This window comes from Actinoplanes sp. NPDC048988 (assembly GCF_043197815.1).
GTDB lineage: Bacteria > Actinomycetota > Actinomycetes > Mycobacteriales > Micromonosporaceae > Actinoplanes.
This window is the reverse complement of the sequence record NZ_JBICTW010000030.1, coordinates 1-55200: the sequence shown is the minus strand read 5'-3', so window position 1 is coordinate 55200 and position 55200 is coordinate 1. Positions and strand designations below refer to the sequence as shown.

Annotated in this window: 56 protein-coding genes and 3 tRNA genes (1 of these 59 only partly in view); 38 read left to right on the top strand and 21 right to left on the bottom strand. The window is 70.4% G+C overall.

What is annotated here, in order from left to right; all coding sequences use genetic code 11:
* The 3 genes from ACGFJ7_RS45955 to ACGFJ7_RS45945 all read left to right on the top strand — a co-directional run.
* On the top strand, window positions 1-24 hold the final stretch of the coding sequence (locus tag ACGFJ7_RS45955) for a helix-turn-helix transcriptional regulator (protein ID WP_014440216.1). The gene continues 354 nt to the left of window position 1, outside the view; 24 of the gene's 378 nt are visible here — the last part of the coding sequence; its start codon lies off the left edge, out of view; it ends in the stop codon at window positions 22-24.
* 105 nt (window positions 25-129) lie between these two features.
* Window positions 130-804 (top strand): class II aldolase/adducin family protein, encoded by a 675-nt coding sequence (locus tag ACGFJ7_RS45950; RefSeq protein WP_360248128.1) that lies wholly within the window; start codon window positions 130-132, stop codon window positions 802-804.
* A 691-nt stretch (window positions 805-1495) separates the two neighbouring features.
* On the top strand, window positions 1496-2737 hold the full coding sequence (locus ACGFJ7_RS45945; RefSeq protein ID WP_392642587.1) for an IS256 family transposase: 1242 nt from the start codon (window positions 1496-1498) through the stop codon (window positions 2735-2737).
* 698 nt (window positions 2738-3435) lie between these two features.
* Here ACGFJ7_RS45945 and ACGFJ7_RS45940 read toward each other — a convergent pair.
* The 4 genes from ACGFJ7_RS45940 to ACGFJ7_RS45925 all read right to left on the bottom strand — a co-directional run bounded on the left by ACGFJ7_RS45940 (window position 3436) and on the right by ACGFJ7_RS45925 (window position 8450).
* Window positions 3436-4251 (bottom strand): DedA family protein, encoded by an 816-nt coding sequence (locus ACGFJ7_RS45940; RefSeq protein ID WP_360248130.1) that lies wholly within the window; start codon window positions 4249-4251, stop codon window positions 3436-3438.
* 119 nt (window positions 4252-4370) lie between these two features.
* Entirely contained in the window at window positions 4371-6860 is a 2490-nt protein-coding gene (locus ACGFJ7_RS45935; RefSeq protein WP_360248132.1) for a polynucleotide kinase-phosphatase, read from the bottom strand.
* The gene (locus ACGFJ7_RS45930; protein ID WP_392648751.1) at window positions 6857-8221 is read right to left on the bottom strand and encodes a 3' terminal RNA ribose 2'-O-methyltransferase Hen1; all 1365 of its coding nucleotides are present in this window, start codon (window positions 8219-8221) and stop codon (window positions 6857-6859) included. The genes ACGFJ7_RS45935 and ACGFJ7_RS45930 overlap by 4 nt, the downstream gene beginning before the upstream one ends.
* 46 nt (window positions 8222-8267) lie before the next feature.
* Window positions 8268-8450, bottom strand: coding sequence for a hypothetical protein (locus ACGFJ7_RS45925; protein ID WP_392648748.1), 183 nt, complete (start codon window positions 8448-8450; stop codon window positions 8268-8270).
* Window positions 8451-8619: 169 nt separating this feature from the next.
* Here ACGFJ7_RS45925 and fbaA point away from each other — a divergent pair, with 169 nt between their 5' ends.
* The gene (gene fbaA, locus ACGFJ7_RS45920; protein ID WP_360248136.1) at window positions 8620-9645 is read left to right on the top strand and encodes a class II fructose-bisphosphate aldolase; all 1026 of its coding nucleotides are present in this window, start codon (window positions 8620-8622) and stop codon (window positions 9643-9645) included.
* A 102-nt stretch (window positions 9646-9747) separates the two neighbouring features.
* Entirely contained in the window at window positions 9748-10269 is a 522-nt protein-coding gene (locus ACGFJ7_RS45915; RefSeq protein WP_360248138.1) for a hypothetical protein, read from the top strand.
* Here the strand turns inward: ACGFJ7_RS45915 and ACGFJ7_RS45910 are convergent.
* Window positions 10241-11458 (bottom strand): hypothetical protein, encoded by a 1218-nt coding sequence (locus tag ACGFJ7_RS45910; protein WP_360248140.1) that lies wholly within the window; start codon window positions 11456-11458, stop codon window positions 10241-10243. The genes ACGFJ7_RS45915 and ACGFJ7_RS45910 overlap by 29 nt on opposite strands.
* A 19-nt stretch (window positions 11459-11477) precedes the next feature.
* Between ACGFJ7_RS45910 and ACGFJ7_RS45905 the strand changes: the two genes are divergently transcribed.
* Window positions 11478-12467 carry an ADP-ribosylglycohydrolase family protein gene (locus ACGFJ7_RS45905; RefSeq protein ID WP_392648743.1) on the top strand — a complete coding sequence of 330 codons (990 nt, stop codon included), beginning with the start codon at window positions 11478-11480 and terminating at the stop codon, window positions 12465-12467.
* A 48-nt stretch (window positions 12468-12515) separates the two neighbouring features.
* Window positions 12516-12938, top strand: coding sequence for a DUF3151 domain-containing protein (locus tag ACGFJ7_RS45900; RefSeq protein WP_360248144.1), 423 nt, complete (start codon window positions 12516-12518; stop codon window positions 12936-12938).
* Between the two features lie 40 nt (window positions 12939-12978).
* Here the strand turns inward: ACGFJ7_RS45900 and ACGFJ7_RS45895 are convergent, their stop codons facing one another.
* The 3 genes from ACGFJ7_RS45895 to ACGFJ7_RS45885 form a co-directional block, all read right to left on the bottom strand.
* Window positions 12979-14082, bottom strand: a complete 1104-nt coding sequence (locus tag ACGFJ7_RS45895; protein WP_392648740.1) for a cobalamin biosynthesis protein CobQ — start codon at window positions 14080-14082, stop codon at window positions 12979-12981.
* 977 nt (window positions 14083-15059) lie between these two features.
* Window positions 15060-16028 carry a diacylglycerol kinase family protein gene (locus ACGFJ7_RS45890; protein WP_392648737.1) on the bottom strand — a complete coding sequence of 323 codons (969 nt, stop codon included), beginning with the start codon at window positions 16026-16028 and terminating at the stop codon, window positions 15060-15062.
* 1 nt (window position 16029) lies between these two features.
* The gene (locus ACGFJ7_RS45885) at window positions 16030-17322 is read right to left on the bottom strand and encodes an adenylosuccinate synthase (protein WP_360248148.1); all 1293 of its coding nucleotides are present in this window, start codon (window positions 17320-17322) and stop codon (window positions 16030-16032) included.
* 119 nt (window positions 17323-17441) lie between these two features.
* On the opposite strand from ACGFJ7_RS45885, the gene purD reads away from it, so the two are divergent.
* On the top strand, window positions 17442-18677 hold the full coding sequence (gene purD, locus ACGFJ7_RS45880; RefSeq protein WP_392648733.1) for a phosphoribosylamine--glycine ligase: 1236 nt from the start codon (window positions 17442-17444) through the stop codon (window positions 18675-18677).
* Here purD and ACGFJ7_RS45875 read toward each other — a convergent pair.
* Window positions 18674-19126, bottom strand: a complete 453-nt coding sequence (locus tag ACGFJ7_RS45875) for an SCP2 sterol-binding domain-containing protein (RefSeq protein WP_360248152.1) — start codon at window positions 19124-19126, stop codon at window positions 18674-18676. The genes purD and ACGFJ7_RS45875 overlap by 4 nt on opposite strands.
* A gap of 131 nt (window positions 19127-19257) precedes the next feature.
* Between ACGFJ7_RS45875 and ACGFJ7_RS45870 the strand changes: the two genes are divergently transcribed.
* The 6 genes from ACGFJ7_RS45870 (at window position 19258) to purL (ending at window position 26328) form a co-directional block, all read left to right on the top strand.
* A complete protein-coding gene (locus ACGFJ7_RS45870; RefSeq protein WP_360248154.1) occupies window positions 19258-19776 on the top strand; it encodes a helix-turn-helix domain-containing protein in 519 nt (172 codons plus the stop codon).
* The gene (locus ACGFJ7_RS45865; protein WP_392648730.1) at window positions 19776-21029 is read left to right on the top strand and encodes an MFS transporter; all 1254 of its coding nucleotides are present in this window, start codon (window positions 19776-19778) and stop codon (window positions 21027-21029) included. The genes ACGFJ7_RS45870 and ACGFJ7_RS45865 overlap by 1 nt, the downstream gene beginning before the upstream one ends.
* Window positions 21026-22447 carry an adenylosuccinate lyase gene (gene purB, locus ACGFJ7_RS45860; protein WP_392648727.1) on the top strand — a complete coding sequence of 474 codons (1422 nt, stop codon included), beginning with the start codon at window positions 21026-21028 and terminating at the stop codon, window positions 22445-22447. The genes ACGFJ7_RS45865 and purB overlap by 4 nt, the downstream gene beginning before the upstream one ends.
* Window positions 22448-22739: 292 nt before the next feature.
* Window positions 22740-22997 carry a phosphoribosylformylglycinamidine synthase subunit PurS gene (gene purS, locus ACGFJ7_RS45855; RefSeq protein WP_097326998.1) on the top strand — a complete coding sequence of 86 codons (258 nt, stop codon included), beginning with the start codon at window positions 22740-22742 and terminating at the stop codon, window positions 22995-22997.
* Entirely contained in the window at window positions 22994-23704 is a 711-nt protein-coding gene (gene purQ / locus ACGFJ7_RS45850; protein WP_360248345.1) for a phosphoribosylformylglycinamidine synthase subunit PurQ, read from the top strand. The genes purS and purQ overlap by 4 nt, the downstream gene beginning before the upstream one ends.
* Window positions 23704-26328: a phosphoribosylformylglycinamidine synthase subunit PurL gene (gene purL / locus ACGFJ7_RS45845; protein WP_392648724.1), complete on the top strand. Its 2625-nt coding sequence runs from the start codon at window positions 23704-23706 to the stop codon at window positions 26326-26328. Before purQ ends, purL begins: the two co-directional genes overlap by 1 nt.
* A 64-nt stretch (window positions 26329-26392) precedes the next feature.
* Here the strand turns inward: purL and ACGFJ7_RS45840 are convergent, their stop codons facing one another.
* Complete coding sequence (locus tag ACGFJ7_RS45840; RefSeq protein WP_360248163.1) at window positions 26393-28006, bottom strand: carboxypeptidase-like regulatory domain-containing protein; 1614 nt, start codon at window positions 28004-28006, stop codon at window positions 26393-26395.
* 267 nt (window positions 28007-28273) lie between these two features.
* Between ACGFJ7_RS45840 and ACGFJ7_RS45835 the strand changes: the two genes are divergently transcribed.
* The 5 genes from ACGFJ7_RS45835 (at window position 28274) to amcA (ending at window position 32909) form a co-directional block, all read left to right on the top strand.
* Window positions 28274-28645 (top strand): sterol carrier family protein, encoded by a 372-nt coding sequence (locus ACGFJ7_RS45835; RefSeq protein ID WP_360248165.1) that lies wholly within the window; start codon window positions 28274-28276, stop codon window positions 28643-28645.
* A gap of 103 nt (window positions 28646-28748) precedes the next feature.
* Complete coding sequence (purF, locus tag ACGFJ7_RS45830) at window positions 28749-30296, top strand: amidophosphoribosyltransferase (protein ID WP_360248347.1); 1548 nt, start codon at window positions 28749-28751, stop codon at window positions 30294-30296.
* 34 nt (window positions 30297-30330) lie between these two features.
* Window positions 30331-31464, top strand: a complete 1134-nt coding sequence (gene purM, locus ACGFJ7_RS45825) for a phosphoribosylformylglycinamidine cyclo-ligase (protein ID WP_360248167.1) — start codon at window positions 30331-30333, stop codon at window positions 31462-31464.
* Between the two features lie 145 nt (window positions 31465-31609).
* Window positions 31610-32713 carry a cyclophane-forming radical SAM peptide maturase AmcB gene (amcB, locus tag ACGFJ7_RS45820; RefSeq protein WP_360248349.1) on the top strand — a complete coding sequence of 368 codons (1104 nt, stop codon included), beginning with the start codon at window positions 31610-31612 and terminating at the stop codon, window positions 32711-32713.
* A complete protein-coding gene (amcA, locus tag ACGFJ7_RS45815; RefSeq protein ID WP_360248169.1) occupies window positions 32682-32909 on the top strand; it encodes a multiple cyclophane-containing RiPP AmcA in 228 nt (75 codons plus the stop codon). The genes amcB and amcA overlap by 32 nt, the downstream gene beginning before the upstream one ends.
* A gap of 120 nt (window positions 32910-33029) precedes the next feature.
* Here the strand turns inward: amcA and ACGFJ7_RS45810 are convergent, their stop codons facing one another.
* Complete coding sequence (locus tag ACGFJ7_RS45810; RefSeq protein ID WP_133873684.1) at window positions 33030-33242, bottom strand: DUF3073 domain-containing protein; 213 nt, start codon at window positions 33240-33242, stop codon at window positions 33030-33032.
* A gap of 216 nt (window positions 33243-33458) precedes the next feature.
* Complete coding sequence (locus ACGFJ7_RS45805) at window positions 33459-34538, bottom strand: Glu/Leu/Phe/Val dehydrogenase (RefSeq protein ID WP_392648718.1); 1080 nt, start codon at window positions 34536-34538, stop codon at window positions 33459-33461.
* Between the two features lie 154 nt (window positions 34539-34692).
* On the opposite strand from ACGFJ7_RS45805, the gene ACGFJ7_RS45800 reads away from it, so the two are divergent.
* Both ACGFJ7_RS45800 and ACGFJ7_RS45795 read left to right on the top strand, forming a co-directional pair.
* On the top strand, window positions 34693-35532 hold the full coding sequence (locus ACGFJ7_RS45800; protein WP_360248173.1) for a hypothetical protein: 840 nt from the start codon (window positions 34693-34695) through the stop codon (window positions 35530-35532).
* A gap of 282 nt (window positions 35533-35814) precedes the next feature.
* A complete protein-coding gene (locus tag ACGFJ7_RS45795) occupies window positions 35815-36024 on the top strand; it encodes a BldC family transcriptional regulator (protein ID WP_014687221.1) in 210 nt (69 codons plus the stop codon).
* Here the strand turns inward: ACGFJ7_RS45795 and ACGFJ7_RS45790 are convergent.
* The gene (locus ACGFJ7_RS45790; RefSeq protein WP_392648713.1) at window positions 36012-36212 is read right to left on the bottom strand and encodes a hypothetical protein; all 201 of its coding nucleotides are present in this window, start codon (window positions 36210-36212) and stop codon (window positions 36012-36014) included. The genes ACGFJ7_RS45795 and ACGFJ7_RS45790 overlap by 13 nt on opposite strands.
* A gap of 18 nt (window positions 36213-36230) precedes the next feature.
* On the opposite strand from ACGFJ7_RS45790, the gene ACGFJ7_RS45785 reads away from it, so the two are divergent.
* The 4 genes from ACGFJ7_RS45785 to ACGFJ7_RS45770 are packed head-to-tail and all read left to right on the top strand — an operon-like array spanning window position 36231 to window position 39390.
* The gene (locus ACGFJ7_RS45785) at window positions 36231-37007 is read left to right on the top strand and encodes a methyltransferase domain-containing protein (RefSeq protein ID WP_360248175.1); all 777 of its coding nucleotides are present in this window, start codon (window positions 36231-36233) and stop codon (window positions 37005-37007) included.
* Window positions 37004-37546, top strand: a complete 543-nt coding sequence (locus ACGFJ7_RS45780; protein WP_360248177.1) for an RNA 2'-phosphotransferase — start codon at window positions 37004-37006, stop codon at window positions 37544-37546. The genes ACGFJ7_RS45785 and ACGFJ7_RS45780 overlap by 4 nt, the downstream gene beginning before the upstream one ends.
* Before the next feature lie 51 nt (window positions 37547-37597).
* Window positions 37598-38164, top strand: a complete 567-nt coding sequence (locus ACGFJ7_RS45775; protein WP_360248179.1) for a hypothetical protein — start codon at window positions 37598-37600, stop codon at window positions 38162-38164.
* Window positions 38161-39390, top strand: coding sequence for a PrsW family intramembrane metalloprotease (locus tag ACGFJ7_RS45770; RefSeq protein ID WP_360248181.1), 1230 nt, complete (start codon window positions 38161-38163; stop codon window positions 39388-39390). Before ACGFJ7_RS45775 ends, ACGFJ7_RS45770 begins: the two co-directional genes overlap by 4 nt.
* On the opposite strand, the gene ACGFJ7_RS45765 is transcribed toward ACGFJ7_RS45770, so the two are convergent.
* A complete protein-coding gene (locus ACGFJ7_RS45765; protein WP_360248183.1) occupies window positions 39387-39635 on the bottom strand; it encodes a hypothetical protein in 249 nt (82 codons plus the stop codon). The two genes, ACGFJ7_RS45770 and ACGFJ7_RS45765, sit on opposite strands and share 4 nt — an antisense overlap.
* Before the next feature lie 92 nt (window positions 39636-39727).
* Here ACGFJ7_RS45765 and ACGFJ7_RS45760 point away from each other — a divergent pair, with 92 nt between their 5' ends.
* Together ACGFJ7_RS45760 and ACGFJ7_RS45755 are read left to right on the top strand one after the other, a co-directional pair.
* Window positions 39728-40150, top strand: coding sequence for a hotdog fold thioesterase (locus ACGFJ7_RS45760; protein WP_360248185.1), 423 nt, complete (start codon window positions 39728-39730; stop codon window positions 40148-40150).
* A 51-nt stretch (window positions 40151-40201) separates the two neighbouring features.
* Window positions 40202-40591 (top strand): hypothetical protein, encoded by a 390-nt coding sequence (locus tag ACGFJ7_RS45755; protein WP_360248187.1) that lies wholly within the window; start codon window positions 40202-40204, stop codon window positions 40589-40591.
* On the opposite strand, the gene ACGFJ7_RS45750 is transcribed toward ACGFJ7_RS45755, so the two are convergent.
* The 3 genes from ACGFJ7_RS45750 to ACGFJ7_RS45740 form a co-directional block, all read right to left on the bottom strand.
* Window positions 40588-40896, bottom strand: a complete 309-nt coding sequence (locus ACGFJ7_RS45750) for a hypothetical protein (RefSeq protein ID WP_360248189.1) — start codon at window positions 40894-40896, stop codon at window positions 40588-40590. The two genes, ACGFJ7_RS45755 and ACGFJ7_RS45750, sit on opposite strands and share 4 nt — an antisense overlap.
* Before the next feature lie 294 nt (window positions 40897-41190).
* On the bottom strand, window positions 41191-41460 hold the full coding sequence (locus ACGFJ7_RS45745) for a hypothetical protein (RefSeq protein WP_360248191.1): 270 nt from the start codon (window positions 41458-41460) through the stop codon (window positions 41191-41193).
* 56 nt (window positions 41461-41516) lie between these two features.
* Window positions 41517-41939, bottom strand: a complete 423-nt coding sequence (locus ACGFJ7_RS45740) for a nuclear transport factor 2 family protein (protein ID WP_360248193.1) — start codon at window positions 41937-41939, stop codon at window positions 41517-41519.
* Between the two features lie 89 nt (window positions 41940-42028).
* Here ACGFJ7_RS45740 and ACGFJ7_RS45735 point away from each other — a divergent pair, with 89 nt between their 5' ends.
* Window positions 42029-42397 (top strand): YciI family protein, encoded by a 369-nt coding sequence (locus ACGFJ7_RS45735; protein WP_360248195.1) that lies wholly within the window; start codon window positions 42029-42031, stop codon window positions 42395-42397.
* On the top strand, window positions 42388-43596 hold the full coding sequence (locus ACGFJ7_RS45730) for an RNA polymerase sigma factor (protein WP_392648703.1): 1209 nt from the start codon (window positions 42388-42390) through the stop codon (window positions 43594-43596). Before ACGFJ7_RS45735 ends, ACGFJ7_RS45730 begins: the two co-directional genes overlap by 10 nt.
* A gap of 66 nt (window positions 43597-43662) precedes the next feature.
* Here ACGFJ7_RS45730 and ACGFJ7_RS45725 read toward each other — a convergent pair whose 3' ends face one another.
* Together ACGFJ7_RS45725 and ACGFJ7_RS45720 are read right to left on the bottom strand one after the other, a co-directional pair.
* Window positions 43663-44982, bottom strand: coding sequence for a cryptochrome/photolyase family protein (locus ACGFJ7_RS45725; protein ID WP_392648700.1), 1320 nt, complete (start codon window positions 44980-44982; stop codon window positions 43663-43665).
* Window positions 44982-45869, bottom strand: coding sequence for a phytoene/squalene synthase family protein (locus ACGFJ7_RS45720; RefSeq protein ID WP_360248201.1), 888 nt, complete (start codon window positions 45867-45869; stop codon window positions 44982-44984). Before ACGFJ7_RS45720 ends, ACGFJ7_RS45725 begins: the two co-directional genes overlap by 1 nt.
* A 65-nt stretch (window positions 45870-45934) precedes the next feature.
* On the opposite strand from ACGFJ7_RS45720, the gene ACGFJ7_RS45715 reads away from it, so the two are divergent.
* The 7 genes from ACGFJ7_RS45715 to ACGFJ7_RS45685 all read left to right on the top strand — a co-directional run bounded on the left by ACGFJ7_RS45715 (window position 45935) and on the right by ACGFJ7_RS45685 (window position 50439).
* Entirely contained in the window at window positions 45935-47038 is a 1104-nt protein-coding gene (locus ACGFJ7_RS45715; RefSeq protein ID WP_392648697.1) for a polyprenyl synthetase family protein, read from the top strand.
* An 8-nt stretch (window positions 47039-47046) separates the two neighbouring features.
* Window positions 47047-48519 (top strand): phytoene desaturase family protein, encoded by a 1473-nt coding sequence (crtI, locus tag ACGFJ7_RS45710; RefSeq protein WP_360248205.1) that lies wholly within the window; start codon window positions 47047-47049, stop codon window positions 48517-48519.
* Entirely contained in the window at window positions 48516-49088 is a 573-nt protein-coding gene (gene idi, locus ACGFJ7_RS45705; protein ID WP_360248207.1) for an isopentenyl-diphosphate Delta-isomerase, read from the top strand. The genes crtI and idi overlap by 4 nt, the downstream gene beginning before the upstream one ends.
* On the top strand, window positions 49078-49995 hold the full coding sequence (locus ACGFJ7_RS45700) for a MerR family transcriptional regulator (protein ID WP_360248209.1): 918 nt from the start codon (window positions 49078-49080) through the stop codon (window positions 49993-49995). The genes idi and ACGFJ7_RS45700 overlap by 11 nt, the downstream gene beginning before the upstream one ends.
* Before the next feature lie 148 nt (window positions 49996-50143).
* A tRNA-Glu gene (locus ACGFJ7_RS45695) sits at window positions 50144-50216 on the top strand.
* A gap of 62 nt (window positions 50217-50278) precedes the next feature.
* A tRNA-Asp gene (locus ACGFJ7_RS45690) sits at window positions 50279-50352 on the top strand.
* Window positions 50353-50362: 10 nt separating this feature from the next.
* Window positions 50363-50439: transfer RNA gene (locus ACGFJ7_RS45685), tRNA-Phe, on the top strand.
* Window positions 50440-50744: 305 nt separating this feature from the next.
* Here ACGFJ7_RS45685 and ACGFJ7_RS45680 read toward each other — a convergent pair.
* Window positions 50745-51728, bottom strand: coding sequence for a serine hydrolase domain-containing protein (locus ACGFJ7_RS45680; RefSeq protein ID WP_392648693.1), 984 nt, complete (start codon window positions 51726-51728; stop codon window positions 50745-50747).
* Between the two features lie 39 nt (window positions 51729-51767).
* On the opposite strand from ACGFJ7_RS45680, the gene ACGFJ7_RS45675 reads away from it, so the two are divergent.
* Window positions 51768-53117 (top strand): NAD(P)/FAD-dependent oxidoreductase, encoded by a 1350-nt coding sequence (locus ACGFJ7_RS45675; RefSeq protein WP_360248213.1) that lies wholly within the window; start codon window positions 51768-51770, stop codon window positions 53115-53117.
* Here the strand turns inward: ACGFJ7_RS45675 and ACGFJ7_RS45670 are convergent.
* Window positions 53097-53921: an MEDS domain-containing protein gene (locus ACGFJ7_RS45670; protein ID WP_360248215.1), complete on the bottom strand. Its 825-nt coding sequence runs from the start codon at window positions 53919-53921 to the stop codon at window positions 53097-53099. The genes ACGFJ7_RS45675 and ACGFJ7_RS45670 overlap by 21 nt on opposite strands.
* 50 nt (window positions 53922-53971) lie before the next feature.
* On the opposite strand from ACGFJ7_RS45670, the gene ACGFJ7_RS45665 reads away from it, so the two are divergent.
* Window positions 53972-54814 (top strand): Rieske (2Fe-2S) protein, encoded by an 843-nt coding sequence (locus ACGFJ7_RS45665; RefSeq protein ID WP_360248217.1) that lies wholly within the window; start codon window positions 53972-53974, stop codon window positions 54812-54814.
* The last annotated feature ends 386 nt before the right edge of the window (window positions 54815-55200 follow it).

Genomic DNA, 55200 nt, shown 5'->3' with positions numbered 1-55200 from the left:
CGGGCCACGAAGAAGGCGCGCTGACCGCTTTCGGGACTCGCCTGGCGTCACCGGCATCACGTGGGGCGTGACGCCAGGCCGAAATCCTTCTCCGCCTCAAGTCCACCCCCAGGACCCGAGGAGTAACGGGTGAACTACGTCCACGGCGATCTGCGCGATCAGCTCGCGTTCGTGGGTTTCGACGTCATCCAGGCCGGCCTCGTGGCCGGCTCCGGCGGCAACCTGTCCGCGCGTATCCCCGACGAGGACGCCATCTGGGTCACCGCCAGTGGCTCCTGGCTGGGCCGTCTCAGCCGTACGACCTTCGCCGCCGTCCGCGTGTCGGACGGCTCACCCGCGACGGTCGGCAACATGCCGCCGCCGCAGTGCGAGCCGACCAGCGAACTGGCGTTGCACCTCGCGTTGTACAGGGCACGTCCCGACGTCAACGCCATCATCCATCTGCATCCGCAGACAGCTCTGCTGCTCGACGCCCTGGGCGAGCACATCCGGATCGTCACCACGGACCACGCCTACTACCTGAGGCGCGTCTCCACGGTGCCGTTCCGCCTGCCCGGAACGATCGAGTTGGCCTCGTTGACGGCCGCCATGGCCGCCGACGGCACCGACTGCCTGGTCCTGAGCCAGCACGGCTGCGTGGTCCTGGGCGATTCGGTCGAGCTGGCCCACAAACGGGCCCGCAACCTCGAGGAGGCCGCGCAGCTCACCTACCGGGCCTTGGCCGCCGGCCGCCTGGAAAACCTGCGCGACTGCCCCGAGGAGTTCCTCAGCCGTCTCTCCGGTTCCACCGCCCTCTCCGTCTGACCGGCCCGACCCTCCCACGAGATCCCGCCACCGGCCCGCGCCCACCGCGGTCCAGCCCAGCGAGTCCCGTCCAGGAGCCCGCCGCCCTCCGGGCTTCCCCAAAGGCGCGCCCAACGCCACGAAGTTCCGCACAAGCAAAGCCGCCCGTCCCTTTCGGGCGGCTTTCGCTTTTCCCGTACGCCCACACAGCCACCCACCCGCAAACCCCCACCCCCAACGGCCTTGCGCCTCGGCCGCCGCCCAGCGCCCGACCCACCAGCTCCCGCCGCAGCCTCCGCACCCGGCCTCCCAAGCCGGCTGGCTTTCCCGCCAGCCGGCTTCTGCTGATCGGCTGCCTCTGCGATCGGCTGTCTCCGCCGGTCGTTCTCGTTGTCTGCGTCCGGCCGGACCGTTTCCCGCTGTCCGCGTTCCGGTCGAGCCACCTCCGCTGTCCGCGTTCTGGCCGACCGTGTCCCACTGTCCGCGTTCCGGTCGAGCCGCCTCCGTTGTCGCGTTCCGGTCGAGCCGCCTCCGCTGTCCGCGTTCTGGCCGACCGTGTCCCGCTGTCCGCGTTCTGGTCGGGCCGTTTCCCGCTCTGACCGCGTTCTGGGGGTTGCGTCCACCGAAGTGGTGTATGACCTGGTCTTTTCCAGCAGACAGAAGCGGCCATCGCAGATCCTTCGGATTGTCTAGATCAAGAAGGAGACCTGCGATGGCCGCAGAACCGAGTCTGAACGTCGCCAGTCTGTTGCGCGAGCATCTTGAATCGGCGAGCCCTGATCTACTGCGGGCGATGGTGCAAACCTTCGCCGAAACGCTGATGTCCGCCGAGGTCGACGCGGTCTGCGGTGCTGAGTACGGCGAACGCAGCGACGAGCGCACGAACTCGCGTAACGGCTACCGGCAGCGCGACTGGGACACCCGGGCCGGCACCGTCGAGCTGGCGATCCCGAAACTGCGGCACGGCTCCTACTTTCCGGACTGGCTGCTGCAGCACCGCCGCCGCGCCGAGCAGGCCCTGGTCAGCGTGGTCGCGACGTCGTATCTGCTCGGCGTCTCGACCCGGCGGGTGGAAAAGCTGGTCGAGCAACTCGGCATCAAGTCGCTGTCCAAGTCGCAGGTTTCGGAGATGGCCCGGCATTTGGATGCCCAGGTCGAAGCGTTCCGCAACCGGCCCTTGGACGCCGGGCCGTATGTGTTCGTCTGGCTCGACGCCCTGGTCATCAAGGTCCGCGAACACGGCCGGATCATCAACGTCCATGGCCTGGTCGCGGTCGGGGTCAATGCCGACGGCGGCAGGGAAGTCCTCGGCCTGGACATCAGCAGCGATGAGGACGGGGCCGGCTGGCTGGCCTTCCTGCGCTCGTTGACCGCCCGCGGCCTGTCCGGGGTCCGCCTGGTCGTCTCCGATGCCCACGCCGGGCTGGTCAACGCGATCGGGGCCGCGCTGCCGGGCGCGTCCTGGCAGCGTTGCCGCACCCACTATCTGCGCAACCTGCTCGCTAAAGTCCCCAAATCCGCGCAGCCGTGGGTCGCCACCCTGGTCCGCACGGTCTTCGACCAACCCGACACCGCCGCGGTCGAAGCCCAATACGCCCGGGTCTTGGAGATGATCGGCGAGAAGTTCGGTGACGCCGCCGAACACCTCGACGACGCCCGCGCCGACCTGTTGGCGTTCACCGCGTTCCCGCGTGAGCTCTGGCGTCAGATCTGGTCGAACAACCCCCAGGAACGCTTGAACAAAGAGATCCGCCGGCGCACCGATGTCGTCGGGATCTTCCCGAACCGGGCCGCGATCATCCGCCTCGTCGGCGCCGTGCTCGCCGAACAAACCGATGAATGGGTCGAAGGACGCCGCTACATGGGCCTGGACCTCATCCGCAAAGCCCGCCTCACACCAGTCAAGACCAGCCAAGACACCGAAGCCGACCAGACCACAGAGATCGCCGCCTAGCATCAACACACACGGATCAGCGATGGCCGAGTCATACACCACCTCAGCGGGCACGACCGTTCTGGGCGCCGCGACTTGCTGCCGGCGAGTGGAGAGGGAGCCGTGGGGAAGGAAGGCTGCCGGCGGGTCGGGATTGAGGGAGGGAAGCATTCCGGGTGCGGGAGTGAGGGAGAAGGCTGCCGAGCCGGTTGGGGATGCGAGAGGTCGTCCGCGGCCGGGGAGTCAGCGAGGAAGGCCGCCCTGGCCGGTGGGGTAAGGCAGCCCGGCCGGTGGTGAGTGGAAGGCTGGCCGGGCTGGTGGGGAGTAAGGCCGAGCCGGGCTGGTGCGGAGTAAGGCCGAGCCGGGCCGGTGGGGAGTGAGGCTGGCCGGGCTGGTGGGGAGTATGGCCGAGCCGGGCTGGTGCGGAGTAAGACGAGCCGGACCGGTGGGAAGTAAGGCCGAGCCCGGCCGGTGAGGAGCGGGGGAAGGGAGGGTGTCCGGCGGTTGGCGAAGATGACAAGGACGCCGGACGGTGGGGAAGGGAGAAACGCTGCCGGACGGGGCGAAAGGGGAGCAACGCTGCCGGACGGCGGAAAGGCGAGGAACGCCGTCCGATGGTGCGGAAGGAACGTCGCTGGGTGGTTGGGGCGGCTGTGCGTGGGGTGGCCCAACGAAAAAACGCCGCCCCGAGGGGCGGCGTCTTTTGTGGACTTGGGTGGTTAGTTGCGGCGGTGCGAGCGGGGCGGGTAGCGGTCGTCGTTGTCGTCCTCTTCGCGGGCGGCGTCGACCAGGCCGGCGATGCTTGCGGCGGCGACGACTCCTATGGCGGCTGAGGGCTCCGGGTCCGTGGTGCCGCCGTTCTTCTTGTGGCGGCGCTCGCGCAGGATCTCGATGAAGATCGGGAGCAGCGAGATCAGGACGATGATGGCGACGACCGGCAGGATGTAGCGGTCGATGTGGTCGCCGACGGCGTCGTAGATCTGCTGGGCCAGCGTGTGGCCGATGATGATGATGCCGTCGGTCCAGAGGACGGCGCCGATCACGTTCCAGATGAAGAACTTCCGGGCCGGCATGCCGAGCGTGCCCGCCACCGGGTTGAGGAAGGTACGCACGATCGGGATGAAGCGGGCCAGCACGACGGCTTTGGCCGGGCCGAACTTCTCGAAGTAGTACTCCGCCTTCTGGACGTACTCCTTCTTGAAGAGCTTGGAGTCCGGTTTGTCGAACATCCGCCGCCCGTACCGGGCGCCGAGCCAGTGGCCGAACTGGGCGCCGACGATGGCGCAGATCGGCGCGCCGATCAGCAGGCCGACGTAGGACAGCTGCGTGCCGTCACCGAACATCGAGTCGGCCACGGGCGAGGCGGCCACGCCGGCCAGGAAGAGAAGCGAGTCGCCCGGGAAGAAGAACCCGACCAGCAGGCCTGTCTCGGCGAACATGATCGCCCACACACCGTACAGACCAAGGGTGTGAATCAGGTCCGTCGGATCCGTCGGATTGAAGGCGAGCTGCTCGCTGAGCGCACGGATGTCCACGAGGAGCCAGGGTACCGGCACTCGCCCATGTGAAACCTGTCCACTTCCTGTGGAATGCCTTTCCCGGCCGAACGACCGCCCCGCTCGCCCGAATGGCCAGGTGAGCAGGGCGGCGCCGGTCACAGCCGCGGGTCGACGGGCTCCGACTCCGAGGCGAGGATGGCGAAGACCAGCTCGTGGACGCGCCACAGCGGCTCGCCGGCCGCGACCCGGTCGAGGGCGGCCAGGCCGAGGCCGTGCTCGCGCAGGGCCAGGTTGCGCTTGCGTCCCAGGTTGCGGCGGCGCAGGCGGGCGAGCTGCTCGGGCCGGGTGTACTCCGGGCCGTAGATGATGCGCAGGTACTCGCGGCCGCGGCATTTCACGCCGGGCTGGACCAGCCGTCCTTTCGCCTCGGTGGCGGTCAGGCCCGACCACGGCTTGACCACCATGCCCTCGCCCCCGGCGGCGGTCAGCGCCAGCCACCACTCGGTGGCCTCGGCCTCGGACGCCGGGTCGGCCAGGTCGACGGCGACCCGGCGGGTCGGGGTGAACAGGGCCGGGTCGGCCGCCACCAACCGGTCGGCGAGGCCCAGGTGCCAGCCGTGGTCACGACTCGCGTACGAGACGCCGTCGCCGGCCAGCACCGCGAACGGCGCCAGCGTCACCCCGGTGAGGCCGTCGGTCGGCTTCACGTATGAGCGGTAGGCCGCCGAATATCCGCTGATCTCCGCCGATCGCAGTTCCAGCCGCTCGCGCAGCGCCGTCACGTCCAGTCCGCGTGCCGCCGTCCCGGCGAGCACGTCCAGTGCGGCCGGCAGGGCGGCCCGTCCCGCCGCTCCGACCCCCGCGTACCGCTCCCGGATCAGGCCGGCCGCCTTCGCCGACCACGGCAGCAGTTCCGCGTCGATCAGCAGCCAGTCGCGGCCGAGCTCGTCGAAGAGGCCGGCCGCCGCGGCCCGGACCTTGGCCAGCAGCGGCCCGTCCAGCTCGGGGCCGAAGAACGGCCGCCCGGTCCGGGTCCAGATGGCGTCGCCGTCGCCGAGCCGGGACACGCGGACGACCGCGCGGGAGCCCATGTGCTTCTCCTCGCACACGACCTTGTCCACGCCGGCGGCGCGCATGTCGGCGAAGGCGGTGGCCGGATGTTCCAGATATCCGTCGAGCTCCGACGTCGAGCACGGCGCCATGGTCGGCGGCAGCCAGATCAGCGTGGCCGGGTCGAGCGCGAACCGGCTCATCACCTCGAGCGCGGCGGCCGCGTTCTCGGCGGCGATGGTGGCTCGCCCGTACCCGTATTCGAGGTGTCGCCGTCCGGTCACGTCGGTGATCTCCAGCCCTTCGTCGGGCCGGGTCGCCGGGAGCAGCGGGCGTACGGGCGCGTAGTGCTCCCGCTCGGCCGGCACCGCGACGAGTTCGCGCGACGGCCAGCGCAGCGCGGTCAGCGCCCCGCCGAACACGCAGCCGGTGTCGAGGCAGATGGTGTTGTTCACCCACTCCGGTTTCGGTGTCGGGGTGTGCCCGTAGACGACCGCGGCCGAGCCCCGGTAGTCGCGGGCCCACGGGTACCGGACCGGCAGCCCGTACTCGTCGGTCTCGCCGGTGGTTTCCCCGTACAGCGCGAAGCTGCGCACCCGCCCGGACGCGCGGCCCTGGTACGCCTCCTTGAGGCCGGCGTGCGCGACCACCAGCTTGCCGCCGTCGAGCACGTAGTGGCTGACCAGGCCCTCGATGAACGTCTTGGCCTCGGCCACGAACTCCGCCGGCTCGGCCGACAGCTGCTCGAGTGTCTCGGGCAGGCCGTGTGTCAGCTGGACCTGGCGGCCGTTGAGCTTGCGGGCGAGTTTCTGCTCGTGGTTGCCGGGCACGCAGAGCGCCGTGCCGGCCGCGACCATGCCCATCACCAGGCGCAGCACGCCCGGCGAGTCGGGGCCGCGGTCGACCAGGTCACCGACGAAGACGGCCGTACGGCCCTCGGGGTGGGCCGCGCCGACCGGCCGGCCCTGGGCGTCGCGGGTCAGGGCGTAGCCGAGCCGTTCGAGCAGCGTCTCGAGCTCGGAGCGGCAGCCGTGCACGTCGCCGATGATGTCGAACGGCCCGGTGAGCTCGCGCTTGTCGTTGAACAGCTTCTCGTAGCGGATCGAGGCGGCGGCGATCTCGTCCGGGCCGCGCAGCACGTGCACCTTGCGGAAGCCCTCGCGGGTCAGCGAGCCGAGGCTGCGCCGCAGGTCGCGGTGCATGCGGCTGAGGACGCGACGGTCGAAGGTACGGTCCGGGCGGGCCTGCGTGCGTTCCCAGGCCAGCGCCTCGGGCACGTCGAGGACGATCGCCACCGGCAGCACGTCGTGTTCCTTGGCCACGCGGACCAACTCGGCCCGGCCGTGCGGCTGGAGGTTGGTGGCGTCGACGACGGTGAGCCGCCCGGCGGTCAGCCGCTTGCCGGCGATGTAGTGCAGGGCGTCGAAGGCCTCGGCCGAGGCGGACTGGTCGTTCTCGTCGTCGGCCACCAGGCCACGGAAGAAGTCGGACGAGAGCACCTGGGTGGGGCGGAAGTGCGTACGCGCGAAGGTCGATTTGCCCGAGCCGGAGATGCCGACCAGCGCGACGAGCGCGAGCTCCGGAATGTCGATCATGCGGTCACCTCCGTGAAAAGAGCGAGCTGGGTGGGCGATCCGGTGGCTTCGTCGAGTTCGCCGACTGTCCTGAATGTCACGTTGAATCCATATGTGTGCGCTGTCCGTGTCGCCCAGTCCTGGAACTCGGCCCGCGTCCACTCGAAGCGATGGTCCGAGTGCCGCATGCCGGTCAGCCCCTCGTAATTGACGTTGTACTCGGCGTTGGGCGTGGTCACGACGACGGCGCCGGGACGCGCGTGACCGAACACGCTCGCCTCCAGGGCCGGCAGCCGGGGCAGGTCGAGATGTTCGATGACCTCCATCAGCACGGCCGCGTCGTAGCCGCGCAGCCGGTCGTCCCGGTAGGTCAGCGCCGACTGCCACAGCTTGAGCCGGCCCCGCTGCCGCTCGGGCAGGCGGTCGAGGCGCAGCTTGCGGGCGGCGATCTCCAGCGCCCGGGCTGACACGTCGGTGCCGACGACCTCGGTGTACCGCCGGTCCTTCATCAGGGCCCCCAGCAGTGCGCCACCGCCACAACCGAGGTCCAGTACGCGCGTCGCGCCGACCTCGGTGAGCGCCGCCAGCACGGCGTCGCGGCGCTGCTCGGCCAGCGACTGACGGCGTACGACCGGAAGCTCGGCCTCCTCCTCGGCCGGCGGCTCCTCGGCCTCCTCGCCCTCGAGCGACTGGAGCGCGGTCGTGGTCAGCGCCCGCTTGTGGGCCAGGTAGCGGCGGGCGATCAGCACCTTGTCCGGATGGCCGGCGAGCCAGCCCTCGCCGGAGCGCAGCAGCTTCTCGATCTCGTCGGGCGCCACCCAGTAGTGCTTGGCGTCGTCGAGGACGGGCAACAGGACGTACAGATGATTGAGAGCCGCGGAAAGCGTGAGCGACCCGCGCAGGACGAGATCGACGTAGCGGCTGTCGCCGCCGATCTCCGGCTCGAACGGGATCGCGGTGGCCTCGACCTCCCAGCCGAGCGGCGCGAACAGGCGCGTGGCCAGCTCGGTTGTGCCCCGCAGCACCGGCACCCGGATCTCCAGCGGCAGGGGAGTGACGGCCAGCTCGGGACGGTCCTTGGACGCGCCGCGCAGGGCGGAGCGGAAGACCTTGGACAGGGCGCTGGCCAGCAGGCTGGAGGCCGCGTACGGCCGGTCGTTGACGAACTGACTCAGCTCGAAGGCGTCCCGCTGAGCCCGCAGCCGCTGCGGGTCGACGTCCAGCATCAGCGCGGCCGTGCACCGCTCGTCGCTCACCTCGGGATACATGACGTACGCGGTACCGGTCGGCACGTCGAACGTATGCACCTTGTCAGGGTGTTTGACCAGCAGATATCCGAGATCGGTGGCGGGGCGATGAGTGGTCGTGACGGTCAGCAGCACGCCAGTAATGATGAGCCGCCGAGATGATCACGGGCGAACCATTAATTCAGCGGTACTCGTCCTCCAGCCGTACCGACCGGCTCTGCTCCTGGGCGTCCCACTCGGGCGTCTCGTCGCCCAGAGCCGGCGCCGGGTCGTCGCCGTCGTCGTCGAGGAAGGCGTCGGCCGCCTGCTCCGCGGCGTCAGCCTCGGGCGCTTCGAGGTCGTCGCTGCCTGGGTACGTCATCACGAGCTTCCCTCCGTCGACATCCGGCCCATCTTTCCCCCACAGCATGCGCGCAAACGGCGCGTTTACGGGGTCATTTCTGATCGGGTGAGCGGCTACGGAATACTGCCTGTTGGAGGACAGCGCGGTCCTGCCCTCTGTCTCCCGAACGCAAAGAGCAAGGAGCGCACCGATGCCCATCGCTTCTCCCGAGGTCTACGCCGAGATGCTGGACCGCGCCAAGGCGGGCGCGTTCGCCTACCCGGCGATCAACGTGACGTCCTCGCAGACCCTGAACGCGGCCCTCCAGGGCTTCGCCGAGGCGGGCAGCGACGGCATCATCCAGATCTCCACCGGTGGCGCCGAGTACGTGTCGGGCCCGACGGTCAAGAACATGATCACCGGTGCCGTGGCCCTGGCCGAGTTCGCCACCGAGGTGGCCAAGAACTACCCGGTCAACATCGCGCTGCACACCGACCACTGCCCCAAGGACAAGCTCGACAAGTACGTGCGCCCGCTGCTGGCCCTCAGCAAGGAGCGCGTCGCCAACGGGCAGGCCCCGCTCTTCCAGTCGCACATGTGGGACGGCTCGGCCGTGCCGGTCGACGAGAACCTGCAGATCGCCGAGGAGCTCCTCAAGGACGCCGCGGCCGCGCACATCATCCTCGAGATCGAGGTCGGCGTGGTCGGTGGCGAGGAGGACGGCGTCTCGGCCGCGATCGACGACAAGCTCTACTCGACCGTCGAGGACGGCCTGGCCACCGCCGCCGCCCTGGGCCTGGGCGAGAAGGGCCGTTACATGACGGCCCTGACCTTCGGCAACGTGCACGGCGTCTACAAGCCGGGCAACGTCAAGCTGCGCCCCGAGATCCTCAAGGAGATCCAGGACGCGGTCGGTGCCAAGTACGGCAAGGAGAAGCCGTTCGACCTGGTCTTCCACGGCGGTTCGGGCTCGCTGCTGTCGGAGATCCACGGCGCCCTGGACTACGGCGTGGTCAAGATGAACATCGACACCGACACGCAGTACGCGTTCACGCGGCCCGTGGTCGACCACGTGTTCAAGAACTACGACGGCGTTCTGAAGATCGACGGCGAGGTCGGCAACAAGAAGGCGTACGACCCGCGCGCCTGGGGCAAGCTGGCCGAGAACGGCCTCGCGAAGCGCGTCGTCGAGGCGTGCGAGCACCTGCGCTCGGTGGGCACCACTCTCTCGAAGTAATCGAAAGATGACAGCCGGTCCTCGTTAGGGGGCCGGCTGTTTCTCTTCCTGGCAGGTTACTGAGAGGTATGTATACGATCGTCGTCCCCCCGGAGGTGGATCATGATCGTGCTTGGGATCCAGGGCTACGAGCCCACGTGGCACCATGACGCCGAGGCCCTGGCGGCCGTTCACCGGACCAGATTTGTGCGGCTCATCGGCAAGAAACTGCGATCAAGCTGGCTGATGTGGGACATCGCCGAGCGCGGCTGGTTCGCGGACGGCCCGGTCATCCTCGACTTTGGAGTGACAAGAGTCGAGATAACCCATCGTAAATTCGACGAGTGCGCGATCACCTGGGATCAGATCGATCTGAACCAGCCGATCGACTGGTACGAGCACTTCGACTGGCGTCCCGACCCGCACGCGGCCCTGCGCGCGGCCCGGGGACAGCGCCTGCGCTCGGTGAACATCATCGAGCTGATCACCACCGCCGAGTGGCGGCCCCGGGTGCTGCACGCCGTCGAATTCCTCTTCGAGGACGCCCGGCTCGCGGTCTACAACGCCATGGACGAGAACGGCCTCACCGACGTACCGGAAAAGGATCTTCCGGTGACTAACTGGCGGCGTGTGCACGTGGCGTGAGCGCCTTCATCGCCACGTCCAGCGAATCGGTGACCACGACCAGGTGCGACTGGTCGCCGTGCGGGCTCTTCGCCAGCAGCGGGCGCAGCAGCGCCTCGACCGGCAGCTCACGCCAGTGGTCGACGCCGAGGAAGACGAACGCGCCCGACGGGCCGTCGGTCTGGTAGAAGGTCTTCGTCGCCGCCTGGAAGATCTCCTGGACCGTGCCCGCCCAGCCCGGCGCGAAGACGATGCCGCCCCGGGAGAGCCGCAGGATCGAGTCCTCGCGGACGGCGTTCGAGAAGTACTTGCCGATCTGACCGGCGAAAAGGTTCGCCGGCTCATGACCGTACAGCCAGGTGGGCAGGGCCAGGCCGCCGTGCCGGAGCCGGCCGGCCACGTCGGCCACCGCCTTCGGCGGCGCCGGGAACCTCTTCCGCACGGCCAGGGCGGCCGCCGTGTACGGGTCGTGGTCGGCGAAGTGCGGCGCGGCCGACAACAGGTCGATCGCCTGCATGAGCTGGGGTGCGGGGCGAGCGGCGAAGTACGCGCCCAGGTTCGCCGCCTCCATCACGCCCGGCCCGCCGCCGGTCACCACCAGCCGGCCCAGCGACGCCAGCCGCCAGGCCAGCGTGGCCGCCATCCGGTAGGCCTGCGAGCCGCGCGGCGCGGCGTGCCCGCCCATGATCCCGACCGCGCCCTCGACGCCGCGGCCGTGCACCCAGGCGGCGAGCGCCTTGCCCAGCGCGTTGTCGATGCCGGCGTCGTGCAACCGCTGCGCGATCGCCTCCCGGATGTCCGGGGACGCGCCGCCGTGCGTGACGAAATGGTCGTACACCTGCGTGTCGTACATCCCGGCGAAGCCGCCCTCGGCGAAGCCGAACGAGAGATCCTCGGGCGTGTAGAGGTTGGCCGGATGGGTCGGATAGGGCCGCGCGTCGAACGGCGGAATCAGGTGGGCGCCGCGCCGGATCAGATCGATCTCGACGTCGTCGCCGGCCAGACGGCAGCCGATGAACAGCGCGCCGGTCACCTCGACGTCGCTGAGGTCGGGCGGGTCCAGATCGAGGCGCAACCCGAGGATCACGAGGCCGGCCAGGGACTTCTTGGCCAGATGGACGTCGAGCTCGGCCCGCGACTCGATCTCGTTGACTGTGGCGTCGAAGGGAACGTCGCCGCCGAAGACGGGCTGAAGGGGATCGCCGACCATGCCCCGTAGGGTAGCCACCGTGCGAAACGCAGCGGGATCGCTCTTCGGCCTGGCGTACGGTGACGCGCTCGGCAAACCGACCGAATTCCAGGACTACCAGACGATTATCGCGGCGTACGGGGTGAGCGGGCCCCGGGAGCTGACCGGGGACCCGGCGCTGGTCACCGACGACACCCAGATGGGCCTCGCGGTCGGCGAGGCGATCCTCGCGGCGCCGGCCCTCACCCCGGCGGCGCTCGAGCCGGAGCTGCGGCGGGCGTTCCTGGCCTGGGCGGTCAGCCCCGACAACAACCGCGCGCCCGGGATGACCTGCCTGCGCGCGTGTGCGGCACTGGAGGCGGGTGGGCCCTGGCAGCAGGCGACCCAGGCCGGGTCGAAGGGCTGCGGGGCGAACATGCGGGTCACGCCGGTCGGCCTGGTTCCGAACCTGACCGATGATCAACGGGCCGGTGCCGCTCAGCTTCAGGCCGGGCTCACCCACGGCCACCCCACGGGACTGACGGCGAGCGAATTGACCGCGTACGCGGTGAGGTGGCTGGCCGACGGCATGGCGCCCGGCGACCTGCTCGGCGCGCTCCGCGAGCGGTGCGACAGCCAGCGGAAGACCTACCGCGACCAATGGCTCGGCGACCTCTGGCGGCAGCCGGGAATCGGATCGCCCGAGGAGTTCATCGCCCACGGCTGGGACGAGACGGCCGCCGCGCTCGACCGGGTCGCCGTCGCGCTGGCCGCCGGCAACTTCGCCGGCGACCCGTGCCTGGCCACCGGCGAGGGCTGGATCGCCGAGGAAGCGCTGGCCACAGCCCTGTACTGCTACCTGATCTCGCCCGAGGAGCCGGTGGCCGTGCTCGGCCGGGGCGCGGCCTCGTCCGGCGACTCCGACTCCATCGCCTGCCTGGCCGGCGCCTTCGCCGGGGCGGCGCTCGGCATGGCCGCGTGGCCGGCCGGGTGGGAAGACCGGATCGAGTACGCGGATCGGCTGACCCGATTGGCCGCGGCCTGGGACTGAAATCGGGGTGCCCGGAATGGGGACGGGTCGGACCGGTTGAATAAGGGCATGCAGAACCTCCTTCCCGAGCCGCCGGCCACCCTGCTGCCCGCCGACGAAGAGGCCGACAAGGCCCTGGCCGAGGCCGCCGAGCGCGGCACCGCCGACGCGTACAAGGCCGTGGCCGCCGCCCACCCGGCGTACAGCGGAGGCTGGGCCGCCCTGGCCGCCGACGCGCTGGCCGACGGCGAACCGGTCACCGCGTACGCCTATGCCCGCACCGGATACCACCGCGGCCTGGACGCGCTGCGCCGCAACGGCTGGAAGGGCCACGGCCCGGTCCCGTGGTCGCACGCGCCCAACCAGGGCTTCCTGCGCTGCCTGCACAGCCTGTCCATCGCCGCCGCCGAGATCGGCGAGGCCGACGAGGCCGCCCGCTGCGCCCAGTTCCTCCGCGACAGCGACCCGGCCGCGGCCGACGCCCTGTCCTGACCTGATCTGACGCTCTGACCGGTCGCCCTTCGGTGGCCGGTCAGAGGCCTTCGGCCACGGCGGCGGCGATTTTGAGCCAGGCGTCCCGGGTGTTGCCGGAGAGCTGGCCGTAACGAAGGGGCTCGCCGGAGTCGATCAGTTTCTCGTACGGGGCCAGCAGCACCGCCCGCGTACGGGCGGCGAAGTGGCGCTGGATCGCCGGCAGGTCGATGTCCTTGCGGGTGGGCGGCATCGACACGACGCTGATCGCCTGGCGGACGAGGCGCTGGCGGCCGCTCTGCTCCAAGTGGTCGAGCATGCGGGCGGCGGTCTCGGCCGAGTCGTTACGGGCCGACATCGTGATCACCAGCTGGTCGGTCGCGTCCATGGCGGCCTGCCAGTTCTGGGCGCGAACGTTGTTGCCGGTGTCCACGAAGATCAGTTTGTAGAACCGGCTGACGATCTCGCGGATCTCGGCGAAGGCGTCCGCCGTCAGCATCTCGCCGGCCGTGGCCGACTCGTCCGAGGCGAGCACGTCGAACATGCCCTCACCCTGCGCGCGGACGTACTGCGACAGGTCGCCGACGCGGCCGTGCGCCCCGCGGAACAGGTGCAGGTCGCGCATCATGTCGCGGACCGTACGGGCGTGGAAGTCCTGCTGGGCCCGCATGCCGAGGGTGCCCTGGGTCTCGTTGTTGTCCCAGGCCAGCACGTAGCCGCCGCGCTTCTGCCCGAAGGTCATCGCGAGCAGCAGGACGGCGACCGTCTTGCCGGCGCCGCCCTTGGGGTTGACCACGGTGACTTGGCGCAGCCCGCCGAAGTTGCGCCGGACCATCTCGACGTCCTGCTTGCGCTCGATCTCGCGCCGCCCCGGCGACAGCTTGGCCAGCCCACCGGTGATGTTGTTGACCGCCCCCCGGACGCCCACCTTGGCGATCGGGTCGGGCGGTTTCGCGAGCCGGCGCCGGGCGAACTCCTCAGCGGTCGGCGTGCCATCGGAAACCCACGGCAGATCCTGAAACGGATCACCAGGCGGCTGACTCGGCGCCTGCGGATGCGCCGGCGGCTGCACCTGCGGATGCGGTTGATAGACCTGCGGATAAGCCTGCTGCGGAAACGCCCGCGGATCGACACTGGGCGGATAGGGCCCCGGAGGCGGCGGCACCGCCCTCGCCTCGTGCCCTCGCGCGTCCGCCGGCGGCCGTTGCTCTTGCGCGTCCGCGTGCGGCCGTTGCCCTTGCGCGTCCGCGTGCGGCCCTTGTGCTTGCGCGTGCGGCCGTTGCCTTTGCGCGTCCACGTGCGGCTCTTGCAGCGGAGCGGCCCCGTGCGGTCGTTGCGCTGGGACGGCCACGGGCGGACCGTGCCCCGCGGAGGCGGCACTGTGAGGGCCTTGCGTGGGGGCGCCGGCATTGAGCGAGCCCTGCGCTGGGGTGCCGGGGCCATGCGAGCCCTGCGCCGGGGCACCCGGGCCATGTGAGCCCTGCGCCGGGGCGCCGGGGCCATGTGAGTCCTGCGCTGGAGCGCTGGGGCCATGCGGGCCCGGCGCGGGTGTGGCATTTGCCTGCGCTGGGGCGGTGGCCGCGCGTGGTCCCGGTGGGAGAGCGGCGCCACCCTGCGGTCCGGGCTGCGGCGGCACGGAAGCCGAACCCGTGGCGGCCCGGGCCGGATCGGTGGGGGCCGGCGGGGGCGCGGGCCGCTGCGGCGGTTGCGACCAGGGTGAATCCGGCAAAGTATGCACACCGGACTCTTCCTCGTCGAACTCCCCGCCCTCGAATACAGGGGGCGGAGGAGCCGGTGCCGGAATCGGCGTGCGGTCCGGCCTCGCGGGCGGCTGCGGCGGGATCGGGATGGCGCCGTTCGGCCGCTGGATGGGGACGGGGCCCTGACCATGCTGGGCGGGGGGTGGCGCCGGCGCCCGGTCGCCGGGGCGGTAGACGCCGGTGGGAGGCACGGGCAGGGGCGGTGGCGTGTCGTGGGGAACCGGGCGGCCGTGTACCGGGGCCGCCAGCTCCTCCGCCTCCCACAGCGGCTCCACGTCCCTGTCCGGGGGCGCGTAGACGCGGTCGGCGCCTTCGTCCTCCACCGATGCCACGGATGCAACCCTCCCCGGTTCGTCCTACTTTTTCAGACTCGCACAGACGGTCAGCCCGCGTACACCGCCCAGGCCCCGGCCTCCGTCCACCAGGAACGCTTGCGGTTCATCGATCCCGCCACCCCGTCGTCGAGGAACTGGAGCTCGCCGTCGCGCGGCAGCACCGAGACCGCCCGGCCACGGGCCCGGCGGACCTCGATGCGGATCTTCGTGCCCTTGAAGCGCTTCTTGACGAGCATCGGGACGGCCACCGCCACCTCGACCGTGCCGTCCTCGGCGTTGCCCTCGGCCAGCAGCCGCAGGCCGTCGAACTCGGCGTAGCCCGCGCCGTTGCCGATCGCGCAGGCCAGGATGGGGTCGTCACCGCCGGAGAGGACCGCGTCGTCGACCTCGACGCGGCCGCGCCACGGGAGGGCCCGGCCGTCGTCGTCGACGCCACCCACCAGGGCACCGTCCACCGTGACCGAGCCACCGTCGTTGCGCAGCAGGTCAAGCCGGCGGGTCCGGCCGGAGAGGACCGCCTCGGCCACCGCCGACGGCACCCGGGGCAGGCCGAGCTGTGCCGCCAGGTCGGTGGTGTTGGCGACGTCCAGCGGCAGGATCGCGATCGGCGGCAGGTCCGGCACCGTGCGGTCGGCGGCCAGGTCGGCCGGTCGCTTGCTCGGCGGCGGCGCGTACCGGCGTACCAGCCGGCGGACGACGGCCCGCAGCTGGCCGTCGGTCGCCGAGGCCACCACCAGGCGAACCCGGGAATCGGAAGCCGGCCAGGTCAGGCCGTCGGCGCGGGTCGGCCCGTCGAGGCGGGCGATCACCTCGTCGATCTCGGCGTCGGAGTGCGCCGTGATCATCTCGACCAGGGCGCCGCCGGCCTTCAGGGCGTCGGCGCACTCGCGTACCGGCACGCGGGGGGTGTCGCACGCTTCCTTCTCCAGGACGCCGCAGCCGCCGCAGGAGGATCCGCAGGCGCCCGCGTCGGCCGGGGAGCCCTCGGCCAGGCTGAGCAGGATGACGTCGTACATCTCAAGCCTCGCTCAGCACCGAGTGACGCTCGATGACCTCTTCGCGGCCGGGGCCGACGCCCACCACCGAGACGCGGGCGCGGATGCGCTCCTCGACGAACTCGACGAAGCGCTGCGCGTCCTTGGGCAGGTCGGCGAAGGTGCGGCAGCCGGAGATGTCCTGCTTCCAGCCGGGCAGCGTCTCGTAGATCGGGACCGCGTGGTGGAAGTCGGACTGGCTGATCGGCATCTCGTCGTGGCGGACGCCGTTGACCTCGTACGCCACGCAGACCGGAATCTCATCCAGGTCGTCGTAATTGTCCAATTTGGTCAGGACGAAGTCGGTGACGCCGTTGATCCGCTGCGCGTAGCGGGCCATCACCAGGTCGAGCCAGCCGATGCGGCGCGGGCGGCCGGTGGTGGTGCCGTACTCGTGGCCGACCTCGCGCAGGTGGTCGCCGAACTTGTCGTGCAGCTCGGTCGGGAACGGGCCCTCGCCGACGCGCGAGGTGAACGCCTTGAGCACTGCCACCACCCGGTCGATGCGGGTGGGCGGGATGCCGGAGCCGGTGCAGGCGCCGCCGGACGTCGCGTTCGAGCTGGTCACGAACGGGTACGTGCCGTGGTCGACGTCGAGCAGCGTGGCCTGGCCGGCCTCGCAGAGCACGACCTTGCCGTTGTCGAGCGCCTCGGAGAGCTCGAGCGCGGTGTCACCCACGTACGGCCGGAGACGGTCGACGTAGGACAGCAGCTCCTTGACCACGTCGTCCGGCTTGACCGCCTGACGGTTGTAGATCTTGCTGAGTACCTGGTTCTTGAAGGAGAGCGCGGCCTCCACCTTCTGCCGCAGGATCGACTCGTCGAACAGGTCCTGCACGCGGACGCCGACGCGGTTCATCTTGTCCGCGTAAGTCGGCCCGATGCCGCGACCGGTCGTGCCGATGCGGCGCGAGCCCAGGAAACGCTCGGCGACCTTGTCCATCGAGCGGTTGTACGACGGGATGACGTGCGCGTTCGCGCTGATGCGCAACCGCGACGTGTCGACGCCGCGCGCCTCGAGACCGTCGATCTCCTCGAACAGGACGGCCAGGTCGACCACGACGCCGTTGCCGATCACCGGGACCACGCCCGGCGTCAGGATGCCGCTCGGCAGCAGGTGAAGGGCGTATTTCTCACCCTCGATCACCACGGTGTGGCCGGCGTTGTTGCCGCCGTTGAACTTCACCACGTAGTCGAGCCGGTCGCCCAGCAGGTCAGTGGCCTTGCCCTTGCCCTCGTCGCCCCATTGGGCTCCGACCAACACGATCACCGGCACTTGCGTGACGCCTTCCGTAGAACAGGTCGTACCTGGCAGAGGTCCGGGTACTGCCGAAGTTTACGCGACAGCCCCGCTGTGCGACGTGGGGAAGGAGAGCGCCGGTAGGATCGGCGCCCGTGCGCGTACTTCTGATCGGCTCCGGCGGCCGCGAACATGCCCTCGCCCTCGGCCTCGCCGCCGACCCGTCCGTCGACTTCCTGGCCGCAGCGCCCGGTAACCCGGGCATCGCCCAGGTCGCTGAGCTGCACGAAGTCAAGGCGACCGATCCGGCCGCGGTGGCCGCCCTCGCGGTCGAGCTGGCCGCCGACCTGGTCGTGGTCGGCCCCGAGGCGCCGCTGGTGGCCGGGGTGGCGGACGCCGTCCGTGCCAAGGGCATCGCCTGTTTCGGCCCGAGCGCGGCGGCGGCCCAGCTCGAGGGCTCGAAGGCGTTCGCCAAGGAAGTGATGGTCGCGGCCGGCGTTCCCACCGCCGGGTCGTACGCCTGCACGACCGCCGACGAGGTGGCGCGTGCGCTCGACGAGCTCGGTTCGCCGTACGTCGTCAAGAACGACGGTCTCGCCGCCGGCAAGGGCGTCGTGGTGACCGAGGACCGCGAGGTCGCGGAGCGGCACGCGGCCGACTGCGGCACCGTCGTGATCGAGGAGTACCTGTCCGGTCCCGAGGTCTCGCTCTTCGTGGTCACCGACGGCACGGCCGCGGTGCCGCTGATGCCGGCGCAGGACTTCAAGCGGCTCGGTGACGGCGACGAGGGACCCAACACCGGGGGCATGGGCGCGTACGCCCCGCTGGACTGGGCGCCGGACGATCTCGTGGACCGGGTGCTGCGGGAGACGGTCGAGCCGACGCTGGCCGAGATGCGCCGCCGCGGCACGCCGTTCGCCGGTCTGCTCTACGTCGGACTCGCGCTCACGCCCGACGGCCCCAAGGTGATCGAGTTCAACGCGCGCTTCGGCGACCCGGAGACCCAGGTCGTGCTCGCGCTGCTGGAGACGCCGCTGGCCGGCCTGCTCAACGCGGCCGCGACCGGCACGCTGGCCGAGTTGCCGCCGCTGCGCTGGCGCGATGGCGCCGCGATCACGGTCGTGGTGGCGAGCAAGAACTACCCGGCCACGCCGCGCACGGGCGACGTCATCGAGGGCGCCGAGGTGCCCGGGGTGATCCACGCCGGCACGGCCCGCCGGGACGACGGCGCGCTGATCTCGGCGGGTGGCCGGGTGTTGAGCGTGACCGCGGTCGGCGCCGACCTCCGGGAAGCGCGCGACGCGGCCTATGCGCTCGTCGACGGCATCCGCCTGGACGGCGCCCAGTATCGGACCGATATCGCCCTGGGCGCCGTCGAGAAGCGTATTTAAGCCTTCGGGATGTCGAAGAGCTTGGCCACGTTGGCGGCCAGGCCCAGGTCGCCCTTGGCCTTCACCTTGCCGGTCATGAAGAGCATCATCGGGTTGCCGTCGCCCGAGACGACTTTGAGGAACGTGACGGCGTCCATGGTCATCGTCAGCTTCGGGTCGCGGGCCGGCTGGTTGGTGACCGTGCAGGCGCCGTTCTCGATCACCGTCTCGTAGGTGTCGCTCGCGCCGCCGGCGCCGCCCGTGATGACCCAGTGGATCACCGCCGAGGTGCTGCCGGCCTTTTCCGGGCGGAACAGCGTGGGCATCCGGTTGAAGACCTCATCGAGGATCTTGGTGCGGCTCTCGCCCGCCATGACCTCAGCGATTTTGGAGTCCGGCGTCGACTTGACGAGCTGAGCGAACTCCTTCGGGCCGATCGAGGCGAGCGACTCGGGGTTGAAATCAGTCATCGGTGGACCTTTCGGGATGAGCGGACTACCTACTCGTCAGTAACACTAGCGACCTTGCCGCTTCTTCGTGCAGTCTGCCACTCCCAAACAACCATTGGACAGTGGGCGTGCCGTTCCCTAAACTCCCCAACATGTCTTTGGGAGACGAGTCGGAGCGGGCGTCGCTGAGGGCGACCGCCCATCCCGTACGGCTGCGGATCATGTCGCTCCTCACCGGCGCGCCGATGACCGCGGCCGAGGTGGCGCGCGAGCTCGGCCTGACCCACGCCAACGCGAGCTATCACCTGCGCAGCCTGCTGGCCGGCGGCATGATCGTCCAGGCCGGCGAGGAGAAGATCCGGGGCGGCGTGGCCAAGCGGTACCGGTACGACACCAAGCGCGACCACGCGCCGGAGGGCCCGGAGCAGCGCCGGGCGCTGTTCGCGGCCCTCGGCAGCGAGCTGATCCGGCGTACGGCGTCCGGCCGCTTCGCCGAGAAGAACGGCCTCCTGGGTGACGGCGAGTTCTGGATCGAGCCCGAGACCTGGATCGAGCTGCGATCGAAGTTCGTCGAGCTGGTCGACGAGCTCCACCATGCCGCGCGCCCCCCGCGGACCCCTGGCACGATCCGCACGAGCACGACTGTCGCGATGTTCGAGATGGAGTCCTGATGAGCGCCCTCGCGCCGCTGAGACACGCCCCGTTCCGACTGCTCATCGCCGGGCGGACGATCAACGCCCTGGGCAACTCGTTCGCGACGCTCGCCCTCGCGTTCGCCGTCCTCGACCTGACCGGCTCGACCAGCGACCTCGGCCTCGTGGTCGGCATCCGCACGCTGGTGAACGTCATGTTCCTGCTCTTCGGTGGCGTGCTCGCCGACCGCATGCCCAAACAGGTGCTGATGGTCGGCTCCAGCCTGGCCGCCGCCCTCTCTCAGGGCATCGTGGCCTTCCTGGTGCTCAGCGACCTGGCCACCGTTCCGCTGCTGATCGTGCTCGGCGCCGTCAACGGCATGGTCGGTGCGCTCGCGCTGCCGGCCAGCTCGTCGATCCTGCCGCAGACCGTGCCGGCCGACGTCCGTCAGCAGGCGAACGCGATCAACCGGCTGACCCTCAATTCGGCCGTCATCCTCGGCGCCCCGCTGGCCGGCGTGGTCGTCGCCGCCACCAACCCGGGGTGGGGCATCGCCATCGACGCCGTCACCTTCCTGATCGCCGGGCTGGTCTTCCTGGCCCTGCGCTCGCTGCCGGCGCCGGCGAAGCCCAAGGACGCGGCCCGGCCCCACATCTTCGCCGACCTGCGGACCGGCTGGACCGAGTTCTGGTCACGCACCTGGCTGTGGGTGGTGGTGGCGGCCTTCGCGGTGATCAACGCGTGCTGGAGCGGCGGCCTCTACGTGCTCGGGCCCGCGGTCGCCGACGACACGTTCGGCCGGCAGAACTGGGGTTTCGTGCTGGCCGCGCAGACCGGCGGGATGATCCTGGGCGCTCTGATCGCGATGCGGCTGCGCGTGCGCCGCCTGCTCCTGCTCGGCGCGGCCAGCACGTTCGGCATGGCCCTGCCGTTGCTTCTGCTCGGCCTCTATCCCCACGTCGTCGCGCTCATCGTGGGGGCGCTGCTGGCGGGCGGGCTGCTCGAACAGTTCGGGGTGGCGTGGGAGACGACGATGCAGGAGCACGTGCCGGCGGACAAGCTCGCGCGCGTGTATTCGTACGACATGGTCGGCTCCTTCATCGCGATGCCGATCGGCGAACTGCTGGTCGGGCCGATCTCGCACCGGGTCGGTGTGCGGGCGACCCTGGTCGGCGCGGGAGTGCTGGTGATCGTCGCCGTGCTGGGCATGCTGGCCAGCCGGGACGTCCGCACGCTGCGTCATGAGCTGCCGGAGCGTGATCCCGGGCCCGTGAAAGAATCGGTACCGTGACCATCCCGAACGTCCTTGCCTCCCGCTACGCCTCCGCCGAGCTCGTCGACCTGTGGTCGCCGGAGGAGAAGATCAGGATGGAGCGGCGCCTCTGGCTCGCCGTCCTGCGCGCCCAGCGTGACCTCGGAGTGTCGGTGCCCGAGGGCGCCGTCGAGGCGTACGAGGCGGTGCTCGACACCGTCGACCTGGCGTCGATCGCCGAGCGTGAGCGGGTCACCCGGCACGACGTGAAGGCGCGGATCGAGGAGTTCAGCGCGCTCGCCGGCTTCGAGCAGATCCACAAGGGCATGACCTCGCGCGATCTGACCGAGAACGTCGAGCAGCTGCAGATCCGGGCGTCGCTCGAGCTGATCCGGTCCCGCATCGTCGCCACGCTGGCCCGCCTGGCCGAGCGCGCCGTCGAGTACTCCGACCTGGTCATGACGGGCCGCTCGCACAACGTGGCGGCCCAGGCCACCACGCTCGGCAAGCGGTTCGCCTCGGCCGCCCAGGAGCTGCTCATCGCGTACGAGCGGCTCGACGACCTGATCGGCCGTTACCCGCTGCGTGGGATCAAGGGGCCGGTCGGCACCGCCGCCGACCAGCTCGACCTGCTCGACGGCGACTTCGAGGCGCTGGCCGTGCTGGAGCAGCGGGTCGCCGCCCACCTCGGCTTCAACCGGGTGCTCAGCAGCGTCGGCCAGGTCTACCCGCGCTCGCTCGACTTCGACGTGGTCTCGGCGCTGGCCCAGATCGTCGCCGGCCCGTCGTCGCTGGCCACCACGATCCGCCTGATGGTCGGTCAGGAACTGGTCACCGAGGGCTTCAAGCCGGGCCAGGTCGGCTCCTCGGCCATGCCGCACAAGATGAACACGCGCTCGTCCGAGCGGGTCAACGGTCTCGCCGTGATCGTCCGCGGTTACCTGTCGATGGTGGGTGAGCTCGCCGGCGACCAGTGGAACGAGGGTGACGTCTCCTGCTCGGTGGTGCGCCGGGTCGCGCTGCCCGACGCGTTCTTCGCCACCGACGGCCTCTTCCAGACCTTCCTGACCGTGCTCGACGAGTTCGGCGCCTACCCGGCCGTGATCGCCCGCGAGCTCGACCGCTTCCTGCCGTTCCTGGCCACCACCAAGATCCTGGTGGCCGCGGTGCGCAAGGGCGTCGGCCGCGAGGTCGCCCACGAGGTGATCAAGGAGCACGCGGTGGCGGTGGCGCTGGCCATGCGGGAGAAGGGCGCGGCCGGAAACGACCTGTTCGACCGGCTCGCCGACGACGGCCGGCTCCAGCTGAGCCGGGCCGAGATCGACGCGCTCGTGGCCGACCGGGCCGCTTTCGTCGGCGCCGCGCCGTCACAGGTGCGTTTCGTGGCCGACCGGGTCGCCGCGATCGTCGCCGCTCACCCGGAGGCGGCGAAATACGCGCCGGCTCCCATCCTGTGATTCTGCCGCCGGGGCGTGGCGGAGCTCGACCGTCGCGCCACACCCCAGCGGAACACTGACGTTAGGTGGCGCCGGCCCGGCCGCCAAGACTCACTTGCCACCTATCACGGTGTGATGACCGTCGCGCCGGTAGTGGAGAAATTGAAGCTTTGATCGTTCGAGTGGCTGAGATCACCGCCGAAACAGCCTGCTCAGCCTGGTCGGCGTCGCGTGCGCGACACCGGCCGACACGCCCGTCACGTGGATCGCAAGGTAGGCTCCACGTGCTTACACCTATCAGTCAGGAGTGCCCGTGGCTCGCGTCGTGGTCGACGTCATGCTCAAGCCGGAGATCCTCGACCCGCAGGGCCAGGCGGTCGCGAACGCGCTGCCCAGGCTCGGCGTCACCGATGTCTCCTCCGTCCGGATCGGGCGGCGGATCGAGATCGAGTTCGCCGGCGAACCCGACCTGGACCGGGCTCGGGAAATCGCCGACAAGCTGCTCGCCAACCCGGTGATCGAAGACTTCTCGATCAAGGTCGAGGACGACGCGAAGGCCGAGGTCGCCTGACCATGCGCATCGGTGTGGTCACCTTCCCGGGTTCGCTGGACGACGGGGACGCGGCCCGCGCCGTGCGCCTCGCCGGCGCCGACGCCGTCCGCCTCTGGCACGGCGACCCCGACCTGCACGGCGTCGACGCCGTGGTGCTGCCCGGCGGTTTCTCGTACGGCGACGCCCTGCGCTGCGGCGCGATCGCCCGGTTCGCCCCGGTCATGGAGTCGCTCATCGACGCGGCCCGCGGCGGTCTTCCGGTGCTCGGCATCTGCAACGGCTTCCAGATCCTCTGCGAGGCCCACCTGCTGCCCGGCGCGCTCACCCGCAACCAGCACCTGCACTTCCGTAACCGCGACCAGTGGCTCCGCGTCGAGTCCGCGGACACCGCCTGGACCAACTCGTTCCAGACCGGTCAGGAGATCCTGATCCCGGTCAAGAACGGCGAGGGCTGCTACGTCGCCGACCAGCGGACGCTGGACGCGCTCGAGGCCGAGGGGCGGGTCGTGGCGCGGTATGTCCGCGGCAACCCGAACGGCTCGCAGCGCGACATCGCCGCCATCACCAACGAGGCCGGCAATGTCGTCGGCATCATGCCGCATCCGGAACACGCGGTGGAGGCGCTGACCGGTCCGTCGCTCGACGGCCTCGGCTTCTTCACCTCGGTCCTGCGGGCCCTGGCCGGGGCGTCCGCGGGGGCTTCGCACGCAGGGGGACACCAGTAATGACCACGCAGCCGGAGACGGCAGCGCCGAACCAGAAGCCGACCGGCTTTGCCGCGACGGACGTGCTGGTCAACGAGTTCGACGGCGGCCCCGACACGGTGCACCGGGCGTTCCAGACCCCGGACGAGCTGCAGCCGCACACGGAGCTGGGCCTCAAGGACGACGAGTACGACCGCATCCGGCAGATCCTCGGCCGGCGGCCGACGGCGTCCGAGCTGGCGATGTACTCGATCATGTGGAGCGAGCACTGCTCGTACAAGTCGAGCAAGGTGCACCTGCGCCAGTTCGGTGAGAAGGCTCCGCGCAGCGACCGCATGCTCGCCGGTATCGGCGAGAACGCGGGCGTCGTGCAGATCTCCGACGAGATCGCGGTGACCTTCAAGGTCGAGTCGCACAACCACCCGAGCTTCGTGGAGCCCTACCAGGGCGCCGCGACCGGCGTGGGCGGCATCGTCCGCGACATCCTCGCCATGGGCGCCCGCCCGATCGCGGTGATGGACCCGCTGCGCTTCGGCGCCGCCGACCATCCCGACACCGCCCGGGTCCTGCCCGGCGTGGTCGCCGGCATCGGTGGCTACGGCAACTGCCTGGGCCTGCCCAACATCGGTGGCGAGATCGTCTTCGACCCGACGTACCAGGGCAACCCGCTGGTGAACGCGCTGAGCATCGGCGTGCTGCCGGTCGAGCGCCTCCAGCACAAGGAGGCGGCCGGCGTCGGCAACATCGTCGTGCTGCTCGGCGCCCGTACGGGCCGCGACGGCATCGGCGGCGTCTCCGTGCTCGCCTCGGCCACCTTCGACGAGGAAGCCGAGCAGCGCCGCCCGTCGGTGCAGGTCGGCGACCCGTTCATGGAGAAGCTGCTCATCGAGAGCTGCCTCGAGCTGTACGACGCCGGCCTCGTGGCCGGCATCCAGGACCTCGGCGGCGCCGGCCTGACCTGCGCGCTCACCGAGACCGCGGCCGCGGCCGGCACGGGCATGCGGGTCTGGCTCGAGCGGGTTCCGCTGCGCGAGGCGTCGATGTCGCCGACCGAGATCCTGGCCAGCGAGTCGCAGGAGCGCATGCTCCTGATCGTCACGCCGGAGAACCTCGACCAGGTGCTCGCCGTCGCCGAGAAGTGGGGCGTCTGGGCCACCGCCATCGGCGAGGTCACCCCGACCGGCGAGGACGGCTCGCCGGGCCGCCTCGTCATCACGTGGAACGACCACGTCGTGGTGGACGTGCCGCCCGGCTCGCTCGCCGACGACGGCCCGGTCTACGCCCGGCCGATCCGCGAGCCCGCCGACCTGATCCTCCTGCAGGCGGACAAGGCCGAGACGCTGCCCCGCCCGGCCACCGGTGAGGAACTGCGCGAGACCGTCCTGCGGATGGCCGGCTCGCCGAACCTCTGCGACAAGACCTGGGTCACCGAGCAGTACGACCGGTACGTGCTCGGCAACACCGTGCTGGCTCAGCCGGAGGACTCGGGTGTGCTGCGCATCGACGAGCGCACCGGCCTCGGTGTCGCGCTGTCGGTCGACGGCAACGGCCGCTTCGCCCGCCTCGACCCGTACGAGGGTGCGAAGCTCGCGCTGGCCGAGGCCTACCGCAACGTCGCCGTCACCGGCGCCGAGCCGGTGGCCGTGACTGACTGCCTCAACTTCGGCTCGCCCGAGGACCCGGCCGTCATGTGGCAGTTCGCCGAGGCCGTGCGCGGCCTGGCCGACGGCTGCCAGCTGCTGGGCACCCCGGTGACCGGCGGCAACGTCAGCTTCTACAACCAGACCGGCGCGGCCGCGATCCACCCGACCCCGGTGGTCGGCGTGCTCGGCGTCTTCGACGACGTGGCCCGGCGGATCCCGATGGGTTTCCCGGCCGCCACCGGCGACGGCGACCTGCTCTTCCTGCTCGGCGAGACCGCCGCGGAGCTCTCCGGCTCCGAGTGGGCGTGGGTCACCCACGGCCACCTCGGCGGCCGCCCGCCGAAGGTGGACCTGGAGCACGAGCAGCGCCTGGGCGTGCTGATGGCCCGTGCGTCCAAGGCCGGTCACGTCGTCGCGGCGCACGACCTCTCCGACGGCGGCCTGTCACAGGTCCTCGTGGAGAGCACGCTGCGCCGCAACGTGGGCGCCCGGATCACGCTGCCCGAGGACGGCAACTCGGCGTTCGTCCAGCTGTTCAGCGAGTCGTCCGGCCGGGCCCTGGTCGCGGTGCCCCGTGGGCGCGACAAGGCGTTCCTGGCCCTGGCCGCCGAGCACGGCATCGCCTGCGTTGAGGTCGGCGTCACCACGGCCGAGCCGGTGCTCGACGTGGCCGGCCAGTTCAGCATCCCGCTGGACGAGCTGCGCGAGGCGCACACGGCGACGCTGCCGGCCCTGTTCGGCGGCTCGGCCGAGCTGGCCAACCGGCACGGCGACCCCGAGCACGCGGCCGACCCGTCCGCTCCGGCGCGACCGGACCGCGGCGACGAGGTCCTCGTGACGGCGGCGGCCGGCGCGGCGATGGAGTCGGCGGCCCCGATCGAGGCCGACGGCATCCCGGCGGCGTCGGTGGCCGAGGTCAAGGAGCCGGTTCCGGCCGAGGGCACCTCGGTCACGCTGGAGCTGACCGAGCCGAAGCCGGGCGGGCCGATCGACCCCGCCTGACCTGCACCGCATACGGAAATCGGCCCCGCACCTCTCGGAGGTGCGGGGCCGATTCTTTTGTGGATCAGTAGCGGCGCTGACCGCGCTGGTCGTAGTCGTCCTGGTCGTAACCGCCGTTGTTGTACGGCTGGGTGTGGCCGCCGTACTGCTGGCCGCCGCCCGGCTGTTGCTGCTGAGGGGGGTAGCCGCCGTTGTCGTGGTCGTCCCAGCCGCCCTGGTGCTGCTGCTGGCCCTGGTCGTAACCGCCGTAGCCGCCGTTGTCGTGCTCGTCCCAGCCGCCCTGCGGCTGGCCGCCGTACTGCTGGCCGGCCTGGTCGTACCCGCCGTAGCCGGCCGCCTGGTCGTCCTCGGGGCGGTAGAAGCCGGTGGGCTCGCTGTAGGTGCCGTAGCCGTCGCCGGCCGGCTGGGCGCCGCCGTACTGCTGGGTTCCGCCGCCGTACTGCTGAGTGCCGCCCCCGTACTGCTGGGTGCCCCCGCCGTACTGTTGCGTCCCCCCGCCGTACTGCTGGGTGCCGCCCGGCTGAGGGTTGTCGTCCCAGCCGCCGGCGCCGACGAAACCGCCCTGGGGCGGGACCGGCGCGCCGTACGGGTCGGGGAACTCGTCGTCGAGCGCGGGCACCGGGCGTTGCAGCATGGTCGGCGCGTCGGCCATGCCGGGCGCCTGCGCGATCATGGTGGCGTCGTTGGCACGGCCACCGCCGACCGGCGCCGCCACCCGGGTCGCGTCGTTGAAGCGGCCCTGGCTCGGCGGGATCGCGCCGCCCGACGGGGACATGCTCGTCGGGTCGTCGTCGCCACCGTCGGACGGGTTGTTCTTGCGGCGCATCCAGACCAGCACGATCGCGCCGATGCCGGCCGCGACGAGCAGGACGCCGATGATGATGTAGAGCCAGGAGCTGCCGCTGTCCTCGCTCGCGGCCGCGTTGTTGGCCGGCGTGCCCTCTTCCACGGTCTCCGTGGTCGCGGGCTGTTCCTCGGCCGCCGACTCGTCGGTGGTCGGCGTCGGGCTGGCCGACGCGGACGCCGAGGCCGACGGGGAGGCGGAGGGGGACTCCACGACCTGCGACTCGAGAATGATGTTCTTGGAGACCCGGCCGTCGGCGTTGCCCTGCACGGTGACCGTGACCCGCGAGAAGTCCTGCTTCACGGCGCCGAGGGTCAGCGTGCCGACCGCGATCGGCTTGCTGTCGGTCGAGGAGAACGTGAACGAGCCGCCGCTGCCCGAGGTGGTCTCGAACGTCGCGCCGGCGCTGTCCCGCAGGCCCACCGTGGCGCCCGAGATGCCCTTGCCGTCCTGGTCGCGGACCTTGCCCGAGACCTGGCGGACGGTCTGCGGCTTGTCCGGGCCCTTGACCGTGATGTTCGCGCTGGCGCTGTCGGAGTCCCCGTTGATCGAGGCGGTGACCCGGACCTGCACCTGGCGGGTGTCGCCGGCGTTCACCTTGGGCGCGGTGAGGCGCGCGTTGAACGTCCGGTCGCCGCCGGCGTCGATCTGCGTGACGCCGGAGCACTCGCCGGAGCAGCTCATGCCGGTGACCTGATAGGTGACAGTGGCCCGGCCGGGGTTGCCGCCACCCGGCTGACCCTCGCCGGGGTCGACCTCGGGCGCGGACACGCTGAACTGCATGTTCAGCTGGCCACCGGTGAGGACCTCGGTCTGCAGGTTGGTGATCTCCACTTGGGGAGGGTCGGCCAACGCCACAGCAGGCGCTACGAATAGGCTGCCTGTGACCACAGCCAGTAACGCACCGGCCTGGAACGCCCGGGCTCGTAGGTGCGTCGTCACCATCCACCGCCTTCCGGTCGCACGGTCTCCCGGCTGCTCTTCAGGTGCCGGTTACATCCCGCGACTAAAACACCGTCGGCCACTATGCCTTGTCACACGTCCATCGCGCGACCCAGGGCCGCGTACCAATCTCGGTGGACCGGGTCGTATCGTCCCGACATGTCCGCTGCGAAGAATAATTCCGAGTCCGTGATCCGGGCGTTGGACGCGCTGGACCGCGGCGCCGAACCGGAGAGAACGGTGCTGCGTGACGCGGTGCGCGCGCTGCTGACCGAGTTGTCCCGCCGTGCCCCTGGCCGATCGGTGGAGGTGCGAATTCCGCCTTTCGGTGCGATTCAGTGTGTTCCAGGTCCCAGGCACACCCGTGGCACACCGCCCAATGTGGTCGAAGCGGATCCGGTCACCTGGGTGCTCGTGGCCACGCAGCGTGTGAGCTGGGCGGATGCGCTGAGTGACGGACGGCTGCGGGCGAGCGGCATCCGGACGGACCTGAGCGAATACCTGCCGCTGACCGGGGCGACTGCCGATTGACAGGCCGAGCCGTGTCCCCTCCGCTCGCGTACACTGGGCGGTCGGGAGCGGAGCGGTGGGTATCCCACTCACGTTCGAGCAGATCAGCATGAGGGAGCGACAGGTGCCCCGAGGCGACGGCCGGTTGACCGACGATCTCGACCCCCAGGAGCGCGGCCCCCAGGATGCCTGTGGCGTCTTCGGCGTCTGGGCCCCCGAGGAAGAGGTCGCCAAACTCACCTACTTCGGGCTCTTCGCTCTTCAGCACCGCGGCCAGGAGGCCGCCGGTATTGCTGTGAGTGACGGCTCCGGTGTGGTGGTCTACAAGGATCTGGGCCTCGTGTCGCAGGTCTTCGACGAGCCGACGCTGGCCAGCCTGCGCGGCCACCTCGCGATCGGCCACACGCGGTACTCGACGACCGGCGGCTCGAACTGGGAGAACGCCCAGCCCACGATCCGCGCCACCACGGCCGGCACGACCATCGCGCTGGCCCACAACGGCAACCTGGTGAACACGGCCGACCTGTCCCGCGAGGTCGCCGAGCGCGGCCTCGAGGCGGACAGCGCGACCTCCGACACCGCCCTGGTGACCACCCTGCTGGCCAGCCGCCCCGACCTCTCGGTCGAGGCCGCGGCGCTCGAGGTGCTGCCGGGCCTGCGCGGCGCCTTCAGCTTCGTCTTCATGGACGAGAGCACGCTGTACGCCGCCCGCGACCCCCAGGGCGTGCGCCCGCTGGTGCTGGGCCGCATGGAGCGCGGCTGGGTGATCGCGAGCGAGACCGCCGCCCTCGACATCGTCGGCGCCAGCTTCGTGCGCGAGGTCGAGCCGGGCGAGATGCTGGCGGTCGACGAGCACGGCCTGCGCTCGACGCGGTTCGCCGCGCCCGAGCCCAAGGGCTGCCTCTTCGAGTACGTGTACCTGGCCCGCCCCGACACCACGATCGCCGGCCGGAACATGTACTCGGCCCGCGTCGAGATCGGCCGCCGCCTCGCCAAGGAGCACCCGGTCGAGGCCGACCTGGTCATCCCGGTGCCCGAGTCGGGCACGCCGGCCGCGATCGGCTACGCCGAGGCCTCGGGTATCCCGTACAGCGCCGGCCTGACCAAGAACGCGTACGTCGGCCGCACCTTCATCCAGCCGTCGCAGACCATCCGCCAGCTCGGCATCCGCCTGAAGCTCAACCCGCTGCGCGAGGTCGTGCGCGGCAAGCGCCTGGTGGTCGTCGACGACTCGATCGTCCGCGGCAACACCCAGCGCGCGCTGGTACGCATGCTGCGCGAGGCGGGCGCGCTCGAGGTGCACGTCCGCATCTCGTCGCCGCCGGTGAAATGGCCGTGCTTCTACGGCATCGACTTCGCCACCCGGGCCGAGCTCGTCGCCAACGGCCTGGAGATCGATGGCATCCGCCGCTCGATCGGCGCCGACTCCCTGGGTTATGTTTCCCTGGACGGCCTGGTGCAGGCGACCGAGCAGCCGAAGTCGCGCCTCTGTATGGCGTGCTTCGACGGCGAGTACCCGATCGAGCTCCCGGCCGGCAACCTGATCGGCAAGCATCTGCTCGAGGGCGTCGGCAAGCGGGCGTCCATGCCGTCCGCGACCGACGAGGCCGCGACCGCGGCGGTGGCGGAACTCGAGACGGAGTACGAAGCCGTCGCCTCGCATCACCAGTGACTTTGATGTACCAAGCAGCTCTAAGGGGAGAACCGTGACGCACGTGTCCGAGCGCAACAACGCCGGGTCCAACCAGCCGTGGACGGCCGGTGCTGGACGCGGCGGTGCTCGTAAGCGCACGTCCACCTACGCGGACGCCGGTGTCTCGATCGAGGCCGGCGACCGCGCGGTCGAGCTGCTGAAGTCCAAGGTGAAAAAGACCACCAGGCCCGAGGTGATCGGTGACCTCGGCGGGTTCTCCGGCCTGTTCCGGCTGAACACCCAGAAATACAAGAGCCCGATCCTGGCCTCCTCGACCGACGGCGTCGGCACCAAGCTGGTGATCGCGCAGCAGCTCGACATCCACGACACGATCGGTATCGACCTGGTCGCCATGGTCGTCGACGACCTGGTCGCCTGCGGTGCCGAGCCGCTGTTCCTGCTCGACTACATCGCCTGCGGCGAGGTCGTGCCGGACAAGGTCGCCGAGATCGGAGCCGGCATCGCCGACGGCTGCCGCTACGCGGGCTGCGCCCTGCTCGGCGGCGAGACCGCCGAGCACCCGGGCGTGCTGCGCCCCGACGAGTACGACGTCTCCGCCACCGGCGTCGGCGTGGTGGAGGAAAGCGAGATCCTCGGCCGCGAGCGGGTCGAGGTCGGCGACGCGGTCATCGCCATGCGCTCCTCCGGACTGCACTCCAACGGCTACTCGCTGGTCCGTCACGTGCTGCTCGGCGCGGGCCGCATGCGGCTCGACTCGGTGGTCGACGACTTCGGCACTCAGCGGACCCTCGGCGAGGAACTGCTGACCCCGACCAAGATTTACGCCAAGGACTGCCTGGGCCTGATCGAGGAGACCGACGTCCGCGCGTTCTCCCACGTCACCGGCGGTGGCATCCCCGGCAACCTGAACCGCGTCCTGCCCGCCAACGCCGACGCGGTGGTCGACCGCTCGACCTGGCGCCCGCAGCCCATCTTCGACCTCATCCAGGCCAAGGGCCGGATCGAGGACCACGAGATGGAGGCCACGTTCAACATGGGCGTGGGCATGTTCGCGATCGTCTCGGCCGACGACGCCGACCGGGCCATGGCCTACCTGACCGGCCGGGGCGTCGAGGCATGGCAGGTCGGCGAGGTCATCGAGGGCACCGGCGAGGTGCAGATGATGGGGCAGTACACCCGCGGCTGACGCCGGCTGTGAAGATGAACATGAAATGATCCGCGTGTGTCGATGTCGGGCACATGCGGATCTTTCGTGTTCAGGGTGGACTGTGGGGCCTAGCCTGACGACGTCGGGGACCTAGGAGGTGCGTGTGGCGGACAGGTGGAGCGGGATGCGCGGGATAGCGCCCGTGCCGACCTACGTCGTCATGCAGCCCACGACGCTCTGCAACCTCGACTGTTCCTACTGCTATCTGCCTTTCCGCGCGGTCGACAAACGCATGCCGGTCGAGGTCGCGCGGGCCGTGGCCACGGCGGTCGAGCCGTGGGCGGCCGGCGGGCGCTTCTCGGTGGTCTGGCACGGCGGGGAACCGCTCGCCGCCGGCCGGGAGCACTTCGCCGCGCTGATCGCCCCGTTCGGCCCGGCGGTCGAGCACCACGTGCAGACCAACGCCACGCTGATCGACGACGCCTGGTGCGAGTTCTTCGCCGAGCACGAGATACGGGTCAGCGTCAGCGTGGACGGCCCGGAGGCGCGCAACGGCGACCGGGTCACCCGGGGCGGCCGCCCCGCCTACGACCGGATCCTGCGCGGCGTCGAAGCGCTACGCCGGCACGGCATCCCGTTCTCGGCGCTCTGCGTGGTCGGCGATCCGCGGCCGGGCGTGGCCGCCGAGCTCTACGACTATTTCCTCGAGCTGGGCTGCGACGTGCTCGGTATCAACGTCGAAGAGCTGGAGGGGGTCAACACCAGGACCAACGGCCACGACGCGGCCGAGGTGACGGCTTTCTGGGCGGAGCTGGTCTCGGCCTGGCGTCGCGATCCGAGAATCCACCTGCGCGAGGTCGAGTGGTCCCTGCGATACGCGGCCGCTGTCCTCGACGGGACCGCCGACGAGCTGCTGCCGCGCCGGCTCGACCCCATCCCGACGATCGCCCACGACGGCTCGGTGGTGCTGCTCTCACCGGAACTGGCCGGCTTCTCCGACCCCCATTACGGCGACTTCACCAGCGGAAACGTCCTGAGCGCACCGCTGGGCGCCATTCTGGCCGGCGCCGAGGGTTCGCCCTGGATCGCCGAGTTCCTGCGCGGTGTGGAGTCCTGCCGCGCGACCTGCCCCTATTTCGGCTTTTGCGGCGGGGCGCACGCGGCCAACCGCTACTTCGAGACCGGCCGGTTCGACACCACCGAGACGGACCACTGCCGGAACAGCAAGATGCGCCTACTGGAGGGAGTGCTGGACCATGCCCGAGATCATGAACCCACGGCTGTCTGACGACGCGGGGAGCGATCCGGTTACGGCACGGGTACGAGACACCCGGGCCGGGTTGGCGGCCCTCATCGCCGAGGCGGAGGAGGCTCGACGGCAGCGCGCGGAGAGCACGTCGGAAGACGGCGGCTCAGCGGTCTGCGCCTGGAACCACTTCGAGAACATTCCCACGTTCTACAACTGGAACAACCGACCGCGGTAGCGGCGGTTCAAGCCCACGCGGGCTGGTACCCCGCGTGGGCTTCAGTGTTGAACCGTTGGATGGAAGGTGACCACGACACACGGAAGCACGCGGTCGGCCGCGTGCTCTGTGCAATACGGGTCAGCGCCTTGTAGGCGACCAGCTGTCCTGGTCGTCGTCAGCATCATCCTCGTCATCGTCGACGAACTCATCGTTGTCGTCGTCGAAGTGACGGTCGGACTGGCGTGTACCCGCCAGTTCGCGCTGCAAGGCGGTGAGGTCGGTGTTCGGGGAGTGGTATTTCAACTCCCGGGCCACCTTCGTCTGCTTGGCCTTAGCACGGCCGCGCCCCATGGCTCGACCCCCTCGCACAGAATTCGGGGCAGCCCGAAGGCGGGCCCCGATGACGTCAGGCATCTCTCGTGGGTCTTACGGTACATGGACGATGCCTTGTTTGGCACCTCGGGTTGCCTGTGACACTGCCGCGCGTCGCGGTTTTCCGTCCCGGGACGCGCGGCAGGCGCGAAACCCCTCCCATTTCGACCGGATCGACCGGTCAGGAGGCCGTCCTCAGCTCAGGTAGATGGACCTCAACCGGCCGACCTCGGCCATCCGCTGCTCGGCCAGCCGGTCGGCCGCGACCGCCGGCGAGACGCCCTCGGAGTCGGCCAGCTGGAGGATCCGGCGGGTGGTCTCGAAGATGCCGGTCGCGCGCAGCTTGGCCCGCTCGAAGTTGAAGCCCTCGATCTCGTCGGCCACCTGGATCACGCCGCCGGCGTTCACGAGGTAGTCGGGCGTGTAGAGGATGCCTCGTTCGGCAAGCGTCTTCTCGATGCCGGGGTGAGCCAGCTGGTTGTTCGCGCCGCCGGTGACGACCTTGGCCCGCAGCGCGGACACGGTGTCGTCGTCCAGGGCGCCGCCCAGCGCGCACGGGGCGTAGACGTCGAGGTCGCTGGTGATCAGGGCCTGGGTGTCGGCGACGAGCTCGATCTGGGGGTACGTGGTGCGGGCCCAGCTCAGGGCGGCCTCGTTCACGTCGGTGGCGATCACCGTGGCGCCGTCCTCGACGAGGTGGCCGGCCAGGTACTTGCCGACCTTGCCGAGCCCGGCGATGCCCACCGTGCGCCCGGCCAGGGTCGGACGGCCCCACGCGTGCTCGGCCGCCGCCCGCATGCCCTGGAAGACGCCCCAGGCGGTGAGGATGGAGGAGTCGCCGGCGCCGCCGTGCTCGAGGCTGCGCCCGGTCACGTACTTGGTCTCGCGGGCGATGACGTCCATGTCGGGCACGTACGTGCCGACGTCGCAGGCCGTGTAGTAGCGGCCGTGCAGGGACTCGACGAAGCGGCCGTACGCCCGCAGCAGCCCTTCGGACTTGGCCCGGGCCGGGTCACCCCAGATGACCGCCTTGCCCCCGCCCAGGTCCAGGCCGGCCAGGGCGTTCTTGTACGCCATCCCGCGGGAGAGCTTCAACACGTCCGCGAGCGCGTCCGCCTCGCTCTCGTACGGATAGAACCGCGTGCCACCGAGCGCCGGCCCGAGGGCCGTCGAGTAGATCCCGATGATCGCCTTGAGGCCGGTCTGCCTGTCCTGGCAGAAGACGACCTGTTCGTGACCGGTGGCGTCGGTGCCGTCGGTGTCGAACACGCCCATGGCTGTTCTCCTGATTCTTCTGTTGTGGCCCTCGTGGGACCCGTTGTCCCGGCGGGGGTATGCCGGACATCTGCGAGCCTAGTAGTGCTCCCCCGCTCGGGATTACGTCCGCGCGGGAAGTTCCGCTCGGCCGAATTCGTGAAAGACTCGCGCCGTGCCGTCACTGTTCGCGTCGTACCTACGGGTTTACGAGCCGCTGACCGCGTTCGACCGTGATCGTCAGGTGTTCTGGCGTCGCTATGCCCGGGAGGGCCGCGATCTCGGCCCGGTCGACGGTCCGGTCCGTCAGCGCACGGCGGTGCTCGAGGCGCTGGGCGCGGGCTGGACCCGGTTGCCCGACCTGCCCGACGAGGCGTACGTGCTGCAGTGGGGTGATTCCCTGCTCGTCTGCCCCTGGAACCTGCGCCTGCGGGTGGCCGAGGCCGCGCTCAACGCGCGCGACGGGGTGCCCAGCGTGCTGGCCGACGCCTTCGTGCCCCCGGTGCTGGCCGGGCAGGCCAAGGCCATCGTCGAGGACTGGCGCAGCGGCGCCAAGGTGCTGGAGCACGGCGTGCCGCGGGTGCACGAGCAGATCGCCACCTGGGGTGTCCCGCTGCGCTGGTTCGCCTTCGTCGACCTGGAGGAGCGGGAGTTCTCGCTGACGTCCGAGGGACGCACGCTGCGGTACCGCACGGAGATCTCGAAGGCCCGCCGGCGGGCCCACCGCGCCGTCGCGGTGCTGCGCAAGTCGCTGGGCGACGCGCCGATCACCGAGGCGGTCGAGGAGGGCACCCGGTGGCTGGAGGAGTTCCACCCGCGCTCCATCGTCGAGCTCGACTACGGCGGCCTCGTCAACCTTCTCCCGGATGACGACCTCGCGGCGGACGATTCACCCGGATTGGTGGCAGCCGGACTTTCCGCCCTGTCCCGGGGCGACGCCGACGACGCCTCCGCCGTCTACGAGAAGCTCGTCGAGCGGTGGCGGGCCGTCCAGCTCCTCGAGCGCTGCAACTGAGCTGCGAAAATGCGGACAGACCGGCGGGTTTCGCGGCCCGTGGGAACGCTCCCGAAGTGAATACTCTTCGTGATCACCGCTGGCCGAAGCGTGATAATCGGACTAAACGAGACACTATCTGGCGTAGAAAACACGCAAAAATCGGGCATGCTTCATCCGTCTATCTGGGGACGTTCGTCCGTTCGGCCCATGTCGGACATCGGGGACTAGCCGGACCATGAGAGACGCACCGGCCGGCGGGACCCCGGCCGATGTTCGTAGGTACCTGTGGAGGAGTGACCGATGGCATCGCGTACGCACGATCCTGAGCCGCTACTAACGCCGGCAGAGGTGGCGTCGATGTTCCGTGTCGACCCGAAGACCGTCACCCGGTGGGCGAAGGCCGGCAAGCTGAGTGCGATCCGCACTCTGGGCGGCCACCGTCGTTACCGGGAGTCGGAGGTTCGCGCCCTGCTGCAGGGGCAGATTCCCACGCAGCGTCAGGGCGACTGAGCGGACCTCAGTCGGTACGAAAGATCGTTGTAAGGGGCGACGTCGGGGAAGGCGATCGCCCCTTCCTCGTTTCCTGAGCAGTTTTTCTTGATCAGCTTCTCCTGCTGGATGAAACGAGGGAATACGTCAGCCGTGACGGCCCCGGCCGGACGTATTTCACGCCAACCGAGTTGCCCCCGGGCGGTCATGCGCCGAGGGTGGGCACCATGGAACAACCACCGATCGGCGACGTCTTCGGCGAGATGATCCGGGACGCGTACGCGGTACACACCGGAGTCGGCCCCCGGCCCTTGGCGGGCGGCCGCGTGCCGCGCCCGGTGATCGAGGTGATCGAGCGCGACGACGGCCTGATCAACGGCGCGCCGGCCGATCACTATCTGGCCGGGCCGGACGAGTGGCAGCCGCACGACCACCGGGCGCTGCGGCTGTGCCGCGGGCACGTTCTCGACATCGGGACCGGAGCCGGCCGTACGGCGGTGGAACTCCAGAAACGCGGCATGGCGGTGACCGGCCTGGACACCTCGGCCGGCGCCATCGAGATCGCCCGGCGCCGGGGCCTGCGCGACACCGTGCTCAACACGGTCGACGCCTACTCCTCGGCCGCCGTCCGGTACGACACGTTCCTGCTGCTCGGCAACAACCTCGGACTGATCGAGGGTCCCGAGCGCGCGCCCGTCTTCCTGGACGCGCTGGCCCGGCTGGCCAACCCGGGCGCCCGGCTCATCGCCCAGGGCACCGACCCGTACGGCACCACCGATCCCGTGCACGTCTCCTACCATCAGCGGAACCGGGAGCGCGGACGGCTCGGCGGCCAGCTGCGGCTGCGGTTGCGGTACCGGCTGCTGGCCACCGAGTGGTTCGACTACCTGAACTGCTCGGTGGCCGAGCTGGAGGCGCTGGTGCAGGGGACGGCGTGGCGGCTCAAGGCGGTCGACGACGGTGACCGGCCCTACTACATAGCGGTCCTGGAACTGGCGGGATGAGTGTCAGCCGCCGCATCGCCTTCCTGTTGCGGCACCGGCCCGAGACGGCGGGGCTGACCCTCGACGCGAACGGCTGGGTGCCGGTCGGCGACCTGCTGGCGGCGCTGCCGATCGGCCGGGCCGAGCTGGACGAGATCGTCGCGAACGACGAGAAGTCCCGGTACGCGATCGAGCGCCGGGCCGACGGGACGGAGTGGATCCGGGCCAACCAGGGCCATTCCCGCCGGGTCGCCGTCGACCTCGGCCTGGTGCCCGCCTCGCCGCCCGCGGTGCTGTTCCACGGCACGCCCAGCCGCAACCGGTCGTCGATCCTGCGCGACGGCCTGCGGCCGGGCAGTCGTCATCACGTACACCTGTCGCCCGATGTTTCGACGGCGCTGGTCGTCGGCCGCCGGCGCTCGGCCGACGTGATGGTGCTGCGGGTGGCCGCGGAAGAGATGGAAGCGGCCGGGCACATATTCCACCGGAGCGAGAACGGGGTCTGGCTGACCGATGCCGTGCCGCCAAAGTACCTCCTGCTAGAACGGACAAATCCGTAATATCCCTGGCTCCACAGTGGTGAACGCCTTACCCGCCGTTAGCGTTGGGTCATGGGGAGGATCACCCGGCGTGAGCTGATGAATCTCGCCGGTGCCGTGGGTGTCGTCGCCACCCTGGCCGGGCTCGCGTACGGACTGCCCGCCCTCGACCGGTCCCTCCCGGCGCAGCGCGCGGTCAGCCCCGACGAGCCGTACCAGGTCGGCGCCGGAGTCAGCGTGGTGCCGCCGGCCGGGGCCACCATCGACGTCACCGAGACGCGGCCCGGCGAGAACGAGGGAACCGTTCTGTTCCGGCTGGGTCCGGTGCGGTACGCGATCGCCGTACGCCCCTTTCGGGGTGACCTCGACGCGGCCGCCTCCCGCCTGCGTGAGCGGATCACCAACACCGCCGGTTACCAGGTGACCGGCGCCCAGCTCGCGGTCAGCACGGCCGGCGGGCTGGCCGGTCTCCAGGGTGGATACACGGCGCCCGGGCGCGGCGGCCGGTACGCGGTCTTCGTCGCCGACGAGCACACCATCGAGGTCACGATCAGCGGAAACGATCTGGATCTCGGGCGTACGCTGCCGCAGATCGAGGCGAGCACCCGCACCCTGCGCCACGACGGGGAGGGCCGGTGACCGCCTCCGTCGTCCGCCCGGCCAGCGGCCGGATCCGCGTGTCGGCGCCCGCGTTCGGCGTCGTCCTGGTCCTGCTCGCGGCCGGCGCGGTCCGGATGGCGCTGCTGGCCGGGGAGTTCGTCACGGCGTACCCCAAAGCGACCTTGACCTCGGTGTTGCTCTTCGCCCTGCTCGCCGTGCCGTTCTGGCTGGTCGTGTCGGAGCTCGACTTCCTCGAACGGGAACCGGTCCGGCTGCGCGTGGTCGCGTTCGCGTGGGGCGCCCTGGTCGCCACGACCGTGTCGATACCGGGCGGCGCGGCGCTGGAGAACCTGGTCGCCAAGCTCGGCTCGCCGCATCTCGCGGCCGACTGGGGAGCGGCGGTCGCCGGGCCGACAGTGGAGGAGATCGCCAAGACGCTGGGCGTGGTGGCGATCGTGCTCGTCGCCCGCGCCCAGGTCAACAGCGTCCTCGACGGCGTCGTCTACGGCGCGATGGTCGGTCTCGGCTTCCAGATCGCCGAGGACGTCGTCTTCGCCGTGGGCGCTGTCGCGCTCGCCGGCCAAGGTGATCAGATTCAGCCGGTGATCACGACGTTCCTGCTGCGTGGTTTCCTCTCCAGCGTCTGGAGCCACACCCTGTTCGGCGCACTCGCCGGGGCCGGCGTCGGTTATTTGGTCGTACGCCGTGAGCCCGTTCGCGCCGTTCTGGCCGTCCTCGGAGCGTGGGCGGCGCACGTGCTCTGGAATTCGCCGCTGCTCACCGACGGCCTCGGCAACGGCGTCCTGGCGCTGCTGGGCGTCATCCTGCTCAAGGGGCTGCCCCCGTTGCTGCTGATCCTGCTGCTGGTCAGGCGTCTGCACGACCGCGAGGCCGACTATTACGCCTCACGGCTCGCCACCCTGCGGGATCCAGCGCTGATCACCTCGGACGAGCTCTTCGCTCTGCGGTCCGGCTCCCGTCGAGCGGCGGCCCGCCGGCAGGCGCCACGACGGGCCAAGGCTTCGGTACGCCGGCTCCAGCGCGCCCAGGCGCGGCTGGGTGTCGAACTGAGCCGCGATTCGGTGCCCGGAATCGGACAATGGTCATCGGTGATCCGCTCGGAGCGGGCCACGCTGGAACGCCTGGGCCACCCGGAGGCGATCGCCGGGCCCACGTCGTGGCGGCACACGGCGTCGACCGTGCTCACGACAGTGGTGGCGATCGCCGTCCTGTGGGTGGCCCTGTCCGCGCTGGGCGGTTCCTAAAGCTTCGGGGGCAGGCCGCCGTCGCCGTCCACCACCATGTCCGGGGTGCCGTCCTCGTCCAGGTCGACCATGGTGATGTCGACCTTGCCGTCGCCGTCGGTGTCGAACTGGTACAGGTCGGGCTTACCGTCGCCGTCGGTGTCGGACACCCAGACATCGGGCTTCCCGTCGCCGTTCGCGTCCTGCGCGATGAGGTCGACGCGGTCGTTACCGCGCGTCTCGACGGTCTCCTGCGGCTCAGTCATGCGGTTCTCCCCTTCACGGCTTCGTCTCGCTGACGAGAGTAGGGCTCACGTCACAGCTCCGCGAGCCGGGTCACACCGGTACCGTGGATCGAATGGACATTGCTGCCGACAGCGTGCAGGACCTCCTCAGCGCCACCGGTGGCGGCGGAACCCTCGGCACGCGGATGGGCATCCAGCTCAGCGAGGCCTCGGCCGAGCGGGTCGTCGGCACCATGCCGGTCGAGGGCAACACCCAGCCGTACGGGCTGCTGCACGGCGGCGCGTCCTGCGTGCTGGCCGAGACGCTGGGCTCGGTGGGCGCGGTCATGCACGGCCAGAGCGTCGACCGGCCGTTCGCCGTGGGCGTCGACATCAACGCCACCCACCACAAGGCGGCCCGCTCCGGCGTCGTCACCGGCGTCGCCACCCCGGTGCACCGGGGCCGCACGATGGCGACGTACGAAATCGTCATCACCGACGAGGGCGGCGACCGGGTGTGCACCGCGCGCATCACCTGCCTGTTGCGCGGAGCGTGATATTTCCGCGCTGACAAGCGAACCTTGACCGATCCACGTACCTTTTCTCACGTGACCGAGGTTCCACAGCACGCCTTCGACGACGCGGCGCTCGTGCTCCAGCGTGCGCTGACCGGCGACAGCGACGCAGTGGTCGGCACGTTCGACGCCGTGGTCGACCGCGACGGCATCGTCGGCGCCTACGACGTGGCGTGGTGCCTGGCCGCCACGATGGTCGGCCAGATCCCGTCCGGGGGCGCCTGGACCCTCGACTTCCCCGGCATCGACGACGCGCGGTACGACAAGCGCTGGGTGGCCCGCTTCGTCAGCGCGTACGTCAACGGCGACATCTACACGGGCGAGGCCCTGTTCGGCGCGGCCATCGCCGACGGCCAGCTGCCCGACTGCCTGCTGGCCCTGGCCGGCTCGACGGTGGCCACGCTGCGCCACCGGGCGGCCTAGTGCCCCTTGAGATATAACGCCTTCGCGTACTGGGCGGCGGCCGCCTCGTTGTACATGGACGCCTGCCCCATGTAGTACTCCTGGTCGGCCCACGCGGCCTGCGCCTGCGCCGTCCCCTTCCAGCGGATGCTCGCGTCGACGTCGGACAGCCCCCGAGCCCGGAACTGCTTGCGCATGGCCATCCGCCCGGCCCGGAACTTCTCCTGAGCCTCCTCGGCCAGCCGCATGGCCTCGAACGCCTTCTCGCTCAGCGCCTCCGCCATCGTCCAGGCCGCCTGCTCCGCCGCGTTGGTGAAAGTCAGCACCGCGTTCCTCCTCGAACCGCTGCCCATCGACCTGGGACACACTCTTGCCGACCGCGCGGCGCCCCATCAACCCCCGGAAGCCAGCCCGAATAAGCGCGAAATGCCCCGCCCAACTCCTCAACCACCCGCCAGAACGACCGATTCTGAACCTCCGCGGAAAGAGGGATCACCGAGGAGGCCGAGAGGAACCCCCGCACGGGCAGGGCTGGTGCCCGTGATCCTCAAGACCCCCTCACCCCGGTGCCCGCGGCCTCCCCCTGGCCGCGGGCACCGCTTCCGGGAGTTCGATTGGCGCTAAGACAACGGCACGGCCCTGAGGCTGGTTCTCGTGGCGGTGTAGATGAAAGGCCCTGGGTCATCGAGCAGCCGCCCGATGGACCGCCATGGGATCATGATGATCTCGAGTTGCTCGAAGGTTCCGCGCGCTTCCGGTCCTGATAGCGGGATCATTCGAGCGCCGAAGGTGCGCACTGCCTCGATCTCGCGAAGGTTTTCCCGAATGTGCCGATCGCGGGTGAGTATCAACCACCGGTTCCGAGCGACCGCGGCTCGCCACAGCGACATCCTCGCACCACTTCCCCCTCGAGAGACCAGCCTCCGACCGGCTGTGGATAAGTCCGCTACGGCTCGAGGTCGATGGCGGCCTTCATTTCGGTGTCCATGTGGAACGGGACCGACTCGTGTTCGTGGGTTATGAGCCAGCGGCCGTTCAGGCGGCGCAGGCCCACGGTGACTCGGTACCAGAGGGTGAAGGGCTCGGTGCTTCCCCTGGGGGTTGCCGTCATCGAGTCGATGCTGGTGGCGAAGGCGACGTCGCCGTCGGCGGTGATTTCCAGCTGGGTCACCTGGCGGCGGGGCGGGGCCTCGAACGTGGCCAGCCACTGCTCGGTTGGAGTGGGATCCGTGGTGTCCACCCTCGTGCTCAGTGGTGGTGCCAGGCTGAACTCGACCACCTCGGGGGCCGAGTACGCCAGCATCGCCTTCACGTCGCCGGTTTCCAGCAGGGCGGCTCGGCGTTCGATGACTTCGCGGATCTCTTGCATGTCGGTCTCCTCGGTAGAAGAAATCTCGTGCGGGACGTCGAAGCCGGCGCTGTGGTTTCGACATCCTGGACGAGAGAAGGAGATGAGCGATGAAATATCTGATCCTGATTCAGTCGAACCCGCGCAGCCTGGCCGTCTGGGACAAGATGTCCGACGACGACCGGACCGCTTTCGGCAAGGGGCATCTGAACCTCAACGCGGAGATGCGCGAGGCCGGGGTTCATGTCGCCTCCGAGGGGCTGGCCGATCCGTCACTGGCCAAGTGGGTTTCGGTGCGCGGCGGCGAGACGGTTGTCTCCGACGGGCCGTACGCCGAGGTCAAGGAGCATCTGGCCGGCTTCTACCTGATCGATGTGGCCGGCATGGAGGAGGCGGCCGCCTGGGCCGCCAAGGTGCCCGACGCCGCCAACACCGAGGTCGAGGTGCGGCCCGTTCTCGATATGAGCGCATGGGATTAGAGGACGTTCTCCGTACGGCCGCGCCTCAGGTTCTGGGCGCGGTGGTGCGCCGGTACGGCGATTTCGACGCGTGCGAGGACGCCGTTCAGGAGGCTCTTCTGGCGGCGGCGCGGCAGTGGCCGGCCGAGGGTGTTCCCGGCGATCCGCGGGCCTGGCTCATCCGGGTGGCGTCGCGGCGCCGGATCGAGGCTTTGCGCAGTGACGAGGCTCGGCGGCGGCGGGAGGCGCTGCCTCCCGATCCGGTTCCGGAGGTACGCGGTGACGACGAGCTCACGCTGCTCCTGCTCTGCTGCCACCCGGAGCTGACGCCCTCGTCGCAGATTCCGCTCACCTTGAGGGCGGTCGGCGGGCTCACCACGGCCGAGATCGCCCGGGCCCTGCTGATTCCGGAGAGCACTGTCGGCCAGCGGATCAGCCGGGCCAAGCGGCGGATCAAGGAGACCGGTGCCCGTTTTGTTCAGACCAACCCGGACGCCGTACGCCAGGTCCTGTACCTGATCTTCAATGAGGGGCACACCGCGAGCGCGGGCCCGGCGCTGCAGCGGGTGGAGCTCAGCACCGAGGCGATCCGGCTGACCCGGCAGCTGCACGCGCGGCTGCCGGACGACGGCGAGGTCACCGGGCTGCTCGCGTTGATGCTGCTCACCGACGCCCGCCGGCCGGCCCGGACGGGGGACGACGGCGCCCTGGTGCCGCTGGCCGAGCAGGACCGCACGAGGTGGGACCGGGCCGCCATCGACGAGGGCATCCGCCTGGTCACCGCGGCGTTGCGGGAGACCGCGGTCGGGCCGTTCCAGGTGCAGGCCGCGATCGCCGCCGTGCACGCCGAGGCGCCGTCGGCCGCGGACACCGACTGGGCGCAGATCCTCGAGCTCTACCGCCTGCTCGACGTGCTCGCGCCCGGGCCGATGGTCACCCTGAACCGGATCGTGGCCCTGGCCGAGGTGGACGGGCCGCTCGTCGCCCTGCGCGCCCTGGAAGGCGTGGCGCTGGACCATCACCGGGTGGCCGCGGTCCGCGCGCATCTGCTGGAGATGGCCGGTGATCCGGTGGGCGCCGAACGGGCGTACCGGGAAGCCGCCCGTCGGACTTTGAGCCTGCCCGAGCGGCGCTATCTGGAGTCGCGGGCCTTGCGCTTGCGGATCGACGAGCGGGGTCGAGGCCACGGCGGTAAGAAGGGCGGGGCCCGCCGGCTTTGACGTTATGACGGACGCAACCGGCCGGCGGGCTCCGCTTTTACCCGCCCGGGCGTACCGGGCGGGGGTTCACGGCCGCAGCCAGACCGCCTCGTCCCGGTGTGACTCGAGCGGCCCTGGATAGTCGAGGCCGCGGCGCACGTCCGCCGGCAGCCGCCACGGCTGGTGGACCGCCACGCCCTCGATTCCTTTGAGTTCCGGTACGTAGCGACGAACGTACACGCCCGAAGGGTCGAACCGCTCCGCTTGGCGGATCGGATTGAAGCGCCGGTACGGCCGGGTGTCGTTCCCGGTGCCCGCGACCCACTGCCAATTGCCGGAATTGTTCGGCACGTCCCCGTCGAGCAGCCAGCGGAAGAACCACTGCACGCCCGGCCGCCAGTCGAGGCCGAGATGCTTGGTGAGGAACGCCGCGGTGATCAGCCGGGCCCGGTTGTGCATCCATCCTTCCGCCTGGAGCTGGCGCATCCCGGCGTCCACGATCGGCACGCCGGTCAGGCCATCCTTCCAGTGCTGGAGCGCGTCCGAATCATCCCGCCATGATGAGTCGGCGGCCAGGCGCATCGGCTTCACCGAGATCTCCGGGAAGGCGAGGGCGACCTGGTAGTAGAAGTCGCGCCAGCACAGTTGCCGGACGAACGGTTCGTTCTCGCGGGTGGCGTTGGCCAGTTCGAGGGGCGACAGACAACCGAAGCGGAGGTACGGGCTGAGCCGGCTCGTCCCGTCGGCCGGCATGTCGTTGTGGAGTTCCGCGTACGGCTCCACATGGCGCAACCACGCGGAAAGCCGCCGCCGGGCCTCGGTCTCCCCGCCCTCGGCGGCGTCCGGCGACTCGCCGTCGGGCAGCGCCGGCAGGCGGCCGGCCGCGACCCCCTGAGGCAGGGTGATCTTCGTTGGCGCCGCCACCTGTTCGCGCCACTGTGCCGCCTGCCAGACCCGGAAGTAGGGCGAGAAGACCCGGTACGACTGGCCGCCACCGCCCGGGCGCAGCGCACCCGGGTCGACCACGGTCAGGCCCGGGAACAACCGCAGGGCGATCCGGTGCCGTTCGCATTCGCGGCGCAGCCGGTCCTCGCGCCGGCGGGCGTAGCCGCTGACGTCGGCGGCCATCCCGATTCCCTCCGCGCCCACCGCACGGGCCACCTCGATGGCCTCGGCCACCGGGTCGCCCATCCGGATCACCAGGTCGCCGCCGAGGGCGCGCAGCGTCTTGCGCAGGTCGGCCAGGGCCTGGTGCAGGAAGCGCGTCCGGTTCAGGGAGAGCTTGCCGAGGGCCGGGTCGAGGACGTAGAGCGGCACCACCTGTTCGGCGTTGGCGCACGCCGCGGCCAGGGCGGGGTTGTCGTGCACCCGCAGGTCGCGGGTGAACAGGACGACGGCCGTGCGCATCAGGCGGCCAGGTGCACGGGGGTGCCGGGCCGGGTGAGCAGGCTGCGCACCGCGACGGCGGCCCGGCGCCGGTTGGGCACGGTGGCCCGGCCGGCGAAGACGTCGTAGCCGGCCGCCTCGATCTCGGCCAGGATGCCGCCGTACAGGGCGAACGCCGTGCGCATGCAGGCCTGTGAGGCCGGGTCGAGCATCGGGATGCCGACGGCGGCCGCGGCGTAGTGCTCCTTGGCGCGCGAGACCTCGTACTCGACAAGCGCTCTGACCGCCGGTGTCGGCTGTCGTCTCTCCAGCGCGCGGCGGGTCACGCCGAACTCGGCGAGGTGCGATTCGGGCAGGTAGACCCGGCCGCGGTCGAGGTCTTCGGCGACGTCGCGGATGAAGTTCGTCAGCTGGAACGCGAAGCCGAGCTGACGGGCCGGCTCCCGGGCGGCGACCGGATCCTTCGACCCGAGGATCGGCAGCATCATCGTGCCGATCACGGCGGCCGAGCCCTCCATGTAGTCGAGCAGGTCGTCGTAGGTCGCGTACGAGGTGACCGTGAGATCCATCGCCATGCAGCGCAGGAACGTCGCGAAGTCGTCCACGTCGAGGTCGAAGACGGCGATGGTGTGCAGCACCGCGGGCAGCAGCGGGTCGTCGACCGGCTCGCCGCGCAGGCCGGCCACGAACAGGTCGGACCACTCGGTCAGCAGCGCGGCCCGCTCGGCCGGCGGCAGGTCCTCGGTGCGGTCGACAATCTCGTCCGCGTACCGGGTGAAGCCGTACAACGCGTGCACGTGGCGCCGCTTCCAGGCGGGGAGGAGCTGAGTCGCCAGGTAGTAGGTGCGGCCGTGCTTCTTGTGCAGTTCACGGCAGCGCTCGTAGGAGGCGGCCAGATCGAGATCCACTCGTTTCCCCAATCAAATCGACGCACGAATCGACGCAACCCTGAGGCTAGGGTACGGTATTTCTCGTGGCCAACGACACGCTCCAGGGAAGCAGGCACCGCGGGATACCCCGCCAGGGCGCCACCCCCCATTCGCTCATTCACGCGATCCAGGGCACGCTGGCCGATTTTCTGGCCGCGCAGACCGCCGCCCTCGACTCCATCGACCCGGAGCTCGGCGGCTTCGCCCGCACGGCTCGTGACCTGGTGCTCGCCGGCGGCAAGCGGCTGCGCCCGGTCTTCGCCTACTGGGGCTGGCGCGGCGCCGTCGGAGAGGACGAGCCGATCGAGCCCGTCCTGCCGGCGTTCGCGGCGCTCGAGCTCATGCACACGTTCGCGCTGGTGCACGACGACGTCATGGACGAGTCGGACACCCGCCGCGGCCGCCCGACCGCCCACCGCATCTTCGGCCGCCGCAACGGCGAACGGTTCGGTTCCTCGGCCGCGATCCTGGTCGGCGACCTCTGTCTCGTCTGGGCCGACCAGCTGCTGGCCCGGGCCCAGGCGCCGCAGGGCGTGCGGTCGGTCTACGACCGGATGCGCGTCGAAGCGATCGCCGGGCAATATCTCGACGTCCTCGGCGAGGCCGAGCCCGACTCGTGGTCGATCGAGCGCGCGCTGCTCGTGGCGCGACACAAGACCGCCAGCTACACGATCCAGCGGCCCCTGCAATTCGGCCTCGCTCTCTCCGGGCTCGCCCACCCCGAGATCGATCTCGCGTACGGACAGTACGGCCTCGCCGTCGGCGAGGCGTTCCAGCTGCGTGACGACCTTCTCGGTGTCTACGGCGACCCCTCGGTCACCGGCAAGCCCGCCGGTGACGACCTGCGGTCGGGCAAGCCGACAGCACTGCTGATGCTGGCCCGCCGCCTCGCCTCTCCCACACAGCGAGAGGTCCTCGACTCCGCCGGAGCCGTCAACCCCGCCGACGGCTCCGGCGGTCCTACCCCTGCGTCGGTTTCGCAGCGGGCTCAGGTGATCGCCGAGACCGGCGCTCCGGCCCGCCTCGAGGCGATGATCCAGGAGCGGGTGGCCGACGGCGTCGCCGCCCTGGCCGGCGCTCCTCTCCACGAGGACGCGCGTGCCGCCCTCATCGAGCTTGCGGTGCGGGCTACGCACCGACCGGCATGATGTCCACCATGCGAACCGTCACTGGCCCCACCGAGCGGGTCGTCGTCGTCGGCGCCGGCCTGGCCGGCCTCGCCTGCGCCCTTCACCTGGCCGCGGCCGGCCGTCAGGTCACCGTCGTCGAACGCGAGTCGGTGCCGGGTGGCCGGGCCGGCCGGCTGAGCCTTCAGGGGTACGAGTTCGACACCGGCCCGACCGTGCTGACCATGCCCGAGCTGATCGAGGAACCCCTCGCGGCCGTCGGCGAGAAGCTGTCGGACTGGCTCGAGCTGACCCCGCTCGACCCCGCGTACCGGGCCTACTACCCGGATGGGTCCACCTTGGACGTCAAGACGGACACGGTCCGGATGGCGGCTGAGATCTCCCGCGTCTGCGGTCCCCGCGAGGCCGACGGCTACCTGCGGTTCGTCGACTTCACCCGGCAGCTGTGGAAACTCGAGCGCGACCACTTCATCGACCGCAACCTCGACAGCCCGTTCGACCTGGTCAACTTCAACCTGTTGAAGCTGCTCGGCATCGGCGGGATGCGGCGGCTCCAGCCGAAGATCAATCAGTACTTCCGTGATCCTCGTACCCAGCGGATCTTCTCTTTCCAGGCGATGTACGCCGGACTCGCCCCGCAGGACGCGCTGGCCATCTACGCGGTGATCGCCTACCTCGACTCGGTCGTCGGCGTGTACTTCCCCAAGGGCGGCATGCACGCCGTCCCCAAGGCTCTGGCCGGCGCGGCCGAGAAACACGGCGTGGAGTTCCGGTACGACACGACGGTCGCCCGGGTCCCGCTCGCGCACGGCCGCGCCACCGGCGTGATCACCACTGACGGCGAGCACATCCCGGCCGACGTGGTCGTCCTCAACCCCGATCTGCCGATCGCCTCGCGCGACCTGCTGCCGCCCCGCCGGCAGCGGAACTTCCGGTACTCGCCCTCCTGCGTGGTCCTGCACATCGGGTCGAACCGGGCGTACAGCAAGATCGGTCACCACAACATCCACTTCGGACACCAGTGGCGGGGCACGTTCGACGAGGTGATCCGCAAGGGCCTGCTGATGAGCGACCCCTCGCTGCTGGTGACCAACCCCACCCACACCGACCCGTCGGCGGCGCCGCCCGGCAAACAGACCTACTACGTACTCGCCCCGGCACCCAACCTCGAGACCGGCCCGATGAACTGGCGCGGCGGCCTCGCCGAGCGGTACGCGTCGTCGCTGGTGCAGACGCTGGAGCAGCGCGGCTACGTGGGCTTCGGCGACGGCATCGAGGCGATGCAGATCATCACCCCGGCCGACTGGCTCGACCAGGGCATGGCGGCCGGCACGCCGTTCGCGGCGGCACACACGTTCGCCCAGACCGGACCGTTCCGCCCGTCCACCCTGCATCCGTCGCTGGAGAACGTGGTCTTCACGGGCTCCGGCACGCAGCCGGGCGTGGGCGTGCCCATGGTCCTGATCTCGGGCAAGCTCGCGGCCGAGAGGATCACGTCGTGACGGCGCGGGAGTCGCATCTCGTCGAGCTGGTCGACGCCGAGGGCGAGGTGCTCGGCTCGGCCACTGTCGACCAGGCGCACCGGGCGCCCGGCCAGCTGCACCGGGCGTTCTCGGTGTTCCTCCGCGACGAGTCCGGGCGGGTGCTGCTGCAGCAGCGGGCGGCGGTCAAGACACGCTTCCCGCTGAGGTGGGCCAACACGTGCTGCGGGCATCCGGCGCCCGGAGAGGACCTGGCGGTCGCGGCGGGTCGGCGGCTGGGCGAGGAGCTGGGGCTGCCGGCCGTTCCGTTGACCGAGGTGGGGGTGTACGCGTACTACGCCGAGGACCCGGCCACCGGGCGGGTCGAGTACGAGTACGACCACGTCCTCCTGGGCGAGTTGCCGGCCGGTGTGCCGGCGGCACCCGATCCCGACGAGGTCACCGATCTGCGGTGGGTCTCGGTGCCGGATCTGCTCGACGACCTGGACGGCGACGCCCGGGCGTACGCACCCTGGCTCCTGGGAGTGTCCACCCGCCTGGCCGAACACCTCGGTATCTCGTCGGCCTCGGAGCCGTCGGGTGGCCGTTGAGGGATTGACCGCCGGGGCCGTCGCCCGCCGACTGGGCGTGGCGGTCACCACATTGCGGACCTGGCATCAGCGGTACGGGCTGGGGCCGAGCTCGCACGTGCCCGGGCACCATCGGCGGTACACCGAGCAGGACATGGAACGCCTCCAGGTGATGCAACGGCTGACCGCCCAGGGCGTGGCCCCGGCCGAGGCCGCCGCCTGGGCCCGGCGCGTCGATTCGCTGAACATCTCCGACTTCTCGGCCGCGCGGCCCCCGGGCCCCCAACGCGACGGCGGTGGGCAGGCCATCGCCCTGGGCGCGGCGACACCACCCGCCCGCGGCATGGCCCGAGCCGCGATGCGCCTGGACACTCCCGCGATGCGCGAGATCTTCCAGGCCGCCGTCGCCGAGAGCGGGGTGATCGAGGCTTGGAACCACGTGGCCGTGCCGGTGCTGATCGGCATCGGCGAACGCTACGAGGCCACCCAGCGCTTCATCGAGGTGGAGCACCTGGTGTCCCGTACCGTCACCGAGGTCTTCGCCGCCGTGCCCCGGCCACCCTCCAGCGAGCCCGCGAGGGTCATGCTGGCCGCCGCCGACGAGGAACAGCACACGCTGCCCCTGGAGGCTCTGGCGGCGGCCCTGGCCGAGGCCGGCGTACCCACCCGCCTGTTCGGCGCCCGGGTGCCACCGGACGCCTTGGCCGACGCGATCGCCCGCACCGGCCCCGACGTGGTGGTCCTCTGGTCGCAGACGCCGGCCACCGGGGACCCGGCCCAGCTGCTCCGGGTGCTGCACTCCCCGCACCCACCGCTGCTGACCGCGGCCGCCGGCCCCGGCTGGTCGCACCCCCTGCCGGAGAACGTGGTCCAGCTCACTGACCTCACTTCGGCCGTGCAGACCCTTGCAGCCGCCTGTCGACCCTAGGTTTCCGCAGGTCACAGCCTTGGGTGACCCCCAGGGGATACCGATTTGAAGCTGGGGCCGTCGATCACGTATGCTTTCCAAGCCTCAAGCGGGGCCCGGTTGGGGTCTACGCCGCCAAGCATTGCGAGCATGCAATACTAGCGGAGTTGCCCTCATCGTCTAGTGGCCCAGGACGCCGCCCTTTCAAGGCGGTAGCACGGGTTCGAATCCCGTTGGGGGCACTGGTAAGTCGGCAGTGTAAGGTAGCCGAGGCGCCAGCCGGTAGGAAAGAAGTACAGAGCAAGGTCCTGTGGAGCAGTTGGAGTGCTCGCCGCCCTGTCAAGGCGGAGGTCGCGGGTTCAAGTCCCGTCAGGACCGCAACACCCAAGGCCAGGTAGCTCAGTTGGTACGAGCGTCCGACTGAAAATCGGAAGGTCGGCGGTTCGACCCCGCCCCTGGCCACCAGGCCTCTCGCCGGGCTCTGAGCACCGTCCACCTGCGGAAACGCACGGTGGACGTTTTGCTTTCCGGGGTAGACCCGGGGTCGATACGCGGCAGTGCCCGCGACCCAGGGGGAAGGCCGCGGGCACCACTGTGAAGAGACTTCGGGGATCACGGGCACCAGCCCTGCCCGTGCGGGGGTCCTCTCGGTCTCCTCGGTGTTCCTCTTTCCGCGAAGGTTCAGAATCGGCCGGGGCGTCGCCCGGTTGAGGAATCCGGCCGCAACTGCGGGCGATGATGCGCGCGGACCGGTCGAGCCGGGCGTCTGATCAGAGGTTCCGCAAGGCCTCTTCGACGCGGTCGACGGCGGCGAAGTCACCCAGGCGGCGGGTGACGTAGCCGATGGTCAGGTCGCGGGACGGGTCGGACCAGCCGGCCGAGCCACCTGTGCCGCCGTGTCCCCAGGTGCCGTCCGGCTCGAGCTGGACGCCGTAACCCCAGGTCACCTCCGCGCCGATGAACTTGTCGGGGCCCGTGTACTGGGCCACGGGGAGGGCGGCGGCGGACGGGCCGGCGTAGAAGCGGGCGACGGCGGTCGCCGTGGTGTGCAGGTTGACGGCCGGGATCGTCGCCTGCCGCCAGAGCGGACTGTTGACGACGGCCACGTCGAAGGCGCCGGGCGGGTTGGCCACCATCGTGGAACGGGCCAGGGTCTCCGTCGGCCAGGCCGGCGTCGAATACTGCAGCTCGGCGCAGCGGCCGAGCTCCTCGGCCGTCAGGGCATAGAGCAGGTCAGGACCGATTTCTTCCCGTACGAACTGAGCGGGCGACCGCCCGTCGACACGGCGGACGAGTTCGCCGAGCAGATGCCCGTACGTCAAAGCATGTTCCCCGGCCACCGAGCCCGGCTCCCACAGGGGAGTGGCCGCGGCCAGGTCGGCGCAGAGAAGATCCCAGTCCGCCCAGGCCGACACCGGGCGTGGCACCGGGAACGACGCCAGCCCCGCGGTGTGGCAGAGCACCTGCCGTACCGAAACCGAACCCTGGAAGGACGGCCAGTAAGCGGACATCGGTTTGTCCAGGTCGATGCCGAGCAGCAGGACCGCCGCGGCGATGACGGGTTTCCCGGTCGAGTAGACATCGACCAAGGTGTCGGTGGTCCACGGTTGAGTGCGCGCGACGTCGCGCCAGCCCTCGTAGATCTCGACGACGGGTTCACCGTGCCGCAGCACGGTCAAGGCGGAACCGCCTCGGGGGTCAGTGGCGAAGGCCGTGGCGACGGCCTCGAAACCTGGTGCGATCAAGCCCTCCATCCGGGGCACGGTAACGCGCGCAGGTGCTTAGGTGGAGCCATGGGCGAGATTGAGGTCGACGTGGTCGTCATGGGGCTGGGCGTCGGTGGCGAGGAGGCCGCCGGACGGCTGGCCGCGGCCGGGCTGAACGTCGTGGGCGTGGAGAACACACTGGTCGGCGGCGAGTGCCCGTACTGGGGATGTGTGCCGACGAAGATGATGGTGCGGGCCGGGTCGGCGATCGCCGAGGCGTGGCGCATCCCGGGGCTGGCCGGCGTCGCGACCGTCACCCCGGACTGGCAGCCGGTGGCGAAACGGATCCGCGAGGTGGCCACCGACGACTGGAACGACAAGGTCGCGGTCGATCGCTTCACCGGCAAGGGCGGACATTTCGTACGCGGCACGGCGCGGGCCGTCGGACCGGGCAAGATCCAGGTCAATGACCAGGTGTACGCGGCCACGCGCGGCGTCGTGATCGCCACCGGCACCGCGGCCGTGATCCCGCCGATCGACGGGCTGGCCGGTACGCCGTACTGGACCAATCGCGAGGTTGTCGAGCTCGAGGTGCTGCCCGAGACGTTGCTGGTCCTCGGCGGTGGCGCCATCGGGGTCGAGTTGGCCCAGGTCCTGGCCCGGTTCGGCGTCCAGGTCACGATCATCGAGGGAAGTGCCCGGCTCCTCGCGATGGAGGAGCCGGAGTCGTCCGAGGTGGCCGCGACGGCGCTGACCGCCGACGGCGTCACGATCCGTACCGGCGTTCACGCGACCCACGTCTCGTACGACGAGGGCTTCACCGTCACGCTCGACGACGGCTCGACCCTCACCGGCGAGAAACTGCTGGTCGCGACGGGCCGGGCGGCGCGGCTGACCGGTCTCGAGGAGCTGGGCGTGGACACGTCCGCGCGCTTCGTGAAAACCGACGAATGGATGCGCGCCGGCGACAAAGTCTGGGCGGTCGGCGACGTCACCGGCAACGGGGCCTTCACCCACATGGCGATGTACGAGGCCGACGTCGCGGTCCGCGACATCCTCGGCCAGGGCGGCCCGGCCGCCGACTACCGGGCCAAACCGCGGGTCACCTTCATCGACCCCGAGATCGGCGCGGTCGGTCTCACCGAGAAGCAGGCCCGGGACGCCGGACTGGACGTACGGGTCGGCTACGTGCCGCTGTCGTCGACGTCCCGCGGCTTCATCCACGGTCCCGGCAACGACGGTTTCATCAAGCTCATCGCGGCCGGCGGGGTGATCGTCGGCGCCACCACGGCCGGGCCGTCGGGCGGGGAGATGATCGGCGCCCTCTCCGTCGCCGTGCACGCCTCGGTGCCGGTGTCCACCCTGCACAGCACCATCTGGGCCTACCCGACGTTCCACCGTGGAATCGGATCGGCCCTAGAGGGACTTCTCCAGTAACCGCAGATTCGGCACGCCGTGTGCTCCGGCCAGCCGGAGCGCACGGCCCGTCCGGTGGTCGCTCACCACGATCATGTGCCGGTTGCGGGGGAGCCCGGAGGCGGCGCGCACGATCACCGCGGCCGCGTCGTCGTCCAGCGACAGCAGGTGGCCGAGGTTGAGATGCACGTCCGCGTCCAGGCGTACGGCCTCGGCCAGGGCGTCCCGCAGCGCGCCGGCACCGCTGATCCCGAGCTCGCCGGCGACCCGTACGCCCGGCGGAACGTGCTGGCGGCAGATCCGCAGCGTCGCGTCCTCGTGGTAGACCGTGGCGGTCACGGTTCGCGGGTGCGTCCGGACGGCGTACGCCAAAGTGACCGAATCGAACGCTTCTCGGTCGTATTCGCAGATGGCGGTGATGCCACCGTCGGCGAAGAGCTTGGACACCTCGTTCTCGAAGACGAGCAGCTGCTCGGCGCCGGCCTGCGGACGGGCGGCCCAGCACATGTCGAGGGTGACCCGCAGACCGCGCGGGGACTGGTCCCGTTCCGCGGCGAGACGCCGCACCATGATCGACGCGTCGGGTGAGGCACCGCTGGCCCACAGGTCACGGGCCGGCCGGATCTCCTCCTCGGCCGGTACGCCCCGGCGGCGCAGATCGCGGTGGAGCTCGTCCACGCTGAGCGCGTCGGTGAAGCAGACGATCCGCTCGCCGCGCTGAATGCCGGCAGTCACGAAAGCGGCGAGCAGGTCGAGTCGCTCCTCCGTCTCGCTGAAGGTCAGGCAAGCGTGATCGCCTGGCTCCAGCCTGTCCACGGCCGTCATGAACCGCTGGTACCCCGTTTCACCCGTCATCTATCGGGAAACGCCATCACATGCAGATCCTCAACCGGCTCGAAGAGAACCGCTCCCTCGACCCAGTCGTGGAGAAGCTCCAGGCCGCCGTGACCAGCGCGGTCAAGCCGCGGTGGCTCCGCGACCTGCTCCACGGCACCCTGACCGGGCACGCCCTGCACCCGGTGCTGGTGCAGGTGCCGGTGGGCGCGTTCATCTCGTCCGCGATCCTCGACCTCCTGCCCGGCACCCGCCGTGCCGCGACCACGCTGGTCGCCGTGGGAGTGGCGGGCGCGGCGCCGGCCATCGCAGCCGGCTGGGTCGACTGGTCGGAGATGTCGAAGGACCGCCAGCGAGTGGGCGTCGTGCACGCCTCGGCCAACGCGGTCGCGGTCGGTCTCTACGCGGCCTCGCTGGTCGCCCGCCTGCGTGGGCGGTCGGGACGGGCCCTGGGCTTCGCCGGTCTGTCGGTGGCTGGGCTGGGTGCTTATCTGGGCGGTCATTTGTCGTACGCCCGAGGGGCTGGCGTCAACCAGGCGGTGTCGGCGCTGTTGCGGGTACCGGCGGACTGGACGGTCGTCGGGTCGCTGGCCTCCATGCCGGAGGGAAAGCCGTTCGTACGGAACGTGGGCGAGGTGCCCGTGCTCTTCTACCGCCTGGGCGACCGGGTGACGGCGATGATCGAGGCCTGCGGCCACGAGACGGGGCCGCTCGGTGAGGGCGACGTGGTCGGAGCCGGGGCGGACGCGTGTGTGGTCTGCCCGTGGCACGGGAGTGTTTTCAGGCTTACTGACGGTGGTGTCGTGCACGGTCCGGCCGCCAGCGACCAGCCGCTGCTGACGGTCCAGGTCTCCGACGGTGTGGTCTCGGTACGCCAACCTTGACCGAATCCCGGCGGTGACCTGCGCATACGTGAGACAGTGGTACCCGATTTGGCGGCCCGGGAACGAGCCTGTAATGTTTTGCGAGCCGGCAGGGAAACGGGCGAGGCAAGCGAAGAGATTCGCTTGACGGCCGTCCTGCCAAACTCCTTCGAACTACGGATCGCAGCGATGCTGCGCGCCGTGGCCGGGGGAGGTACTAGGGCAGATCGGTTCCAACCGGGAGATACCGGTTGACACGGCCGGGAAGACCTAGTAAAGTTGAGCGAGTGCCCCGGGGTGGTTAACCGGGTAGCGGTTGTTCTTTGAGAACTCAACAGGGTGCTTGATAAGCCAGTGCCAATTAAGTAATACCCCGGCCGGCTTCTCTTTGCGGAGAGTCGGTGGGA

Bases quoted from the DNA above. Each gene is read 5' to 3' on its own strand.
- crtI (WP_360248205.1), top strand. From the start codon at position 47,047: ATGCGAACCGTCACTGGCCCCACCGAGCGGGTCGTCGTCGTCGGCGCC.
- ACGFJ7_RS45795 (WP_014687221.1), top strand. From the start codon at position 35,815: ATGGCATCGCGTACGCACGATCCTGAGCCGCTACTAACGCCGGCAGAG.
- ACGFJ7_RS45675 (WP_360248213.1), top strand. From the start codon at position 51,768: ATGGGCGAGATTGAGGTCGACGTGGTCGTCATGGGGCTGGGCGTCGGT.
- ACGFJ7_RS45790 (WP_392648713.1), bottom strand. From the start codon at position 36,212: ATGACCGCCCGGGGGCAACTCGGTTGGCGTGAAATACGTCCGGCCGGG.
- ACGFJ7_RS45735 (WP_360248195.1), top strand. From the start codon at position 42,029: ATGAAATATCTGATCCTGATTCAGTCGAACCCGCGCAGCCTGGCCGTC.
- ACGFJ7_RS45780 (WP_360248177.1), top strand. From the start codon at position 37,004: ATGAGTGTCAGCCGCCGCATCGCCTTCCTGTTGCGGCACCGGCCCGAG.
- ACGFJ7_RS45910 (WP_360248140.1), bottom strand. From the start codon at position 11,458: ATGGTCGGCGATCCCCTTCAGCCCGTCTTCGGCGGCGACGTTCCCTTC.
- ACGFJ7_RS45775 (WP_360248179.1), top strand. From the start codon at position 37,598: ATGGGGAGGATCACCCGGCGTGAGCTGATGAATCTCGCCGGTGCCGTG.
- ACGFJ7_RS45945 (WP_392642587.1), top strand. From the start codon at position 1,496: ATGGCCGCAGAACCGAGTCTGAACGTCGCCAGTCTGTTGCGCGAGCAT.
- ACGFJ7_RS45680 (WP_392648693.1), bottom strand. From the start codon at position 51,728: ATGGAGGGCTTGATCGCACCAGGTTTCGAGGCCGTCGCCACGGCCTTC.
- amcA (WP_360248169.1), top strand. From the start codon at position 32,682: ATGCCCGAGATCATGAACCCACGGCTGTCTGACGACGCGGGGAGCGAT.
- ACGFJ7_RS45805 (WP_392648718.1), bottom strand. From the start codon at position 34,538: ATGGGCGTGTTCGACACCGACGGCACCGACGCCACCGGTCACGAACAG.
- amcB (WP_360248349.1), top strand. From the start codon at position 31,610: ATGCGCGGGATAGCGCCCGTGCCGACCTACGTCGTCATGCAGCCCACG.
- ACGFJ7_RS45745 (WP_360248191.1), bottom strand. From the start codon at position 41,460: ATGTCGCTGTGGCGAGCCGCGGTCGCTCGGAACCGGTGGTTGATACTC.
- ACGFJ7_RS45865 (WP_392648730.1), top strand. From the start codon at position 19,776: ATGAGCGCCCTCGCGCCGCTGAGACACGCCCCGTTCCGACTGCTCATC.
- ACGFJ7_RS45890 (WP_392648737.1), bottom strand. From the start codon at position 16,028: ATGTACGACGTCATCCTGCTCAGCCTGGCCGAGGGCTCCCCGGCCGAC.
- ACGFJ7_RS45900 (WP_360248144.1), top strand. From the start codon at position 12,516: ATGCAGAACCTCCTTCCCGAGCCGCCGGCCACCCTGCTGCCCGCCGAC.
- ACGFJ7_RS45760 (WP_360248185.1), top strand. From the start codon at position 39,728: ATGGACATTGCTGCCGACAGCGTGCAGGACCTCCTCAGCGCCACCGGT.
- ACGFJ7_RS45725 (WP_392648700.1), bottom strand. From the start codon at position 44,982: ATGCGCACGGCCGTCGTCCTGTTCACCCGCGACCTGCGGGTGCACGAC.
- ACGFJ7_RS45740 (WP_360248193.1), bottom strand. From the start codon at position 41,939: ATGCAAGAGATCCGCGAAGTCATCGAACGCCGAGCCGCCCTGCTGGAA.
- purL (WP_392648724.1), top strand. From the start codon at position 23,704: ATGACCACGCAGCCGGAGACGGCAGCGCCGAACCAGAAGCCGACCGGC.
- ACGFJ7_RS45835 (WP_360248165.1), top strand. From the start codon at position 28,274: ATGTCCGCTGCGAAGAATAATTCCGAGTCCGTGATCCGGGCGTTGGAC.
- ACGFJ7_RS45665 (WP_360248217.1), top strand. From the start codon at position 53,972: ATGCAGATCCTCAACCGGCTCGAAGAGAACCGCTCCCTCGACCCAGTC.
- ACGFJ7_RS45765 (WP_360248183.1), bottom strand. From the start codon at position 39,635: ATGACTGAGCCGCAGGAGACCGTCGAGACGCGCGGTAACGACCGCGTC.
- fbaA (WP_360248136.1), top strand. From the start codon at position 8,620: ATGCCCATCGCTTCTCCCGAGGTCTACGCCGAGATGCTGGACCGCGCC.
- ACGFJ7_RS45875 (WP_360248152.1), bottom strand. From the start codon at position 19,126: ATGACTGATTTCAACCCCGAGTCGCTCGCCTCGATCGGCCCGAAGGAG.
- ACGFJ7_RS45870 (WP_360248154.1), top strand. From the start codon at position 19,258: ATGTCTTTGGGAGACGAGTCGGAGCGGGCGTCGCTGAGGGCGACCGCC.
- ACGFJ7_RS45785 (WP_360248175.1), top strand. From the start codon at position 36,231: ATGGAACAACCACCGATCGGCGACGTCTTCGGCGAGATGATCCGGGAC.
- ACGFJ7_RS45730 (WP_392648703.1), top strand. From the start codon at position 42,388: ATGGGATTAGAGGACGTTCTCCGTACGGCCGCGCCTCAGGTTCTGGGC.
- ACGFJ7_RS45670 (WP_360248215.1), bottom strand. From the start codon at position 53,921: ATGACGGCCGTGGACAGGCTGGAGCCAGGCGATCACGCTTGCCTGACC.
- ACGFJ7_RS45810 (WP_133873684.1), bottom strand. From the start codon at position 33,242: ATGGGGCGCGGCCGTGCTAAGGCCAAGCAGACGAAGGTGGCCCGGGAG.
- ACGFJ7_RS45915 (WP_360248138.1), top strand. From the start codon at position 9,748: ATGATCGTGCTTGGGATCCAGGGCTACGAGCCCACGTGGCACCATGAC.
- ACGFJ7_RS45935 (WP_360248132.1), bottom strand. From the start codon at position 6,860: ATGATCGACATTCCGGAGCTCGCGCTCGTCGCGCTGGTCGGCATCTCC.